Below are 57671 nucleotides of genomic sequence, written 5' to 3'. Positions count from 1 at the left end.
AACACCTGGATTGATGTTCGGGATGTTATAAAGACGGATACTAACTACCGGGATGCTGGGGTTGATTGGCAACAAACTCAAACCAAGATCAATCAACAAATTCAAAAAAACCAATTATACATTACTCAAGGTTTTTTAGGTTCTGACCAAAACAATTTTACCACAACCTTAGGGCGAGAAGGGTCTGACTATACAGCCGCTATATTTGCATACTGCTTAAATGCCGAAAGTGTCACCATATGGAAAGATGTACCCGGTGTGTTAAATGCTGATCCTAGACATTTTAAAGAGACTGAGCTTTTAAATCAAATAAGTTATGAAGAGGCGATTGAGTTGGCATTTTATGGCGCTTCTGTCATTCATCCTAAAACACTGCAGCCATTGCAGCGTAAGGAAATTCCGCTGTATGTAAAGTCTTTTGTTAGTCCGTCAGGAAATGGGACTGCCGTGACCAAAGGACACCGTATTGAGCCTGAAATACCCTGCTTTATTGTTAAGAAAAATCAGGTGCTGTTATCACTTTCTACCTTGGATTTCTCATTTATGGTCGAAGAAAATATTAGCGAAGTTTTTAAACTATTGGCCGATCATAAAATGAAAGTGAGTATGATACAAAATTCTGCAATTAGTTTCTCCGTGTGCATCACCAACAAGTATGATACACTTGCAGAATTACTTAGCATTTTGAAAGCAAAATTTAAAGTAGATTGCTATGAGAATGTGTCCTTATACACTATTCGCCACTTTAATGAAAAAGCCATTAACGGTATTGAACAAGACAAGGAGATTTTGCTAAAGCAGGTAAGCACAGAAACCGTTCAGATGGTTGTTAAGTAATTTTAATTTGTTTCTCGAATTGGTTTGGCGGAATTGTTTGATATTTGAAAGGATTCAACATAGAACACGATGCAGGTAATTTTAGGAGCAAATGGGATTATTGGAGAAGAACTGGCAAAAGAATTACGGGCTACTTATACTTCTGATATCAAATTGGTTGGTCGTAATCCTAAAAAAGTTCATGTAGACGACCAGGTTTTTAAAGGAGACTTACTACAAATTGATGATGTCAAACAGGCGGTGAAAAATGCAGAAATTGCATACTTAACAGTTGGCTTACCTTATCGATCAGATGTTTGGTTGCGAGATTGGAAAGTTATCATGAAAAATGTTATCGAAGCCTGTAAAGAATCAAACTGTAAGCTGGTGTATTTTGATAACACCTACGCGTACCCGCAAAACGCAAAAATTCAAAAAGAATCAACTCCTCTAACATCAACCGGTAAAAAAGGACATGGGAAAAAACTGGCCGCCGAGTTATTATTAAGTGCTATTCAAAAGAAGGAGATTGTTGCAAGCATCTGTAGAGCACCGGAGTTTTATGGACCAGGAAAAACAAAAGGGATAACCAATACCTTAATTTTTGAAAAAATAAAGGTAGGGAAAAGGGCCAAAGTATTTCTTAAGGACAATGTTCTGAGAACCTTAATCTATACTCCGGATGCCAGTAAAGCAATGGCACTGATTGGTAACACTTCTGATGCCTATGGTGAAACTTGGCACTTACCGTGTGATGATAATCGCCTTACTTATAAAGAGATTATTGATCTGATTTCAGAAAAATTGGGTAGACAAATCAAGTATGATATACTGAGTTCTTTTGTGCTCAAATTGGTTTCTTTTTTCAACCAAAATGTCAAAGAAACCGTTGAACTCCTGCCGAGGTATGCTATTGATAACATTTTTGATTCGTCAAAGTTCAAAAAACATTTCCCCGACTTTCAAGTTACTTCTTATGAAGAAGGAATTAAAAATGTTCTAGCGGATTACAGGATTAAGTAGTGGTTCTTACATTCATTTTATTCCCTATTTTTAGTTACAATTTTAATCTTGCCAACTAAATGAAATTTCTGAAGAAAGCACTTCGTGTTCTGTTAATTTTGATTGTTGCTATAGGAATAGGTCTTTGGCTATTTACCAATAGCTTAAAACCAGATTATAACGGAACTCTTTCCCTAAACAATCTTAAAAATACTGTTGAGGTTTATTATGACGATTATGGCATTCCTCATATTTATGCTGAAAATGAGCTTGACGCGCAAAGAGCTTTAGGTTATGTGCATGCTCAAGATCGCCTTTGGCAAATGGAGTTAATAAGACGCATAGCGGCTGGTCGTTTGTCTGAAGTTTTTGGTGAACAAATGATTAAAAATGATATGTTTTTCTCGAGCTTAGGTATTGAAGAAGCCGCGGCAACGACTATCAAAAATTTAGACAAAGATGGGGAAGTCTATCAACTAACCACAGCTTATTTAGACGGAATTAACCAATATATCGAAAATGGCCCCAAACCTTTGGAGTTTTATCTAGTTGGTTTAGAAAAAGAAAAATACACCTTAAAAGATGTGTATAATGTCATCGGTTACATGTCATTTAGTTTTGCTCATGCTCATAAGACTGATCCTGTTTTAACAGAAGTGAAAGAAAAACTGGGTAGCACTTATTTAAAGGAATTGGGTATCGACATTGACAGTACTAGTACAGTTATTAGAAGTGAGGTAAAGTCAGCCGATTTTTCTGTAGTAGCAAAGGAAGTTGCAGCAGTTTTTGAGAAATTGCCAATCCCATCATTTATTGGTAGTAATAGTTGGGTAATCGGTCCTGAAAAAACAAAAAATGGTAAGGTAATTTTCGCCAATGACCCGCATATAGGGTTTTCCCAACCCGCGATCTGGTATCAAGCTCATATGGTGACTCCAGATTATGAAATGTATGGGTATCATTTGGCACTTACGCCTTTTCCGTTGCTAGGTCATAACCGACAATATGCATACGGACTTACGATGTTTCCTGTTGACGATCTTGATTTTTATTACGAAGATGAACTTTCATCTGATCCCCAAAAGTATCAAACTCCGGAAGGTGTTAAGCCCTATGAAATACAAAAGAAAAGGATTAATGTGAAGGGTCAAGAACCGGTAGCATATGATTTACGAGTAAGTGATCACGGTCCAATTGTGAATGATGTCTTTGATCAGGTTAAAAACGAACGATCTGTTTCAATGGATTGGATATACACAAAATTTGAAAATAAAATGTTGCATGTGGCTTATACAATGTCACATGCTAATTCACTACAAACTTTTCAAAAGGCACCCGAAACCATTCATGCGCCAGGATTAAATGTGATGTACGGTGACGCTGATGGTAATATTGCCTGGTATGCATCGGCTAAAATCAGAAGGTATAAAGATGGGGTAAATTCCAAGCTTATACTGTCAGCTAAGGATAGTGACACCATTTCATATTTAAATTTTGATAAAAACCCGAAAGCTATAAATCCGTCCTGGCATTATGTATATTCTGCGAACAATCAACCAGACAGCATCAATGGCATTTTTTACCCTGGCTATTACCAACCCGATGATCGCGCAAAACGTATTGAGCAACTGCTGGAAGGGAAAAGCGACTTTACAAAAAATGATGTGATGTCGATGATTAATGATGTGACAAGTTCGACAACACCGACATTAATGCGTGAGGTTTTTAATGCAATAGATTCTAGCGATCTTACCAAACAGGAAAAGGAAGCGGTTGATATGCTGCAAAAATGGGATGGCACCTATGCAATTGATCAAGTTGCACCTACTATTTATAGTCGATTTTTGTATGAATTTTTACAGAATACATATCGGGATGAAATGGGCGAAACCTTTTTCACTTTCCTAAATACATCGCAACAAAAAAAGGTGGTTAGGCAGCAAATGATGCGCGACAGTTCTGTTTGGTGGGATAATGTAGAAACGAAAAATACGGTAGAGGATAAGAAAGCGATCGTTACGAAGTCAATCAAAAATAGTGTTGCTTTTTTAAATCAACAGTTGGGTAGAGACATTCAAGCTTGGACCTGGAATAAAGTTCACACGCTAGAACACCCGCATCCCATGGGGCAAGTTGAAGCGCTACGCAACTATTTTAATGTTGGCCCTTTTGAAGTAAACGGAGGAAAAGAGGTAATCAATAACCTGGCTTTTAAGCTGGATAGTACGGGATTTTATAAGGTAAATAGTGGGCCGTCAACCCGACGAGTCATCGACTTTTCTGATGTGGAAAATAGCATGAGTATTTCACCCACAGGACAATCAGGTAATCTGTTAAGTGATTATTATAAAGACCAAGCTAAAAAATATGTTGATGGTGATTTCGTGCGGATGGAGATGAACAAAAAACGAATTCAGCAGTCGAAAAATAAGTTGGTTTTTAAGATGGAATAGTAGACTGATTTTATAGTGAGTGTTTAACAATGCTGGCGTCAAATACATTATAGTTTTCACAAGTGTTCGACTAAATCTTTACCAGATATGAGGAACATTCAAGAGTTAGTAAAAGCTCATTTCTACCGAACAAAGTAGATAAAAGCAGTTTTTAAGTCTAAGGAATTAGATAAAAATCAATAAAAATTAAAACCCTATAGCAGTAATCTCCGTATAGTTCTTTAATATGAGTTTCTACATGAATAAATAGACCGATTTTGCTATGGAAACTCAATGCTACTAAATAAGTTTGTAGGAATATAACATAAGTGAAATTGGTTTTAAGAATATGAAGTTTATAAAGAAGATGATGAGAAAGCGACTAACAAATAGAAAAAACCCAAAGCAAGGGTTCCATTTTGTGCTAAGAACATCTTATTTACTGCTTGCTATTATTGGTTTAAGCAGTCATGATCTGTATATAAAAATGGAAACCTATTTCCTGCAGCCTAATCAAGAAAATACCTTTAATTTATACAACGGTACTTTTGAAAAAAGCGAAAATATTATTACCCGTGATCGGATAATAGATGCTTCTGTTGTAGCTCGAGGTAAACGAAATGTCATTGATAAGATGCAATGGAAAGATCAGGACAGTACCATAACAAAAGCAACTTTTAAAACAGGTGAAGCGGGGACTTATATCGTCGGTGTTTCTACAAGAGCTAGAAATATTGAATTAACTGCTGAAAAATTCAATGATTATCTCAAACATGATGGTGTTTTAGATATGCTAGAGCAACGTACAAAAGAGGGTTTATTAGATCAAGATGCAGTTGAAAGCTATCAAAAAAGTGTAAAAGCTATTTATCAAGTAGGTGATGTAAAAACAACCGATTGGAGCACGAAGTTAGGATATCCGATTGAGTTTGTGCCACTGTCAAATCCTTATGAAAAGTATAGTGGCGAAAAACTAGCAGTAAAACTCTTACGAAATGGGATGCCACTAGTCAACCACTTGCTATATGCTGATTATATTAAAAGTTTCCAAGGACATTCACATAGCCAGGAGCATAGTCACGGCGAACAAACGCATTCTCATGATTCGCCTGAAGATGGTGGTCATACGCATACTAGTGGTCAACAGTTGCGTACCGATGAGGATGGGAAAGTTTTTGTAAATCTTCCTGAAGATGGGATCTATTATCTGCGTACTATTTATATGAAAGAAGTAACGGATGATGATGAGTTGACACACCAGTCTAATTGGGCTACCTTAACTTTTGAAGTAAGTCATAAACATGGTGAAGATACGCATATGCACAATGATGATGCGCATGACAGCGAAGAAGGTTTCTCTCCATGGATGTTTATGCTAGGGAGCGTTCTGATGATTACCCTATTGTTTTTTTTCTTTAGAAAAAAGAATTCGTAATGTCAAGATATATTCGGTTAACAGGGTCAGCTGTAGTATTGTTAGTTCCGTTTTTAGCGTTAGCGCATGACGTAAGTAGTGCTGATCAAGAGCTATTACGAAATGGTGGGTTATGGGCCTATATTCAGGTTGGGGCAACCCATATGCTAACTGGCTATGATCATTTACTTTTTCTGGTAGGTGTTGTATTTTACCTTAACAGTTTTAAAGATATTTTAAAGTTTATTACTGTATTTACAATAGGGCATTGCATTACCTTAATAGGTGCGACCTATGCTGGAATTACAGCCAATGACCACCTTGTTGATGCAGTAATTGCATTAAGCGTGCTATATAAAGGATTTGAAAATTTAGGGGGCTTTAAAAAATTAAAAATACAGGCGCCTAATTTACTGCTAATGGTGGGGCTTTTTGGTTTGATACATGGCTTTGGCCTTTCCACTAAACTGCAATCTTTCGATATCGGGAAAGAGGATATATTGGCTAAAATTCTTTGTTTTAACCTAGGTGTGGAGGTCGGGCAGGTTATCGCGCTTATCCCCATTGTTTTTATCATCTTGCGCGTTCGAAAACACACACAGTTTACTGCTTTCTATAAAGCGGTTAATTGGTATTTGGTACTTGCCGGTATCGGTTTGTTTGTCTATCAGTTATATCCGTATTTTTGGATTATGATCTCGAAGATAACGGGTGGTGCTGTTTAATTTTAGTACTTACAATTACTGTATGCACAATTATTTAGATCAGCATTTTTGATTCTTAATTATGAAGGGCATTCAACAAAAGAATAACTGCCGCCCATCATTGTAATTAAATTTTCGACACCTGCCATTCCGGCCCCAATAGGGCCTAAACCGGTATACAAAATTTCTTTATAAACATTACAAGCAAGCTCGGCTATGGCCTTTCTAATTTTATCATCCATGCCGGATGCATCCATAATTACAATAGCTTCTGATGCAAAGGCATACAATTTAACCAATGTCAAACTGTAAGCTGACACGATTCCTAAAGCCATACCACCACCAGCAGCCATTATACCCAAATTCATTGCGCCTAAAAGTCGTTGGTATTCTTTAACAACATTGTCGATACGTTGCAGTTGCTGAGCAACACTCTGGCCTCCTCCGCCAGTGAGATCAGGCAGTATTCCGTAGAGTTCGCCGTTGTAATGATCAATGCTCCAAAAAGCTAACTTTTCTGCCGAAGCATCAAAAAAGTTAAGCTTTCCACCTCTGAAAAGATATTCATAAAAATATCGGTAGTGTTCCCCCAACATATCAGCATTGTAAACACCTTTTGGAAGGTTTTCGCTAAACGCCAACTCTATGCCATTTAATTGAGTATAAGTGCTTTCAGGAAAAACTGAAGCTTCCAACAATGCCAGTTGGGCTGTTTTTTGAGCATTAGCTAAAAACCAGTTTTGCCCACTCTTGGTTAGGGTGCGATATTGTGAGCTACGCAGATAATCAAAGGAAATAGAACTTTGCTTGCTAAAAAGCGCCGGTGTCATCGTTAAGACCCCGATTCGCAATCCTTTTACATAGGTGGCACTTTCCGTGTTTACAGACTGAACAATAGGTTGCATCATGCTTAAAAAGACCGATGGGTAGTCAAACCCGCCTTTTTTGATTGCTTCCAAAGCGGCTTTAGCATCATTTTTAAGATATGGTTCCATCCAGGACCGTGTGCTGAGTAGTGATTGCAAGTATTCAGAAAATCGAATAGAATCGGTCGCCCCGGCGTGTTCAAAAGCTAAAGTCATGCTTCCCATCATCGCTTCGTGAACTGCATTTGCCATTGTTACTGTTGGTTTTTGATGATGTTGAATAATGCGGTCGTAGCCTGCAATTACCTTTCGCTGCTCATACTGATTCCCTACCTTTATATATAAATACAAGCCGACTAACCGATTGCCAACAGCAGTATCAAAAACTTCAGGAAATGTATAGTTAGTGTTAGCTTTATGTGAGGTGTTGCTTAATGAAATAGTCACTTGATGTTGCCCCTCTTTTTCAAGAGCATTGTACTGAAATACATAGGGTGCCAATTTCATTTCTCCTAATATTTTGGTTACTTCAGTAATGGTAGCCTCAGTATTGCTAGCTGGTATCTCCTTAAAATCTAGGTTTTTGCGTAAAGCCTCGTAAAAATTGTCGGTTTCATAAACATTCAGGAAAATAATAGGGGGTCCTGCGTCATAAAACGATTTAAACTTTGGGTCATATGAATCACTATTATGCGCATCGGTCGCATACAGCACCAGATCATTATCGGTTTGTGCTGCTCGTAATGCCGAAGTATACACATTGGAGGCCACCTTCCAGGTATCTATCTTTGCATGCGGGAATTGCTTGCTTATTGTTGCTTTAGATTTTTTTACAAATTCATCCATTCCGGCTCCGCGATATGAAGAAGGCATACTCATTGAAGCATCATAAACGATTAAGATTTTAGGAGCAATTATATTTCGTCGTAGAATGCCTCGAACGACCTGCCCGTTATCTTGAATTTTAAAGTTGCTTGCGGTAAGACCTTCCACGATATCTCCATTGGCGTTTACCGGTCTTAATTCCAGCTCTACTTGTGGAAAAACCTTTGGCTTTGCGGTGACATTTATTTGAGTTACATCGCTCACTAAACCTGGCTTGCTGTATTGTGAATTAAGTTCAGCAAACATGGTGGCTTGTTTAAACACTTTTTCGCCCGACAGCGTTATCGGTTCGCCCAGATACGAATGTTCTTCAAGATATGCACGATCCTTACCCATATCTTGTAAGGCAAAACTAGGAGTGAATGTGCTGATACTGCTAATAGTCTGGGTAGCCATTTCTTCAAAAGTGAGATTATTCAGAAAATTCACTTTTAATTGATTGCCCACTAATTCTGATGTCTTGTAGGTAGCTGAAAGAAGTTCTTCTTCCGCTCTCATATTAAACGCATTTGTGGCCTTTAATGTGATTTTTACATCCATGTCGGATTCTTTAGCTTCCGAGAGTTCATATACCTGGCTCTTGACGTTTGTTGGATGCATTTGCCCATATTCGACATTGGGGTCGAATAGATGTAAATACACATCCTGCCCATCTTGCTTATATGCTACTGCGGGGACAGATCGATTACTGAAACGAAACTTATTAGGATACTCTTCTTTACGCTGTTTTGGACTCGCCTTTTGGAGTAAAGAGGTAGCCAATTGTTTTGCTTGTTCAACTACATCGGGAGTTTCGGTTACACTTCCTTGATTTTCTGGAATTCCAAGTGCTTTTTTCCACTTCTTGTATTGATTGTTGCTAACGGGTGGTTGAAAATCTGCTTGGGTGCTTCGAAAAAGAATGTTCTTCACTGCTGCTTCAGAAAGTTCGATGTGCTCATAGATCAATCGAGCTTCAAATCCGGCTGCTACTAACATATCTCGAAGGATATTCGCTTTTTCACGTGGTGTTGCCATACCAGTTCTGAGTGCACCGGCGGTTCCGTATTGAAATCCGTTACTTATATATCTAAAATATTGGTCGTCTGAAGGTAGCAAAATGAGTTCATCACGAACAAATTTGAACATTGCCTTTGGGTCTTTTTCTTGAATAAGTCTATCTCGTTTAGCGAGAAAGTTATCCGGGCTGTAAGACAGGGCATACAGCATTTCTTCCCAAGTCTTGAAAGGTTCTAATCCTGTTCCTTTGGGTATCTTCAGTTTTGATTCTGATTCACAAGCTTGTAGCAAAGGAAGCATATAGGCACCTGCACCTGCAAGCATCAATTGTTGAAAGAATAGTCTGCGAGAAAGTTGATTATCCATTGGATTAATGTTTCGATGTTTACAATTTGGTGGTAAAATCGAAGCAAAGGTTAACACATGGAAAGGATTTTCTGAAGCAGCTATTTTTAAAATGTGCTAAGCTAGCTTTGTATAGTAGAGTTTAGCAAAAACGGGAAATTATTATGCCATTTCAACCTTTGAATCAATGGGTGTTTTAGAGATATAGTTCTTGGGTAATTGCTTTAAAAGATCTTTTCTAAACTTGCCGTAATCCACAGTGATCGTATGTCTAGGCGTTTTTATTTGCTTGTAATGAGGGTGCGTTACTTCACGCTCACACAATTGTCTAATGTTTTTAGGACGTTGCCATTTCCCAGCTAATTCGCGAGCCATGATTTTACTTTGTAATTCTGATCCGGGCCAAATGCAGCCTAGTGGTTGAAACATTCCAACAAAATAAAGATTCTGATACTCTGGGTGAAACATTTTTAAGTATAAAGGAACTTCACCTTCGCTGTAATCAATAAAGTCTTTATCGAAAAACGGGTGCGTTAAAATAAAACCTGTACAAGCAATTACGGTATCAAATTCTTCCTTTGTGCCATCTTTAAAATGAACCGTGTTTCCATCAAAACGATCAATATCTACTTTTGGATGCACTTTGCCATGACGCAGCTTGTATAATAGTTCGTCATTAACCGTTGGATGGGTTTCACCAATTTTGGTTTCGGGTTCTTGTAGACCATACAACTCATTTTTGCCAAGTAGGATTCGCATCATAATTCCATTTAAAAACTGCCTTACTTTAATAGGTAACCAATTTGTGCGGTGAGCAAAAACATCAGATGGAACCCCAAATACAAATTTTGGGATAATACGATAACCTCTTCTCCAAGAAATAGAAGTCCGTTTGCTTACCCGACTTGTTTCAACTGCAACATCACATGCAGAATTGCCACCGCCAATAACTAGCACCTTTTTATCTTTAAATGGGGCAGCCTTTTTAAATTGATGCGAATGGAGATATTCCCCCGTAAATCTCCCTTGATATTCAGGCCATCTTGGTTGCCAATGGTGACCATTGCAGACTGCTAAATCCGTAAATAATTCCGTTTTGGATACCCCATTTTTCTCGGTAATGACTTCCCATTTTTCATCATGTGTTCTCTTGCAATGTACTACTAGCGTTTCGAATTCGATATGCTTATACAGTTCAAATTGCTTTGCATACGCTTGAAAGTATCTACGTAATTCGTCATGTGAAGGATAATCGGCTACTGACTTATCAAAATCATCAAAGGTGAAATCGTCATACTGTGATAAGGTTTTAGAGCTGATAATATGTGTAGTTTCAAAAACACTACTGTGACTTTCTTTTTCAGAAAATATCCAATTACCACCTACTTCGTTATTGCGGTCATAACAAATCACTTCAATATCCTGATCAATCAAGTTTTTTACGGCAGTAATTCCTGAAGGACCAGCGCCTATTACACAGACTCTTTTATGCATTATCAACTTTTATTATGGGTGAATTTAAAGAGAATATCTGCAATACCATCAACGAGTACATCTGCATTCTCTTTGTTAAAATACAATGGAGGTTTTATTTTAATCACATTGTTATGAGGTCCATCAGTACTGACTAAAATATGCCTATTTCTTAATTCATTTTTAATGATTGATGCCAGCTTGGTATTTGGTTTTCCCTTTTTAGTAATCATTTCGACTCCTAAGAATAACCCACTACCGCGAACATCTCCAATTTTTGGAAATTCCTTTTGAAGCTTCTTTAACTTGTTCTTTAGGTGGTCTCCAACCGTTTTTGCTTGCTGTTGTAAGCTTTCGTCTTCTATAACATCTAACACGGCTTCTCCAATAGCGCAGGACACGGGATTACCTCCGAAAGAGCTGAAAAATTCCATTCCATTTTCAAAAGAGGTCGCTATTTCTTTGGTTGTTACAACGGCGGCAATTGGGTGTCCATTACCCATTGGTTTACCTAAAATAACAATATCGGGAACGACCTCGTGCATTTCAAAGCCCCAAAAATGATCGCCTAATCTCCCGAACCCGACTTGCACTTCATCACTAATACAAAGTGCCCCGTGTTTTCTTATTTTAGGATATAACATTTTTAAATACCCTTGCGCTAAAGGTACTTGCCCACCACAACCAACTATTGGTTCTGCTATGAATGCAGCCAATTGGTTTTTGTGTTTTGTCAACTTTTGAATAGCTTCTTTGGCGTATTTTTTACCTGTTTTCTGACTATTCCCGGTATGTTTGCCATTAAAAGTATCTGGTAATGGAACTTGAATAATATGTTCTTTTTTTCCGGAGCCTCCTTCGTTTGCATATTTGTAATGGCTAACATCAATACCACTTCTTGTATTGCCATGATACCCATGTTTTACCACGGCAATTTTTTTCTTTTTGGTGTACGTCAATGCAAGGCGAATGGCAAGATCGGTGGCAGCACTGCCAGAGTTTACAAAAAAGACTTTGCTAAATGTTTTTGGAAACTTGGCCAATAGTTTTTCAGAATAACTATTTAACTGCTTGTATAAATACCGAGTATTAGTGTTAAGGGTTGCCATTGTTTGCTGCCCGGCGGTTACCACTTTTGGGTGACAGTGTCCTACAATCATTATATTGTTATATGCATCGAGGTAGGTGTCGCCTTGTTCATCATACATATATTGAAGTGCAGATCTAGTCATTTCAATCGGCTTTTTGTAGCTCAACGAAAGTGATTTACTACTATGCTTTTTTCTTTTTTTAAGGCTGTCGTTTATGTTCTTGCTTAGGACTGAAGAAAACCCCGCAGCTTTCCTAAATATGTCGGTCGCTTTTAAAGGATTTATAGCGATCCATTGGTGTAGTAATTGCCATGCTGGTTTTTCGGTAATGGTTATATAATCTGAATTGGGGTGATCCTTTTTATGGAAAGCGGAATTACATAAACTGGTGCATAAACGTGCCGCAATGAGATAATATAAAATTTCTATCTCTCTTTCCTGCAATGGAAACTGTTTATGAAACCCTTTAATAATTGGTATTGCTGATTTAAGCGGTTTTTTTTTGTTTAACAGGCCATAGGTCATTGCGATGGCTAGGTCATTAATAACATGGGAATAACATATATCACCAAAATCGATAATCCCTGATACTTTTCCTTTTTTAGTCAGGACATTCCAATTGTTAGCATCACTGTGTATAATACTTTTTCTAAGTGTATGTGCGACGGGTCGTACATGCTGTTCATGTTGCAAGAAAAAATACTCAATTAAGGTGCGATCTTGTACATTTTCAATATGTGGAATTAATCTTTTATTCAAATAGAAATATTGAAGATCCCATTCTGTAATTTTTGATGCAATTACGGAATCTTTTATTCCATGTAGTTTCTGATTCATTGTACCTAAAAAGGCACCAAAAGATTGTAATAAACCGTTATTGTGTTTTATATCAGCCAAAAAATCCCCTTCAATAAAGGTGAGTAGCCTATAAATATTATGTTCATCTGCTGCAAATAAGTCGCCAGAATTAGTACATACTGTTTTTGGAAATTCCAATGGGGTTACTGATGCTAAAATTCCAAGAACTTTGCTCTCGGCAATTAGTAGGTTGCTATTTTCCTCAGTCTTTTGATATTGCTTTAAAACATATATTTCATTTCCAGAATCAACTTTATAGTTAATGCTTCCATAACCCTCTAACTTTTTAAGTGTAGGGTTTTTAATTTCGAACGAACTACGTAAAATATCCTTTATCGTGGTCATTTCGCATTTTTGAAAAATTGATCCCATTTAACGACTTCGCCAGTCATAGCAGATTGCTTGGCAGCCTCCAAAATTTGCATCACAATCTCATTATTTTCAACTGATGAAACGTCGAAAGCGGGTAGTTGGTAGTCGCCTTTTATCACCTCGTTCAGCATAGCAAATGGGTCGTGAATTCCTTTTCTAACTTCGGGGACATCTATGTGCTTAAAACCGTCTTCTTCCTTGGTCATCAGATCCATTTCGTGATTCGTAAAACATCTAATGGTTCCCGTTTGACCATAAATATCCATGTCTTTTCTATTATAAGGCCAGTTCCATGATGCTTGAATGACTACCTGTGTTCCATCATCATAATTTAATATAACAGTAGCATCGTCTTCGACTTTAGGATAGCTGTCAGGTTTTATTTGTTGTGTTTTGCAAAAAACTGTGTTAGGTGTTTTACCTTTTGAAATAGCTGTTGCTATATTGGCACCATAACAGCCAAAATCGGTTAACGCTCCACCACCATTAAGCACGGGGTCTGTCAACCACTCTAAAAACTCTGGATTACAACCTATTTCTATAGGGCCTGGATGACCTGTGTAAAACTCCACTTTTCTTACCGTACCAATCGTATTATTTTCGATGACCCTAAATGCTTCATTGACACTTTTATGCCAAGAAGTTTCATAATTGGTAAGCAGTTGGATATTGTGTTGTTTGGCTAGATGTATCATTTTATTGGCATGATTCATATTTACTGCCAAGGGTTTTTCAACCATTACATGAATACCTTTTGGAGCGCAATATTCTACAGTTGCTAAGTGGCCATATATGGTCCCAAAATCAGTAACAGCTTCCGGATTTGTCGCTTTAACCATTTCATCAATGGAGTTAAATACAATATCCATTGAATACCCATGTTGTTCGCTGTATTTTTTTGCCAGTTTGCGATTGGGTTCAACAATTCCAACAATTTCTATGTCGCCTATTTTTTCACGACCTAATATCCAATGAACATGGGTATGTACAAGACCAACTACTCCGATACGTAATGGTGTTCCTTCATATTTGTAGGATTCAGGTTTTGCAATTTTTGTTTGATTATCTTCCATTTTTATAGATGATTCATTTTTACAACTCGCAAAACCAATTAATAAAGCAAGTAATACAATAGTCTTTGAATTCATAAAATTGATTTGTGCTTTAAACATTTGTTACTATTATTCTTTAGAAAAACACTCGTATAAAAGGAGAAAAGGGCTCTACATAAATACTATCTTCCTCATCGTAAAGAATATCATAGCGAACACCCACTATTACATTTCCTGTATTGTAACCTACTCCAAAGTATAGTGCTGGGGTCCAATAATTAATATCTTGGCTATTGATAACATCAAAATCCTGATCGATGTTTAAGTATTCAAATTCAACCGAGGTTTGAATTTCTGGTATTGGGCTGTAATAGTTTAAAATGCTGGCGCCTAAAACCGTTGATCGATACACATCTCTTTGTCTAGCATAGCTAGCTGAAACACCAAAACCGCTGGCAAATTTTGAATCAAATTGATAGATTGCCGATGGGGATAATGATCCACTAAAAAAACGGTCTCCAAAATTAATCCCAAACCCACCTCCAAAACGAACATTATCCCAAAAATCAGATCCTTGATTGTTAGCACTTAATTGAGCATTCGACCAATGTGCGAAAGCAAAAAAAACGATAAACAAAAAAACCAATTTTATAGTGTACGGTCTGGGTCTCATGATATGTATTTAAGATTGATACGGTACTAGGCTAAATATACAAAAACACATATTGTATGTATTTCAAATATTGTATTTTTGTTGTTCACGTTTACGACGCATTTGCGAAACGAATAATACATGGATAAATATTCCTTTTTAAACGCCGCACACACTGCTTACTTTGCGGATTTATACGATCAATACCTAATTAATCCTGATGCTGTCGAACCGAGTTGGAGAGCTTTCTTTCAAGGCTTTGACTTTGGATCAGAAAACGGGTTGGCTTTTTCGGAAAATGGTCATGAAGCTGGGGTAATACCCGAATCTGTTCAGAAAGAATTTCAAGTGGTACAGCTTATTGATGGGTACCGATCTCGTGGTCATTTATTTACCAAAACCAATCCAGTGCGTGAACGTCGCAAATATGAACCTACGTTAGCCCTTGAAAATTTTGGCTTGAGTAATGACGATCTGGACAAAACATTTTCGGCAGGAGAAATTTTAGGCATTGGAAAAAGTACACTAAGTGAGATTATAAAGCATTTAGAAGATATTTATTGCGATGCGATTGGTGTTGAGTATATGTATATACGAAAACCGGAGCGCGTAAAGTGGATTCAGAATTGGTTAAATGTAAATGATAACCACCCAAGGTTTAATGCTGATCAGAAAAAACATATTCTTAAAAAGCTAAATGAAGCTGTTTCGTTTGAAAGCTTTTTACATACCAAATATGTTGGTCAAAAACGTTTTTCATTAGAGGGTAATGAGTCACTTATTCCGGCCATTGATGCGGTTGTTGAACGTGCAGCTGATCTTGGTGTTAAGGAGTTCGTAATGGGAATGGCTCACCGAGGACGTTTAAATACATTGACAAATATTTTTGGGAAATCACCTAAAAACATCTTCAGTGAATTTGATGGTAAAGACTATGAAGAAGCTATTTTTGACGGTGATGTAAAATATCACTTAGGCTGGACCTCAAAAAGAGAAACCGATACGGGCAAGCAAATAAATATGAATATTGCGCCAAATCCATCACACTTGGAAACAGTGGGTGCTGTGGTGCAAGGTATTACTCGTGCAAAACAGGACAAATATTATAAGGAAGACTTTTCTAAAGTACTGCCCATTGTAGTGCATGGTGATGCAGCAATAGCAGGACAAGGATTGGTTTATGAAGTAGTGCAGATGGCACAACTAGATGGCTATAAGACAGGAGGAACTATACATATTGTGGTAAATAATCAAATAGGATTTACTACCAATTATTTAGATGCCCGATCAAGTACCTATTGCACTGATGTCGGAAAAGTAACATTGTCTCCGGTGTTACATGTAAATGCTGATGATGTTGAGGCCGTTGTGCATGCTTCGCTCTTTGCATTGGATTATAGAATGACATTTGGGCGTGATGTATTTATCGACCTTTTAGGGTATAGAAAGTATGGTCATAATGAAGGCGATGAACCACGTTTCACGCAGCCTAAACTATATAAAGCTATTGCCAAGCATTCTAATCCTAGAGATATTTATGCCGAGAAATTGAAAGCTGCCGGTGTAATTGATGATGGACATGTAAAGCAATTGGAAAAAGAGTATAAAGCATCGCTTGAAGAAGATTTGGAAGATTCTAGAAAGATTGAAAAAACAGTAATCACTCCTTTCATGCAAGATGAATGGGATGGTTTTACTAGAGTTGATGAAAAGGTAATGATGCAGGTAGTTGATACCACCTATTCAAAAGAGAAGCTTACTCAGATTGCAAAGATCGTAACCAAATTACCGGAAGATAAAAAGTTTCTCAGGAAGATTGAACGGTTGATCGATGCGCGACGAAAAATGTTTTTTGAAGATGATGCCTTAGATTGGGCAATGGCGGAGACACTTGCTTATGGCAGTTTGATGGAAGAAGGCTTTGATGTTAGAATATCTGGTCAAGATGTTGAGCGTGGTACATTCTCACACCGTCATGCGGTTGTAAAGGTTGAAGATTCAGAGGAGGAAGTGGTCTTGCTTAACAAATTAGGAGATCATCAAAATGGTGATTTTTACATCTATAATTCTTTGTTATCGGAATATGGTGTTGTTGGTTTTGATTATGGATACGCGATGGCAAGCCCTAAGAGCTTAACCATTTGGGAAGCACAGTTTGGGGACTTTAGTAATGGTGCCCAAATCATGATTGATCAATATATTTCTTCGGCTGAAGATAAGTGGAAATTGCAAAATGGATTGGTGATGTTATTGCCTCATGGTTATGAAGGACAGGGGGCTGAGCATTCTAGTGGTCGGATGGAACGCTATTTACAAATGTGTGCCAAGGACAATATGTATATTGCCGATTGTACCACTCCTGCCAATATGTTTCATTTACTTCGACGCCAAATGAAGGCCAATTATCGGAAACCTTTGGTAGTGTTTACGCCTAAAAGTTTATTACGTCATCCTAAAGTATTATCCTCTGTGGACGAATTTGCAACTGGGCATTTTCAAGAACTAATAGATGATGCGGTTGCCGATGTTAAAAAAGTAAAAACGTTAGTATTCGTTACCGGAAAGTTCTATTATGATTTATTGGCTAAAAAAGAAGAAGAGAAGCGAGAAGATGTTGCAATAGTGCGTATAGAACAGTTATTTCCTTTGCCGGCAGAGGAGATGCGTGCTAAGATCAAAAAGTATAAAAATGCAGATGATGTTGTATGGGCACAAGAAGAACCAAGAAATATGGGCGCATATGCACATATGTTAATGCATTTTGACGAAGCAAAACAATTTAGATTTGCCTCGAGACGACCATACGGAGCACCGGCGGCTGGTAGTGCAACTCGATCTGCAAGACGCCATAAAGAAGTGATTGATTACGTATTTGATAAAACAAAGAATAACGCACGTTAATTACGAATGAAAAAGCTGATTTTCATATTCTCATTATTCTTCTTTTCTCTTGGGTTTTCTCAAGAACTTGAAAACCATGCAACGATGGCCAAAAAATTTATGGCATTGTATAATAAAGGGGAGTACGAAAGTATTTTCAATACGTTTAATAGCGCTATGAAAAATGCCTTACCAAAAGAAAAAGCGGTTGCATTTTTCAAGGGGAATGTAAGTCCTTTAGGGAAGTTAACTTCAATGGATTTTACGGAAGTAAATAAAGGGATGCATACCTATAAATCTAGTTTTGAAAATGGTGTATTCAACATTTTACTGGCGGTTGATGGAGGTAATAAATTGTCGGGCTTATTAATACAACCTTATAAACCTAAAGGCCTACCAACCTTAAAGCGTAATGTGACAAAAATGATATTGCCATTTAAAGAAAAATGGTTCGTTTTTTGGGGAGGTACGACAGTAGAACAAAATTATCATATGGCACAAGAAGTACAGCAATATGCCTATGATATGTTGATGGTAGATAGCGGGAGTTCGTTTAAAGGAGATCCTAAGAAAAATGAAAGTTATTTTGTTTTTGGCAAAGATATCATCGCCCCTTGCGACGGCACCATCGTAAAAGTAACGAAAGGTGTCCATGACAATGTTCCTGGGGAGATGAATGCAAAAGACTTGACAGGAAATACATTAGTATTAGAGACCGCGAACAAAGAATACGTCTTATTTGCTCATTTAAAGCAAAATTCAATAATAGTAGAAGAAGGCGCTATTGTGAAACAAGGACAAAAAATTGCAGAATGTGGGAACTCGGGCAATTCAACCGAAGCGCATTTACATTTGCAGCTTCAAAATGTTCCTGACTTTTTTCAAGCTACAGGAGCAAAGTTATTTTTTGATGAAATCATGGTGAATGGTGAAATCAAAAAAAATTACATACCAGTTAAAGAAGATTTTATTCAGAATATAAAGTAAAAGACAAATGATCCTAGAAATGAAAGTCCCTTCACCGGGAGAATCAATTACCGAAGTAGAAATAGCAGAATGGTTAGTTGCAGACGGAGATTATGTTGAAAAAGATCAGGCAATAGCAGAGGTTGATTCAGATAAAGCGACTCTTGAACTTCCTGCTGAAGCTAGCGGTACCATCACGTTGAAGGCAGAAGAAGGTGATGCAGTTGCTGTAGGAGAGGTTGTCTGTTTAATTGATACCAGTGCTGCAAAGCCAGAAGGGGAAGCGGCTCCAGCAAAAGAAGAAAAGAAGGTAGAAGTACCGAAAAAGGAAGTGCCAAAACCTGCTGCAACCAAAGAAACCTATGCAACAGGTACTGCTTCACCAGCTGCTAAAAAGGTGCTAGCAGAAAAGGGTATAGATGCTAAGGATGTAAAGGGGACGGGACGCGATGGTCGTATTACAAAAGATGATGCTGTCAAAGCGACACCATCAATGGGTACACCCGGTGCAGGAAATCGTGGTAGCGAGCGTAAAAAACTGTCGATGCTTCGTCGTAAGGTAGCTGAACGCTTGGTGAGCGCTAAGAATGAGACTGCGATGTTAACCACGTTTAATGAGGTTGATATGAGCCCTATTTTTGCATTACGTAAGGAATACAAGGAAACCTTTAAAGCAAAACATGGAGTAAGTCTTGGATTCATGTCATTCTTTACAAAAGCGGTGGTGCGAGCACTACAGCTATATCCCGATGTGAATAGCATGATCGATGGGGATTATAAAATAACATATGATTTCTGCGACATTAGTGTGGCGGTATCAGGACCTAAAGGTTTAATGGTGCCGGTAATGCGGAATGCTGAGAATTTGAGTTTTAGAGGCGTTGAAACCGAGATAAAGCGACTTGCAATTAGAGCACGTGACGGACAAATTACAGTTGACGAAATGACCGGAGGTACGTTTACCATCTCAAATGGAGGAGTTTTCGGATCGATGTTATCGACCCCAATTATTAATCCACCACAATCGGGGATTTTAGGGATGCACAATATTGTGGAGCGCCCTATTGCTAAGGACGGCCAAGTCGTGATAGCTCCTATTATGTATGTAGCATTGAGTTATGATCACCGTATTATTGATGGTAGAGAATCAGTAGGTTTCCTTGTAGCGGTTAAAGAAGCTTTAGAAAATCCTGTTGAATTATTGATGGATAATAATCCTAAGAAAGCATTAGAATTGTAGTTCTATATTACCTACTATATAACTAAAAAACCTGGCCAACAACAGCCAGGTTTTTTTGTGTAATAACCCCAAATCATCACACCTAAACAAATTATAATAGCCCGTTTTGCTTATTATTGAGAAAGTAAAAACAAAATGTTATTGACTAATACGACCGCTGACAATACAAGTATTGTTGCAGTGATGATCAATGTTCTTTTAGATTCTTCTGTTTGTACTCTCATGATTTCTAAGTTTTAAAAACCCTGATCCTCGCGAGGATGATCAGGGTTATGTTAAACACTTTAGGCCCCCTTACTTGCCTAAATCATTATAATACAAAGATGAGATCAGAAGGCGTTTTATGCAATACGTAGTACTACGTATATTTTTAAACACTGATATTCAGATGTTTGTGGCGTTATTTTAGAAGATTGATTGTTGAGGTATTATAGTAGTAATAGTGCGATACCATGGCGATTATAAAAATTACTTTCTAATTCTGTTTAGTCTACTATCGGCTTTTAAATTAAAAATGTACGATGTTCCTTAGCCCAAAGCAATAAGCTATTCGTTTTTGGGGTAAGATCTAGTTTAGAGATTATATTGCTGCGATGCTTCTCAACTGTTCTGGCCGATATAAAAAGAAGTTCGGCAATTTCTTTATTTGAATTATCCTCGGCAATAAGTTTTAGAATCTTTTTTTCTGAGGGGGTCAATAATTTAAGCTTTTCATCAGCTTGCTCATCAACATTTAAGCTTTGTGTAATATTAGGGCTAAAATAGGGTGTACCTTCAATAACAGCGTTTAAACAAAGCTCGATTTCTTCGATTGCAAATTCCTTTAATATATATCCAAAAATATTGAGCTCTTTCGCCTGAAGATATAAGTCCTTTTCCCGGTGTAAGGTAATTAGAACGATTTTGGTTTCAATTTTGTTTTTCTTACAGGCGGCGGCTACTTCAATTCCTGACATTATGGGCATTTGAATATCGAGTACCGCAATATCCGGCGCATCTTTTACTATGGCATTATAAGCTGCATTACCATCTGGATATTGCCCAACGATGTTGAATTTTTTTTCTGATAAAAAATCATATAAGCCTTTTAAAAGCAAAGGGTGATCGTCGGCTATAATGATCGTTGGTTTCATGCTGCAAGGGGTATGGTAAATGCTAAGGTAGTACCTTTATTTCTTTCGGAATCAATTTTCATACTCCCATTTAGCAATTTTGTGCGTTCTTTTAACGTTTTGAGACCTAGACTTTTAAAATCATTGTATTGTTCAGAAAAGTCAAAACCTTTTCCGTTGTCTTTTATGATAATTTGTACTTGGTCTTTATTCTGTACAATTTCTACCCGGGCTGCTTGGGCATTAGAATGTTTAATTATATTGTTGAGACTTTCCTGAATGATTCTGAAAATATTGACCTCCTGATCTGGTTTAAAGAGGTTTTCAATGTTATCCACTTCTGATGAGATAAAGATTTCAGTGCTTTCGTCAAGTTGATTAACAACATTTTTAATGGCTTTAGTAAGACCGAGTTCCTCTAACTGAAAAGGATGCAGTGCCCGAGAAATGCTTCTTACCTCTTCTATGGCATTGTTTACAATGTTACCCGTTTCTTTATCGTCGTTTAAAACTACCTTATTTTTAATAAGTAATAAGCTTTGACCTAAACTATCATGAAGATCTTTTGAGATTCGTTTTCGCTCTTCTTCTTGAGATTGTAATAGTTGTTGGCTAAATGCTTCTTGTTGTTCTTTTGTCTTTTTGAGATACTTTCTATTTCTTATCAAATAGATAATTAAAAAAAGTAAGCTAATCCCTGTAATCGATAAGACTAAAACCCGTTGTTTAGTTTGGTTTTTTTGCTCCAGTAACTCAACTTCCGATGTTTTTTTAATGAGCTCTTTTTCTCTTCGTTCAGTTTCATATTTTTTCTGATAATAAAGTAGTGTATTTGTTTTTTGTAGATTGAACACTGAGTCATTTAACCTCTGATAATCCCTAAGATTTTGATATGCTTTATCTGAATTCCCTATTTCGCTATACAAATCAGCTAATCGTTTTTTATTAGCGATCAAGGCATCGACAGTTTGCATTCCTTCTAAAACCTTTGAACGTTTTTCTAATATTGAAATGGATTTATTTAAACTCCCAAACTCTTTTTCATAGACCGCTTCGGCGAACATTAAGTGGTGGTTTAGGTATGGATCATCTTCAGTTTCCGATTTGCGTTTTAGCAAGGTATCCAAATGTTTAGATGCTAAATTTCTATTTACCTTTGAGTAGTAGTCAACTAGTTGGGAACGGATGAAAATATCATAACCTATATGGTTCGAATTATGGTTTTTATTAAGCTGAAGTGCCTCGTGTAATTTTTCTAGAACGCCTTCGTTTTCCCCTCTCTTTTTATCATGTGAAGCCTCGTTAGCAAGTGCTGTTAAGTGCCATCTATAATTCTTCGTTTTTTTAGAGTATTCAATAATGTCCTTACGTATTTTAGATGCTTCATCAGAAAAGCCATTTCGAGAATAAACAATGGCGATAGCTTGTTTTGTACTATATACATATTCGATATCACCTAAGTTTTCATAGTACTGGGTAGCAATTTCATAATCATCTATCGCTTCAATAAAATTTCCCTTCATGTCTAAGGTTTGACCTCTGAAAAGGTAAGAATCGGCTACATGTATGGAATCAGCGATACCAAAGTTTGAGATTGCTAACGAATAATTTTTAATTGCCTCATCATTTTGTATTCCATAGTAAAATCCTCCCTTTTTAAGATAGATAGAGGCGATTAAGAAAGAATCTTTAATCTTACTTTGATACTTTTCCATTTTATCTATCAATGCCTTTGAGGCTTTTCTGTCATTTTTGATATTATTGACAGAATAGAATACTTTAATACATTTATCAATTAGGGCTTTATAGTCTTTTCGACTTTCGGCAATATCAATAAATTGATAACTATAATCAATGACCTCGTCAGCTTCAAGCTGTCTTCGGTTTTGAAGAAGCGAGTCTAAAATAGCATACTTTTCTTCCTCTATTTGCGTGCTATCAAGTAGCTTCTTATAGTATTCAGCATCGAATTTTTCTTGTGATTTTAAGGTAAGGGAACATAAAACCAACACGATTAGACATGTAATTACTTTGTTCATGGCAGGGTGTTTAGTTTGAGTTGGCAAAATACAAAAACGCGCAACAAAAAACGCGACTGGTTAGGTCGCGTTTTTTACACTATTCAAATAAAATTTTACCCGAAAATGGTGTAAAGGTTAATTGCTAATCCTATTATCATAAGCACAATGGCTATAATAGGATAATAAATAAGATAGCTTTCTTGGTTGGTAATGTTTTCAGAATGTCTCATGCCCGCTTATTTTAGATTAGTTGCTAAATGCATAGAAATTTGATCATTACTAATCTCGGTAACAAACTTATCATAATACAGGGTGCAGGTCAAGAGGGAAAACACCCTTTTTTGAAAGGCTGGGTGTTTTAATTTTGGATTAAACAACATGTTTATTTCTTTAATCAGGTTCAAGGGAATACTAGTAAATGACTATATTTTTGAGGCCAGAAGATTTTTACTTTTAAGGTATTTGATAAAACGTATAACTAGTGGCAATTTTCTGCAAGGTTACATATGGTTTAAAACAGGTAGGTTTTCCATTAAAAAAGCGCAATATTTTCGAACTAAAACAACCCCCTAAAAATCCACTTAAACAATTAGTCTTTTGGTGTTTGTAAAATAAAGATATAATCGTACATTTGCAGCCCGTAAATTGGACGTGTATTCAATACGGAAATGGAATGTTTAACAAGCTTGTTTTAAGCAAGCAATAAAGATTATTAGTGTGAACACATTAAGTTACAAAACTGTTTCGGCTAATAAAGCAACTGTTAATAAAGAGTGGGTTGTGGTTGATGCTGAGGGGCAAACCCTTGGTCGTATGGCTTCTAAAGTAGCAAAACTACTAAGAGGTAAGTACAAGCCTAATTACACTCCGCATGTTGATTGTGGTGATAATGTTATTGTTATTAACGCAGAAAAAATCAACTTAACAGGTAAAAAGTGGGAAGAAAAGCAATACATTCGTCACACAGGCTATCCTGGTGGTCAGCGTATCTTAAACGCTAACGAAGTATTTGCAAAAAATCCTGCAAGCTTAGTCGAGAAATCTGTTAAAGGAATGTTGCCTAAAAATAAATTAGGCGCAGACTTGTTCAGAAACTTGAAGGTATTTGTTGGACCTGAACACAACAAAGAGGCTCAAAAGCCCAAAACAATAAACTTAAACGATTTAAAGTAATGCAAGTAATTCACAAAATCGGCCGTAGAAAAACGGCAGTTGCCCGTGTGTATGTTTCTGAAGGAAAAGGAAACATTACGGTTAACAATCGTGAGCTGAATGACTACTTCACTACGGCTACTTTACAGTACAAAGTACAACAGCCTTTTGCCTTGACTGGTAACGAAGGTAACTTTGATGTTAAAGTAAATGTATACGGTGGTGGTATTACTGGTCAAGCAGAAGCAATTCGCTTAGCATTATCACGCGCAATGTGTGAGCTTAACGAAGAAAACAGAGCTGAGCTTAAGCCAGAAGGACTCCTTACTCGTGATGCCCGTATGGTAGAACGTAAGAAATTCGGTCAGAAGAAAGCGCGTAAGAAATTCCAGTTCTCTAAGCGTTAATTGTTTACTGAACCCGTTTCAGTATTCGTTCATTTAATTTTTGAAATAAGTTGCCGTTACTAACTATCAATCATGTATTGAAGGGAGTAGTTTAGCATCTAAACCAAGTCGCAAAGCGAAAGGTTGCTAATAATACGGAACGTAAACTATTACAAATGGCAAAAAAAATAGAAGTAAAAAACTTACTTGAGGCAGGTGTACACTTTGGTCACCTGACCCGTAAATGGGATCCGAACATGGCGCCGTATATATATATGGAGCGTAACGGAATCCACATTATCAATCTTTACAAAACTGCTGCAAAGATTGAAGAAGCTAATGAAGCTTTGAAAAAGATCGCAGCATCTGGTAGAAAAATCCTTTTTGTAGCTACCAAAAAACAAGCTAAAGACATCGTTGCTGAAAAAGCATCAAACGTAAACATGCCGTACATCACTGAAAGATGGCCTGGTGGGATGTTGACCAATTTCGTAACTATCAGAAAAGCAGTTAAGAAAATGGCATCGATCGATCGTATGAAAAAAGATGGTACTTTCAACACGCTATCTAAGAAAGAGCGTCTACAAGTAGATCGTCTTCGTGCCAAATTAGAAAAGAACTTAGGTTCTATTTCTGACATGACTCGTCTTCCAGGCGCATTATTTGTTGTTGATATTAAGCGTGAGCACATCGCAATTAAAGAAGCACAAAAATTAAACATTCCAATCTTCGCAATGGTCGATACCAACTCTGACCCGCGTGAAGTAAATTATGTGATTCCTGCAAATGATGATGCCTCTAAGTCTATCGATAACATATTAGGTCATGTTACGGATGCGATTGCTGAAGGATTAGCTGATAGAAAAGCTGATAAAGATGCTAAGAAAGAAGAAGCTGCTAAAACGGAGGCAGCCCCTAAAGCCGAGGCTGCTGCTGAAGAAGTAGTTCCTGAAGTAAAGGCAGAAGAAGCTCCTAAAGCTGAAAAAGTGGAAAAGCCTGCAAAGAAGGCTCCTGCAAAGAAAGCTAAAAAAGAAGAGGAGAAAGCTGCAGAATAATTTCATTTAACAATAACATTTAGATAATGACCGCTTCTTATGTTAGCGGTCATTATTTATACAAATTAAATCGTTACAAAATGGTAAAAGTTACCGCCGCAGACGTAAATAAATTAAGAAAAGCCACTGGTGCTGGTATGATGGATTGTAAGAAAGCCTTAGTGGAAGCTGAAGGAGATTTCGACAAAGCAATCGAAGTACTACGAAAAAAGGGTCAAAAAGTTGCTGCAAAGCGTGCTGACAGAGATTCTTCTGAAGGTGTTGCAGTTGCAAAAGTAAGCGATGATAAAACACAGGCTGTTGTATTTTCATTAAACTGTGAAACTGATTTTGTTGCTAAAAATGACGATTTCGTTGCATTAGCAAACCAATTGGCAGATATTTCCTTGAATTTTGATACTAAGGAAGACTTTTTAGCTGCCGATTTTAATGGAATGACCGTAGCTGATAAGCTTACTGAGCAAACCGGTGTAATCGGTGAAAAAATCGAGATCGGTGGTTTCAAGAAATTAGTTGCTGGTTTTATCGGATCTTACGTTCATGGTAAAAAGATTGCTGCAGTTGTAGGTTTATCTAACAAAGTTGATAATGCTGAACAGTTAGCTAAAGAATTGTCTATGCAAGTAGCATCTATGGGTGCCACTTCGTTATCATACAAAGGTTTCGATCCTGCATATGTTGCTGCCGAAACCGAAGCAAGAATTGCTGCAATTGAAAAAGAAAATGAAGAACTAGGGCGTTTAGGTAAAACACTTAAAAACGTACCTCAGTACATTTCTATGCAACAATTAACTCCAGAAGTAATGGCTAAAGCCGAAGCTGATGCGAAAGAGCAATTAAAAGCGGAAGGTAAGCCAGAACAAATCTGGGATCGCATTCTTCCTGGTAAAATGGAACGTTTTGTTTCTGACAACACGACTCTAGACCAAGAGCAGTGTTTGTTAGATCAAAAATTCATCATGGATGAAAAGAAAACTGTTGAAGACTATGTAAAATCATTCGGTGATGTTACCGTTGTTGATTTTAAACGTGTTTCTTTAGCATAAGTTTTATCCTGAGAATCATATGAGAAAGCCCTTTGGTATTTTCCAAAGGGCTTTTTTATGTCCTATGGTTTTTATAAAATTACAGGGACAATAATTCTGATTATCACTTAAAAAACTTGAAAATTCCGTTTTAGACTTCGGCAACAGTTTAGTTATATTTGCAAAACTTCTTCAATAAAAAATGCAATACAAACGAATTTTACTCAAACTTTCTGGTGAAGCACTCATGGGCGATCGCCAATATGGTATAGATCCTAAGCGATTAGCCGAATATGCTACCGAAATAAAACAGGCTGTAGATAAGGGTGTACAAGTGGCTATTGTCATTGGTGGTGGAAATATTTTTAGAGGGGTAGCCGGGGCAAGTGCTGGCATGGATCGTGTACAAGGAGACCATATGGGAATGTTAGCAACCGTTATCAATTCTTTAGCCCTACAAAGTGCTTTGGATAATGCTGGAGTAGAAACTAGGGTACAGACCGCCATTAAAATAAACGAAGTTGCCGAACCTTTTATACGAAGAAGAGCCTTGCGCCACTTAGAAAAAGGACGGGTAGTCATTTTCGGAGGAGGTACCGGTAATCCTTATTTTACGACCGATTCAGCAGCTGCGCTTCGGGCTGTAGAAATTGAGGCCGATGTAATTTTAAAAGGTACAAGAGTAGATGGTATTTATACCGCTGATCCAGAAAAAAATAAAGACGCTACGAAGTTTGATGCTATCTCTTTTGAAGATGTCCTGAAAAAGGGACTAAAAGTAATGGACACCACTGCATTCACCTTAAGCCAAGAGAATGAATTGCCTATTATTGTTTTCGATATGAACAAAAAAGGAAACCTACTTAAAATCGTTTCTGGTGAGAACATCGGTACAAAAGTTGATTTATAATCCTATTTGTGGCTTAATCTTTGAAGTGCTATTTTTACAAAAAGCAATTGTGTTATGAACGATGAAATTCAATTTATATTAGATGCTACCAACGAGTCAATGGAAGCTGCTATAGCTCATTTGATTAAACAATTGGCTAATATTCGTGCCGGTAAGGCGAGTCCTTCTATGTTAGGAAGTGTAATGGTTGACTATTACGGTACACAAACACCATTAAATCAGGTTGCAAATGTAAATACACCCGATGGGCGTACTATTAGTGTACAACCTTGGGAAAAATCAATGCTTCAAGAAATTGAACGCGGTATTATGATGGCGAATCTTGGTTTTAATCCCATGAATAATGGCGAGACTATCATCATTAATGTACCACCATTAACTGAAGAACGTCGTCGTGATCTTGCAAAACAAGCGAAAGCAGAAGCTGAAGATGCTAAGGTAGGTGTTAGAAATGCCCGTAAAGACGCTAACAATGATGTTAAGAAAATAGAAGACGCTTCGGAAGACGTAAAGAAAAATGCCGAGATCGATGTGCAAGAGCTAACAGATAAGCATACAAAACATATTGACGAAATACTCGCAGCAAAGGAAAAAGAGATCATGACCGTTTGATAGTGTCAAATCTAAAATCACGCTTCCTACTTCTTAAATTATTAAAGTACCTTTGCCTGGGTAGTAAAATCGACTAATGGCAAACATGAATACCTCAGGCTTTTGGCCAACAGTATCCAGAATAATTCTTAGAAATCGCATTTTTATTCTAGTGTTATTAGCTGCCATTACGGTCGCTTTAGGAACACAATGGAAACATATGCGGTTTACCTATACGGAAGCAAATCTACTGCCGGACGATCATGAGGTAAATATCACTTACAATAAATTTCTAGATATTTTTGGTGAAGAGGGTAACCTTATAGTACTTGCCGTAAAAGACCCTGCCTTGTTTACTGTTCGCAATTTTAATGCATGGAACAAACTTAGTAAGCAGTTTAATGCCGTACCGGAAATAGACCTCGTCGTATCGGTAAATAATTTAAAGAAACTTGTTGCTGATAGAGATAAGGAGACTTTTGTGCTAGAAGATTTAGTACAGACTACGCCTAAAACAGCAGATGAGGTTTCTAAAATAAAGAAAGAGCTTTTTGAAAAACTACCCTTTTACGAGAGCCTTTTATACAATAAAGAATCAGGTACATTACGAACAGCGGTCTACATGGACAAGGCCATTGTCAACACATCAGTCAGGAAAAACTTCGTTTTTAATGAGCTCATTCCGCTTATTGAAAGTTTTGAACAAGAAACAGGACTCGATGTTCGTGTTAGCGGTATGCCATATGTACGTACCTTAAATGCTCAAAATATTGTCGATGAGATAGGACTGTTTGTAGGCGGGGCACTTTTGGTAACCTCATTCATATTCTTCTTTTTCTTCAGATCGTTTAGGGCAACATTCATTAGCATGGTTGTTGTGATGATCGGAGTGATGTGGGCTTTTGGTATTCTGGGGTTGTTGAAATATGAAATTACTGTACTTACCGCACTAATTCCACCACTAATCATCGTCATTGGGATTCCCAATTGTATTTTCTTGATCAATAAGTACCAGCAAGAGGTAAAAAAGCATGGTAATCAGGCTAAATCGTTACAAAGGGTAATTTCTAAAATTGGGAATGCAACCCTTATGACCAATTTGACCACTGCCTCTGGCTTTGCAACTTTCATCCTAACTAAAAGTCAGTTGCTGAAAGAGTTCGGTATTGTAGCATCTATTAATATTGTGGTCATTTTCATTCTTTCGTTACTGATTATTCCTATTATTTACAGCTTCATGTCGTTGCCTAAATACAAACACTTAAAGCATTTAAATAAACAGTGGATTGGGAAGTTTGTCGGCTGGATGGAGCATGTGGTGCGCAATCATAAAATTGGGATTTATACTGTATCATTAGTACTTCTTATTGCGAGTATCATTGGAATTTACCAAATTAAAATTTCGGGTAGTTTAATTGAAGACATGCCAAAAAGTGCTGCTTTCTTTGATGATATAAGATTTTTTGAGGAAGAGTTTGATGGTATTATGCCTCTTGAGGTAATGATTGATACTAAAAGAAAGAATGGTGTCATGAAACTATCTACTTTAAGAAGGATGGACGACTTAGAAAGGCTTATTGAAGAAATTCCTGAATTATCAAAAACAATCTCAGTAACCGGCTTAGTGAAATACTCGAAACAGGCCTATTATAATGGTAAACCTAAATATTATCAGTTACCCTCATCACAAGAAAACAATTTCATTTTATCATATGCTAAAAAATCATCAGATAGTGCTGATTTACTAAATAGCTTTGTTGATAGTACAGGACAGGTTGCACGAATTACCACTTTCATGCGGGATATCGGTACCGAAAAAATGGAAGATATTGAAGAAACCCTGTGGACAAAGATTAATAAAGTATTCCCCACTGAACGATATGATGTTAGTTTGACAGGTAAGGCACTACTATTCTTAAAGGGCACCAAATATCTGATCAATAATCTGGTGATATCACTTTCGCTTGCGATTTTTCTAATCGCATTATTCATGGCGTATATGTTTCGTTCATTTAGAATGATCATCATTTCCTTAATTCCAAATCTTTTACCATTATTAATTACCGCGGGTATGATGGGATATTTAGGTGTCCCTATTAAACCTTCTACAATTTTGGTGTTTAGTATAGCTTTTGGAATATCAGTAGATGATACTATTCATTTTCTGGCAAAGTATCGTCAGGAATTACAAGCTAATCGCTGGAAGATAACTAAATCGGTCTATGCTGCATTAAAGGAAACAGGCGTTAGTATGTTTTACACTTCTATTGTACTGTTCTTTGGTTTTTCTGTATTTATGATCTCAAGTTTTGGTGGTACGGTTGCTTTAGGAGGATTAGTTTCGGCAACTCTTTTGTTCGCAATGCTTTCTAATCTGCTATTACTTCCTTGTTTACTGTTATCATTGGAAAAAAGTATCGCGAATAAGAAAATTCTTAAAAAACCACCAATTCAAATCCTACCAAAGGAAGATAAAGACGTTAAAGTCGATCAAGAAGGGTAGTGTATTTCAAGAAAAATTAGTACGGTAGACTACTGTTTTTAACTACTTAAATACCGTTTAAGTAGTGTAGAAAACGTCTTAAAAATAACAAGCCCGCTGACATTGTCAGCGGGCTTGAGTAAGTTCCCCCAAACCTACCCTAAAAGTTGTTTTTATTATTTAAATAATAAAAACGATAACTATTGATTAATAGTTGTAACAAATATAGTGTAACGATAAAGTGAGATAAAGGGGGTTTTTCCCCTAAATATTTTGTTAATGTTTAGCATAAACCTGATAGTTAGCACCTTAAGTCTAAAAATCACTGTTTGAAGATTAAACAAAATGAGATTTATAGTTTCGGTTAAATATAGTTTTTGTTACTAACCAAAAATTTATATTTGCAACCGTAAAAGACAACGCAGGTTCAGATGAAAAATATAAAAGTTAAAGAGCTTTTAAATAGCACAGACTTTTTAAGGGAAATTCAAGTAAGCGGATGGGTACGTTCATTTCGAAGTAATCGGTTTATTGCTTTAAATGATGGATCGACCCTACATAACATTCAATGTGTAGTCGATTTTGAAAATACAGATGAAGATTTATTAAAACGTATTACAACAGGGGCTGCAGTAAAGGTGAACGGAACTCTTGTTGAAAGTCAGGGGAAAGGTCAAAAAGTAGAGATACAAGTATCATCGATAACTATTTTGGGTGACGCAGATCCTGAGGAAGTAAAGCGTACAATTTTACAACCAAAACGTCATACGCTAGAATTTTTAAGAGAGCAGGCGCATTTGCGTCCTCGTACCAATACCTTTGGGGCTATTATGCGTGTGAGATCAGCCTTGTCTTTCGGTATACATAAGTATTTTCAAGAAAATGGCTTTTATTACGTAAACACGCCAATTATAACTGGTAGTGATGCTGAGGGTGCTGGCGAAATGTTTCGCGTTTCAACATTAGATGAGAAGAATCCGCCACTTACTGAAGCGGGTGAGGTTGACTATAAACAAGATTTTTTCGGCAAAGAAACCAACCTTACGGTCTCGGGTCAGCTCGAAGCAGAAACCTATGCTATGGGCATGGGGCAGGTATATACTTTTGGGCCCACCTTTAGAGCAGAAAATTCAAATACCTCTAGACATTTAGCAGAGTTTTGGATGATAGAGCCTGAAGTGGCCTTTTGCGAGCTTGATGGCAACATGGATCTTGCGGAAGATTTCATTAAATCTGTTTTGAAATATGTCATGGAAACCTGTCCTGACGACATTGAGTTTTTAGAGAATAGGTTGATTCAAGAAGATAAAACCAAACCGCAAGCCGAGAGAAGTACGATGACACTCCGTGAAAAATTGAAGTTTGTTATTGATAACAACTTTAAGCGTGTGAGTTATACTGAGGCTATTGATATTTTAAAGAATAGCAAGCCAAACAAAAAGAAGAAATTTAAATACCTCATTGAAGAGTGGGGTGCTGATCTTCAGAGCGAACACGAAAGATATTTAGTAGAAAAGCATTTCGAATGCCCTGTTATTTTATTTGATTATCCGGCTAAAATTAAGGCTTTTTATATGCGTATGAATGAAGATGGAAAGACGGTTCGGGCAATGGATATCCTTTTTCCTGGTATTGGTGAAATTGTCGGTGGTTCACAGCGTGAAGAACGGTTGGATGTGCTTCAGGAACGTATCAAAGAAATGGGAATAGACGAGGAAGAATTATGGTGGTACCTTGACCTTCGTAAGTTTGGTACCGCACCGCACTCAGGCTTTGGGCTTGGTTTTGAACGCCTCGTTTTATTTGCAACAGGAATGGGTAATATTCGCGATGTAATTCCTTTCCCGAGAACGCCACAAAATGCGGAATTTTAATACATCATATATCGACCTGTAAGGTCTTCTTTCCAGAATAAAGAGAAAGAAAGATCTTTATAGGTCTTTTTACTTCAAATACATACAATCCTTATTATAATCGATTACGGCTCTTCCCTTTTTTAAGATATCAGCTCCAATAATGCCATCTACAGGATCAGCCTTATGTTGCGTTAATGCCGTATTTACATGTGACATATTGAATAGTACCAAAACAACTTTCTTCTTTTTCCAACTACCAATCTCTAGGGTGTTTTTATAAGAGACTTTGGTTAGCATATTGACTGCGCCCGCACCTGCGGCGCGTACTTCAGAATCTTCAGCGACTAAATTAAAGTTTTCAGAAGCATCTAAACCAACACAAGAACTGGAAGCACCTGTATCAACGATAAAAAAGCCTTTTTTACCATTTATTTTGGCTTGCATTGCGTAGTGATTCGTCTTTATTTTAGTGAGTTTGATTCGGGTGTATCCTTTATCTAAAAGAAATTTTCTAAGACTTTTTCTCATGGTACCCTAGTTGGTGTTGAATCTAAATATCTGAGATTTTGATGTATTTCCTTCACTATCATTAGTATTTATTTGCCAGTAATAAGTAGTGCCTGAATTAGTATTAACTACTTGTTGTGTCGTTGTGACATTTCCTGTTGACTGTACAGGAGGAGTAACAGTGTCGAAAAGAACATCATAGCTTACAATATCGTTATCTACGTCAGCTCCTTGCCAACTAAGTGTAGTAGAACCGGCAGCCACGGTTGCCCCTAATGCCGGACTTGGTGTTGAAGCAGGAAATGGAGGGTGCGTTACAATACCGGGTCCGGCATTATAAAATCGCCATGTTAAGCTTTCAGCAGGATCTGTATTAATAACCCCGTTTGAGGTAACCGACCAACTATAGGGTGTGCCTCGGTTAATTGTTATGTCAAGTTCGTTAGTTTCTGACTCTTGTGTCGTAGTGGAATTACTATTTAAATTAGTGAGAGTTACAACATAGTTTTCCGTAGCAGTTGTCATCGACCATCTGAAGGTAACGGTGCTTTGGGTATCGCTAATAACAGTGCCTTCATTGCATTCAGAATTTTCCTCAGGGAAAATCAAGGTTGCTGCTGTAGGGTTAGGAGGGGGGCCATCATCCTTTTTACAACTTGTGCTAATTGTGGCAAAAACTAAAACAATAAATCCAATTTTTTTCATAGTACCCTAATTAACGCTTTATTATTTTAAAGTGTTCTTTTTTGTCATTTGCAATCACTTCAATAATGTAAGTTCCTGTTTTAAGAGCAGAAAGATCAACTTGCCCCTCTCCATTACTTACATTAATCGCTTGGCTAAATAAAAGTGCACCGTGAATAGTGTGAATATTGGCGAATACTTGTTGATTGTTACTGTTACCTACTGCAATGAACGCAGTACCATTTATTACCGGGTTCGGGTATAGTTGAATCGCTTGACCATTAAAAACGATACTTTCTGACACCTCGCCTTGACAATCTAGATCGGTACTTACCTTTAATAAATTAATGCCGTTTTTTAATGGCAGTGATACCTGAGTTTCCTGCGTTGTTATTACCTCATTATTAAGATTAATTCGATATGTGGTTGCACCTGATAGATTTAAAATGAGTGAATTACTTTCTTCATCAATACGGCTGGAAACTCCTAACGGATCAGGTTCTGTGATCACTATATCAAAACACTGCTCAAATGTTGGTTCGGATACTAGTGTAAAACAAATGGTGTAATTACCCGCAGAAAGATTGTTGAACGTAGTGGTACCAGAAAAATCACGAGTTTCTGAACTAACCCCTGTCAAAGCCGCCTGAAAGGTAAATGAGGTATTAACTGAAGTAATCGTCAAACTACCATTATTACTATTTCTACAGGTTTCTGATGTAATTTGAAGTGTAAAATTGTTGGATGGTAATGAGAAAATAGGACAGCCCTCAGCATCAACCATACTACCGGCTGGAGTATCGGGGCAGGTGTCAGATGAATCAGGTACACCGTCATTATCTTGGTCTGGCGTTAAATCACCTTCACCACAGATCGTTAGTGCAACACTATTCAAAGAGCCGCCGTCAACATCAAAACCGTCATTAATAGTAAGTGTCCAAGCACCTAACGAGCTTTCGCCACTAAATACGGATAAAGGAGTGGCGGGTTGAACCAACCCTGAAATAGCAGGTGGAGTGTTACTACAGTTAATAATACTTCCGTTGTCATCAAAAGTCGCATTAATATTATCAAAGTCTTCTCCGCTACCGGGATTACAACTTCTGTCAAAGATTGTGGCAATTGTTCCTTCGGGGCTTCGCAATGTAATGGTTAAATCTGATGGAAATGTATGTGTAATATCCAATCCGATGTTTACCTCATTTATAACTAAATCATCAATAACATTTATTTGATAGGTAACTGTCTGCGGACCATTAGGAGGGATTGCAATATCGATGTTTTGTGTGTCATTGTCAGAACAATTATTGGCTACAGTGGTAAACGACCGTACGGAAGAATATGCACCTTGGCCGCAGTCATTTGTTGCTCGAACTCTCCAGAAATATTGAGTATCGGGTGTTAAAGAAGTCGGAGTATATTGATTGGTGTCTATCGTTGCTTGGTCTGAAATCGATGTGAAACCAACATCAGTTGCAATTTGTATCTCATACTGCTGTGCATTTATATCTTCATCCCAATCAAATTGTTGAGTGCTCAAAATATTACCTGCTCCATCCGCAGGGTTCGATAAATTTAGCGTGGCGAATGTGTTATTATTTACATCGAAATCCACCGTAATATTCTTACTTACTGATGCGGAATTTGCTAAGATTTCAATATCATAATTGCCAACGGCCAACATATCAGTTCCTGAAACGGTCATTTGAACAGTATCTCCATCATTTACTGCAGTTGTTGGGTTAAAAACGACACTACTTCCAGTTGGTATGTTGGTGGCGCTAAAGGTGGTGGTTTCATTAAAACCTAAAAAGGTATTATATGTTAAGGTATAGACCACATCATCAGGTTGGCATACCTGTTTACTAGTTTCATCAGGTATCACAACAAACTCTGAATCTACGATTTCAAAAACCGAACCATTTATAGTAAAGAAGATATTGTCAACCGCTTGAATCATAATTCTACCTTGATTGGTGGTATTTCCTCCGGGAACAATTAAATCAAAACTTCCATTATTAGGAACATTAGCAGCTAAAGTTGTGTCAAAAGTTTGTCCACCATCTTTTGACAACAAAATGTTTACATTCTGAACATTTATCGGGGCTACATCAGTGTTAGCTACATCCCAAGTAATGGTAACGGTCTCCCCAGCATTCCAGATAAATGGACTATTCTGTGAAGTGATTTGAAATGGTCCTGAGTTTCCATCAACTGTTATGCCCATTAAATCAGAGTCTGTTTGTCCGCCCCCAATTACGTTGTCTCGCACCGTAAACGCAAATTCCATAGTACGTCCTACCGCTGGCAATACTTCAAACGTTGGGGTTAGATTTCCTGCTAGTATATCACTTAGTGAAGGAAAATAGCGTGTAGGAGAAGCAGCAGGCCTTCTGGATCTAAATAAAGGTCCCGCAGTATTGGTCGCTTCTGGAGTCGCTTGGTTAATGCCTTCAGGGTCATTTTGTTCCCAGGTATAGGTAAGTACATCACCTAGATCAGCATCTGTCGCGGTACCAGTTAACGCAAAAGGGGTAGAAATAGGAATAATATAATCATCTCCTGCATTGGCTGCTGGAGGGTTGTTGGTTAATGCAATGGTTTCAGCACAACTCTCCCCCACACCTGTTTGAATGAAGGCGGAGATATCACGAATATTCACATAGTTAAAGTAGTCATCGCTGTTTCCTTGTATGTTGGAAGCAGTAGTTGTGCATATACCCGCGTATCCCATGATCGTGGTGCCACTTCCAGGTTCTACTTCGGCATTACCTCCACCTGAACGTGCACAATTTGCTGTTGCATTTTGAACGTGTAATCCTCCAAACTGATGTCCTATTTCATGCGCTACAAAGTCAATATCGAAAGCATCCCCAGTGGGGTTAGCTCGCCCGGTGTAAGCACTTCCTTTAATACCGCTTCTACATACTGACCCGATATCTCCAGCATCCCCACCACCCGATGTATTAAAGCTGTGGCCAATATCATAATTTCCATCTCCTATGATGTTATCGAGTGTAGTTTGCGTTTCGGTATTAAAATTTCCTGTGTATGGGTCTGCCGCTACATCACCAAAGTAAATGACTTGATCGTTGTTTGCAACAAGCTCCATAGTAATCCCCAGCTCTAACTCATAAATACCATTCACACGAGTCATAGTAACATTCATTTGAGCCAATATATCAGCAATTTCGGTACCTGGGTTTGCGAAAAAATTTCCATATTCTGCGCTGCATGACAATGCCAATCGATACTTTCTTAAAGTGCTATCATTTGTATTTTTTTGAGCACTGCTATTTGGGATTGGAATTTTATCTCCCAAAGCGGACTCGTCTAAAACACAGTGTAATTCATCTTTTGCAGCAGTAATATCTTCTCTTGCATATACAATGTAGTTTTTTGCAGAGGTGTCAGGTTCAATATAAACCGTTGATTTGTTGGTTGATCGAATCATAAAATGTGCACCTCTATGATCTACGCTAAATCTAGCTTTTGCTGTAGGGTCATCTATACCCCGAGCTGCATATGATTTAATTGTCGGATATTTTTTAGCCAATGCAGGATGAAATATGGACGCTTCGTATACGTAAAATCGTTCTAAGTCTCCATCGGCATTAGGTAGCATAATAACAGTAGCGGACTGTTTTGTACTCACTCGACTGGGTGCTTTAACCAGACTGTTTTTAAAAGTATCCATGTCTAAACTAAATACTTTTTGCTTTTTTAAGCTAAGATTTGTCTTATGTGATATTGAAGATTTATCTTTGACAACGGTCTTCGACCAATAAGATTTTTGCCCAAATGTGGCTGTCGAAAGCAGAAATAGCAAAATTGATGTAATTTGGCGTAAACGTCTAAATATCATAAGTATTTTTTGTTATAGGCTGCCTAACAAAGCTACATTTTTTAAAACGTAACAACCGCTATAAGCGTATTTTTTTGTGAAAAAATTCGATTCAATTCAATCCTTCAATGCAAACACAAATACTGTTGTTACTATTGGTACTTTTGACGGTGTTCATATAGGCCACCGAAAAATTATCGACAATTTAATTGAACAAGCGAAAACAACTGGACTTAAATCGGTCATCCTCACTTTTTTTCCGCATCCGCGCATGGTGTTGCAAAAAGATATTTCTATCAAATTGTTAAATACTATCAAAGAGCGTACCGATATTTTATCAGCTGCAGGCTTGGATAATTTGGTGGTTCACCCATTCTCAAAAGAATTTTCTCGACTTACTGCTTTAGAGTTCGTAAGAGATGTATTGGTGAATCAGCTAAAAATAAAAAAGATCATTATTGGTTATGATCATCGGTTTGGAAGAAATAGAACAGCCGATATTAATGATCTTATAGAATTTGGAAAAACATTCGATTTTGAAGTAGAACAAATAGGAGCAGAAGCTTTGGATGACGTAGCGATAAGTTCCACTAAAATACGCAATGCTTTAAAAGAAGGTGACGTTGAAAAGGCAAATCGATATTTAGGATATGAATACATGGTTGGGGGTCATGTTGTTTCGGGTAAAGGTCTGGGGCGTACTATTCAATTTCCGACTGCAAATATCAATGTTGCCGAAACCTACAAGCTTATACCGCAAGACGGAGTGTATTTGGTAAAGGCTAGATTGAATGGAGAAGAAATTTTCGGAATGACCAATATTGGTCAAAATCCTACTGTGAGTGATGAAAACACCAAAAAAATAGAAACCTACTTTTTCAATTTTGATGGTGATTTATATGGTGAAGAACTACAACTTATTTTTTTGAAACGCTTGCGAGATGAAGTGAAATTCGAATCAGTTGAAGCACTTAGAGATCAATTAAGTAAAGATAAACTACAATCGTTAGAATTTATAAAAGCATACCAAGATGCTTGATCAATGGCTTTTTAAACGAATTGATAATACCTCACTGGTTGTTTTCAGAATCTTCTTTGGACTCCTACTTTTTTTAGAATCTGTAGGTGCTATTTTCACCGGTTGGATAAGAAGAACGCTGGTTGAACCAGAGTTTACGTTTACATTTATCGGTTTTGAATGGTTGCAACCCTTACCGGGTTACGGAATGTATTTTTATTATGCGATCATGGGTTTTTTCGGACTTATGGTTATGCTTGGCTATAAATATCGATTCGCCATTATAAGTTTCACTATTATGTGGACGGCAACATACCTAATGCAAAAAACTAGCTACAACAACCATTATTATTTATTAATACTCATTTGTGGTATTATGGCATTGTTGCCTGCCAACAGGTATCATTCTATTGATGCGAAGCAACATCCCGAAATACAATCAATTAGTATGCCCAATTGGTGCAGGTGGATTGTTATTATCCAATTATGGATCGTTTATACATATGCTTCGATTGCAAAATTGTATCCTGATTGGTTAGACCATACTGTTGCAAGAAACTTGATGTTAAGGGTTAAAAAATACCCTATTGTAGGGGAATTGCTTCAAAGTGATTGGGCACATTATTTCATTACCTATGTGGGTATTGGTTTTGATGCTTTAATTATTCCGTTGTTGCTAATCAAGCAGACCCGAAAATGGGCTTTTTTTGCATCTATTTTCTTCCATTTATTTAATTCTATTATATTTCAAATTGGCATTTTTCCATATTTATCATTAGCATTTGCGTTGTTTTTCTTTGAACCGAGAACCATCAGAAATATCTTTTTAAAGAAAAAAGAATTGTATGAGGGTGATGAAGTAAGTGTTGCTAACTACAAAAAAATGCTAGTTACATTAGGATTACTCTATTTCAGTATTCAAATCGCGTTACCTTTACGACATCATTTTATAAAGGATGACGTATTGTGGACTGAAGAAGGTCATAGAATGAGCTGGCGGATGATGCTTCGGTCAAAGTCTGGCTACATTACCTTTACAGTTATCGAAAAAGAAACAGGGAAGAAGCATGTTGTTAATTTAAAAGACTACGTGACCAAAAAGCAAATGCGAACTGTTAGAACAAAGCCAGATGTTATTTGGCAATTTGCACAGCGCTTAAAAAAGGAATACCAAGCAAAAGGAATTGCTGTTAAGGTGTATGCCGATGGTAAGCTAAGTGTGAATGGCAGGAAATCAAGAAGGTTAGTCAATAATGAAGTTGACCTTGCTGCTGTTAAATGGAATTATTTCAGTCATCAAGATTGGCTATTGCCTTCAGATTTATATCCTGAAGAATAGGGTGTAGTTTTCTGGCTAAGCACTTCAAAAAAATTAGGTAATCGTCCCTAGTCTCCTACTCCTTTTGATTAAATTTGCACGATTTTTAGATAGAACATCATGTTGCAAGTCCCTTTTATTAGAGAAAACAAGGAAGCGGTAATCGAAGCGCTGAAAAAAAGAAATATTGATGCCGTAGCTGATATTAATAACGTATTATCATTGGACGTGAAAAGAAGATCGGCGCAAGCTGCTTTAGATTTTTTACGATCAGAGATGAATGTGTCTTCTAAAAAAATTGGTGAATTGTTTAAATCGGGTCAGGCTGCTGAAGCAAATGAGATGAAAAAAGAAGTTTCGGCTCAAAAAGCGGAGGAGAAAACCTTGGCAGATGATCTTAACGATCTTAACAATCAATTACAAGAATTACTGTATACATTGCCTAATGTGCCAAACGATTTAGTACCTGCCGGAAATAGTGAAGATGATAATGAAGAGGTTTTTCGTGAGGGTGATGTGCCTGAACTGTTTGAGGGAGCACTACCACATTGGGAATTAGCGAAGAAATACGATATCATCGATTTTGAACTAGGTACAAAAATTACTGGAGCCGGTTTTCCGGTCTATAAGGGAAAAGGAGCACGTCTCCAACGGGCATTAATCAACTATTTTTTAGATAAAAATACCGCCGTTGGTTATACTGAAGTGCAAGTGCCACATTTGGTCAATGAAGCTTCAGGATTTGGCACCGGGCAATTACCAGATAAAGAAGGGCAAATGTATCATGTTGGGATTGATGATTTGTATTTAATACCGACTGCTGAGGTACCGGTGACTAACTTTTTTAGAGGTAGTATGGTAAATGAAAGTGAGTTGCCCATTCTTTGTACTGGCTACACACCTTGTTTTCGTCGTGAAGCAGGATCATACGGTGCCCATGTAAGAGGATTAAATAGATTACATCAATTTGATAAAGTAGAAATTGTTCGTGTAGAACATCCTGAAAACAGTTATGCCGCATTAGACGGTATGGTCGATCATGTAAAAGGGATTTTGAATGAGTTGAAATTACCTTATCGAATTTTAAGGTTATGTGGCGGCGATCTAGGATTCACATCAGCATTGACATACGACTTTGAGGTGTTTTCTACCGCACAAGATCGATGGCTGGAAATAAGCTCGGTATCAAACTTTGAAACTTTTCAGGCAAATCGTTTAAAACTGCGTTTTAAAGATAAAGATGGAAATAAACAATTGGCACATACACTGAATGGTAGCGCATTAGCGTTACCACGAGTGCTAGCAGGAATTCTAGAAAATTGTCAAACTCCAAAAGGCATTAAAATACCAGAAGTGTTGGTGCCGTATTGCGGATTTGAAATGATAGATTGATGTCAAGTCAAGCGCAGTCGAGACCTACTAAGGGTCTTGATTTTGCTTAAGACTGATTTTATAATAAGTATATTAAGTGAGTATAACTCAAGTAGCGCAATCATTCTCAAAGTCTTTGCAACAGCAAAAACTGGGGAGTGCTATTGCCGTTTCTCAATCGACCACCTATGTAAAAGGGCTGGTAGGTTCTTCGTTTTCCTTAGTAGTTTCCAATATATTCAAAGAGGCGGATGCACCTTTTTTACTGATATTCAATGATAAAGAAGAGGCGGCCTACCATTTAAATGACATTGAGCAATTAGTTGGTGAAAAAGACGTACTCTTTTACCCGGGTAGTTATCGTCGCCCGTATCAAATAGAAGAGACAGATAATGCGAATGTACTATTGCGTGCAGAGGTTTTGAACAGGATCAATTCAAGAAGAAAACCGGCTGTTATCATCACATATCCAGATGCTTTATTTGAAAAGGTGGTCACTAAGAAGGAACTGGAGAAAAACACACTTAAAATCAGCATTGGGAATGAGTTGTCGATCGATTTTGTAAATGAAGTGTTGTTCGAGTACAAATTCAACCGGGTTGATTTTGTAACCGAACCCGGAGAGTTCTCTGTTAGAGGCGGTATTGTTGACGTGTTTTCTTTTTCAAATGATGAGCCTTATCGTATTGAGTTTTTTGGCGATGAGGTTGATAGCATCAGGACCTTTGATGTCGAAACCCAGTTAAGCACCGATCAGGTTAAAAAAATTGCAATAATTCCGAATGTTGCAAATAAGTTTCTTCAAGAAAATCGTGAGAGTTTTTTAAGATATGTGTCCAATAATACTGTCGTATTTGTAAAGAATCGTGAGCTATTACTCAGCAGAATTGACAAGAATTTTGAAAAGGCTAAGGAGGCGTTTACTGAACTTTCGGAAGACATAAAACACAGCGAACCAAAAGAATTGTTTTGTGATGGTAGCTTGATTAACGAACAGCTGGAAGATTTCACCTTGGTGGAGTTTGACAAGGCAAATCCGCAAGGAATTGAGTCCAAAGATCAGGTATTGTTCAACACAAAACCACAGCCTTCGTTTAACAAGCAATTTGATTTGTTAATTGAGGACCTGAATAAAAATCACCAAAACGGATTTACAAATTATATTTTCTGTTCAAGTGAGCAGCAAGCGAAACGCTTTCATGATATTTTTGATGATGTAGAACAAGAAGTAAACTATCAAACAATTGTTTTTTCATTGTTTCAAGGATTTGTCGATCAAGATCAAAAGATTGTTTGTTATACTGATCATCAAATCTTCGAGCGTTATCATAAATTCCATTTAAAGAATGGGTATGCAAAAAAGCAAGCAATCACCTTAAAGGAACTTACTAATCTTCAAAAGGGTGATTACGTAACGCATATTGATCATGGGATAGGAAAGTTTGGTGGCTTACAAAAAATCGATGTAGAAGGTAAAAAACAAGAAGCTATAAAATTGATTTATGGCGAACGAGATGTTCTGTATTTAAGCATTCATTCTTTACATAAAATTACTAAGTACAACGGTAAAGATGGCAAGCCTCCTAAGATTTATAAATTGGGTAGCAAAGCCTGGAAAACCCTCAAGCAAAAAACAAAGGCTCGCGTTAAACATATTGCTTTTAACCTAATCAAGTTATACGCTAAAAGAAAACTAGAAAAGGGTTTTCAATACGATCCTGATAGCTATTTACAACATGAACTAGAAGCTTCGTTTATTTATGAAGATACTCCGGATCAAATTACCGCAACTGCTGATATCAAGGCAGATATGGAAAGTGAACGTCCTATGGACAGACTTGTCTGTGGTGATGTAGGCTTCGGAAAAACAGAAGTTGCCATACGCGCAGCGTTCAAAGCGGTAGATAATGGAAAGCAAGTGGCGGTTTTGGTGCCGACGACTATCCTAGCATTTCAACATTTTAAAACGTTTAGCAGTAGGTTAAAGGAGATGCCTGTTCGAGTGGATTATTTAAATCGATTTAGAACGGCCAAAGAGCGAAGACTGGTTTTAGAGGATTTAAAATCTGGAAAAATCGATATTGTAATTGGTACACATCAGTTGGTTAATAAAGCAATTCAGTTTAAAGATTTAGGACTGCTTGTTGTCGATGAAGAACAGAAGTTTGGAGTTGCGGTTAAAGACAAATTGAAGACTCTTAAAGAGAATGTTGATGTATTGACTTTAACAGCAACACCAATTCCTAGAACCTTGCAATTTAGTTTGATGGCGGCACGTGACCTTTCGGTAATTACAACACCACCGCCTAATCGCTATCCTATAGAAAGTGAGGTTATTCGATTTAGCGAAGAAACGATTCGCGATGCCGTAACCTATGAAATCCAGCGAGGCGGTCAGGTATTTTTCATTCATAACCGAATAGAAAATATTAAGGAAGTAGCAGGGATGATTCAACGCCTTGTTCCTGATGCTAAAGTAGGGGTTGGTCATGGACAAATGGAAGGGAAAAAGCTAGAGCAACTAATGCTATCATTTATGAATGGCGAGTTTGACGTATTGGTGTCAACGACGATCGTAGAAAGCGGATTAGATGTCCCAAATGCCAATACCATATTTATCAATAACGCCAATAATTTCGGATTGTCTGACTTGCATCAAATGCGAGGTCGGGTAGGGCGAAGTAATAAAAAGGCCTTTTGTTATTTTATTACTCCACCATATAGTGCTATGACCGATGATGCACGGAAACGTATTTCAGCTTTACAAATGCACACTGAGTTAGGTTCTGGTTTTAATATTGCGATGAAAGATCTTGAGATTCGCGGTGCTGGTGATATTCTCGGTGGTGAACAAAGTGGGTTTATTAACGAGATTGGTTTTGAAACCTATCAAAAAATCTTGAATGAGGCGATAGAAGAATTAAAAGAAAATGAGTTTGCCGAGTTGTATAAAGATGATAGCAAGCCAAAAGTATTCCTGAAAGATACCACCATCGATTCTGATTTTGAGTTGTTATTTCCTGATGATTACATTAATAATATAAGCGAACGATTAAAACTGTATAATGAATTGAGCGCCATTAAAGAAAATGAGGGATTAGCAATATTTGAAAAAGAGCTAGTTGATCGTTTTGGCGAATTACCACAGCCGGCGGTCGATTTATTGAACAGCGTACGTATTAAATGGATTGCAACTGGGGCAGGACTTGAAAAAATAGTAATGAAACAAGGTAAGTTAATCGGATACTTTATAAGTGATCAACAATCGGCTTTTTATCAAAGCCCCATTTTTACTAAAATTTTACAAACTGTACAGCAAAATTCAAGTTTGTGTACAATGAAAGAGAAGCAAACCAGAAACGGACTTCGTTTATTGTTGACTTTTGAGAATGTGACCTCTATTGAAAAGGCGCTAAAAGCCATTTCTGTATTCGATTTTAAGGCGAAGTTGGCCGAAGTTGAATAGGGCGATCTTTGAGTTCAAGAACGAAACTAAATAAGGTTTGTACATTATATTCAATATCATATATTAGCTTTAAAGGTAAGCAGCATGAGCGAAGCATCTAACAATACTTTTTTTTCTAAAATTTGGCAACGAAAAGTACCTCAATACTTAGGGACTTATTTTGCAATTGGCTTTGGACTTTTACAATTTTTTGAATTTGTTATCAAGCGATATAATTTGAGTAATCAATTGTTGGACAAGTATTTACTTGTTTGGCTTGCTTTGGTTCCTGCTATTACGATCATTATTTATTTTGGAGGTGAACTTAAGTTTAAATCAACCAGTCTGAAGTGGCCTAAAATATTGGTTATTTTAAATATTGTTGTTGTGATTTGCTTAGGGCTATTTGTAAATGGTAATAAGAAAAACCAAGATATTGCTATTCAATTAACGGACGAAAATGGTAATAAGATTGAAGCCAAGGTTCCTATATTGAATCGAATAAAAACCATTGCCAATTTTCAATTTAAAAATGAGACTGGAGATGCAGAAAACGACTGGTATGGTCTAGCATTTTCCAATCTACTCCAACTAAATTTAGATCAACGCCCTGAGTTTTATGCATATTCTGCATATACTCTTAATACATATCATGATGCGCTAGCGATTCCATCACTAGTAACGCCGGCTATTGGTATGCAACGGGAAATTGCGAGAAAATCTAGAAACGACTACTTCACCAATATCAACTATACTATTGTTGATGATCAATTTAATTTTAAAGGAAACCTGTACACTACTGCAGATGGAAAAAAGGTAAAGGAACTAAAAGCAACCAATACTAACCTTTACGATGCGATCGATACATTAAAAGATCAGATATTCGAATATTTTCCTGAATTAGAGGATAATAATCAAACACATTTACCATCATCTGGCTTACTTTCCAGTAATAAAGAAGCCCTAAAAAACCATACGTTATCTCAAATTAGATTTATAAATGATCCAACTGCTTTGCAAGCTTCTTTAGAACTGGAGAAAAAGGCAATTGCTTTGGATCCTTCATGTGGTACCTGTCATTATTATGCTGGCAGTAGTTTATACGGAATGGGTAAAACCGATGAGGCACTGGCATATCTTAAAAAGGCGATACAGTATAACAAAGCATTGCCTGCAAGAATGCAGTTTAGTGCGAAACAATCATTATACCGCGCTACTAATAATATGGATGCATTCTGGAAACTACAAGAAATGCGTAGAAAGCAATTTCCTTATGAATTTGCCCCATATAACAATCTGATTTCTTACTATAAGTCTAATTTTGGTATAGATAGTACCAAAAGCTTAATCAATGAAGCCATCAACAATGGGAATGTAGAACGCGGTTTATTAGCGCTCCATTCGTTACAGCTGGAAAATGAAGAATATGATGAGGCGCTGAAAACCTTAAAAAAATGTACTGCGCAATTTCCGGATCGCGATGAAGATCGATTAAAATATGCAACAGTTTATGAGCGACAAGGACGCATAGGAGAAGCCAAAAAACTGTTACTTGAAGAAGAGGCATTAGATCCTTTAAACCCGACTATTCAGGTTCGGATAGCGGCTTTGGACTTTAAAAATGTTGATTTTAAAGCGGCAGACACGCGAATTGACAATGGCATGCGTCAGGCCACTACGTTAATCGATACCTTATCGTATGTTTGGTTTAAAAGCTACATCTTTGAGTCAACTGGTCAAATAAAAGCGACGTTTAATTTGATAAAAGATTACGAAGGTTATGCGCTTAAACGTACACCCCGAAATAGGCTAATCGCTACTACCTTTTTGCGTAAAGCCAACCTAGCACTTGCTACTGGGTCATATAATACACTAGAAAAATTATTTGAAGAATTGAATGCGTATAATGCAAATTCAGAAAGTTATTATCGATGTGTGGTCAATTCATTTGCAATTATAAGAGACTTGAAGACAACAATTAGCCCTGACGACTTAATGATAACTTGCGAGGGTGAATATAAAAATTATGGGGCTGGTGCTAAAGACTATCTAGACTTGCTAAAAGCATATCAAAATAAGGATTTTAATACCTGTGTTAGCCTGTTAGAAAGTGACGATGGAAAGCTCCAAAAATTAATTAGCGACGATTATTTTGAATCTAACATCTACGCAAAAGCTGGAGATATTCAAAAGGCGATTGATATTATGACCCTAGCGGTTGAACGAAAAACCGATCAACCACTTTATTATTATCAATTAGCAAATCTATTAGCACCTACCAAACCGAAAAAGGCAGCGGAGTATTTGGCTGTAGCCCTAAAGTTCTGGGAACAAGCGGATCTAGATTACATTCCGTACCAACAAGCAAAAGCACTATCTGAAAAAATGAATAACTACCAGGAAAATCAGAAGATTTAAAACTGGGAGCTTACTATAACTATTTAGGCTAAGGCTTACTTTGTTGTTCACCTAGCCAAATCACATAATCTATTACTTGTTGTAAGACATTATTATCACCGTCATTCGTATTATTCATAGCAATACTGCAGTTATATTTGGGAATATGCATAAAGAAGGTACCCCAAAACCCGGAGTGTAAATAGACTTCTAATCCTGATTTTTTTCCGGTTACACTACCAAAACCCAATCGCTGAGAAGGTACTTCGTTACCGTTATACTCTTTTTTTAACAACATGATCGGTAGTGTATCCTCTTGTTCGTAAATACCTCCATTAAAAAGTGCTTGTAAAAAGACAGTTAGGTCTTTGGTATTCGAAACGAGCCCCCCACCACCATATAAGTCGATTGAATTATCCCAATTAGAAGCATCAATTGTCTCCATATAGCGTTTTACATTGGGCAATAGGCTGACGGGACGTTCTTCTAAACTTTCTAAATAGGTGGAAGACATGCCGAGCTCATTAAATTTAAGCAGTGAACGCAGCCCCTCTGCCAATCCGGTATCTAATGATCGTTCAATAATCTCCCCTAATAGCACATAACCGGTATCGCTATAATGAAAGATTTCGCCGGGAGCCCCCTGTGGTTTTCCATGGTCCATAGCAAATTGAATTTGCTCAGTGCGGGTCCATCGCTTCGCAGGATCTTTAGAAGCTTCCTCAATATAATCAGGTCCACCTTCAGCATAATCATACAGTCCGCTCATGTGCATCAAACAATGTCGTATGGTTATATTATCTGGATTATAGCCTCCTTTCCTTAGGATATCGATATGTTCTTGCGAAATGTGCTTACTAATCACATCTTCAATAGAAAGCAGGCTTTTTTCATGAAGACGCAAAATTCCGGTGGCTACAAACACCTTAGTTAAACTTGCAATGCGAAAAGGTTGTTCTACTTGAAGAGCTTGCTTTTTTTCTGTACTATCATATCCGGTGGCATTACTAAAATTGATATCCAGTTCCGGAGAAATTACGGTGAGTGAAATTCCTGTTATCCCATTTTCAATGGTAGTACCATCTTCAAGAATTTGTTGTAATTGTATGGAAGGATCAGCATTGTACTGGACGTTTTTTGATGACGAACAACTTAGTTGTAATACACTTAGGGTAATAAAAAGAAATAAATATCGCATTCGTTTGATTATTGATTATGACAAAAATGCCGTTTTCAATAATGACCTCATTGTAAAAATTCGTCAAATGTAGCTAGGTCGTACTTCAATAAAAGCTGGAGTGGATAATAATTGGGAAGGCGTGTGGTTGGTATACCGTTTGATCTCTTTAATAAAATGACTTTGATCATAGTACCCATATTTTGTCACATAATGCTGCCAATCTTGATTTCGTGTAATATACAATTCGCGTAAGGCTTTTTTAAATCGCTGTAGTGACTGAAAGCGTTTAGGGGTAAGACCGGTATCTTTCTTGAAATACCGTTCTAAGGTTGAATAGGAATAATTGGTTGCTTCCATAATCGATTTTATGTCGCAACTGGTGCTTACTTCTTGCGCCATTTCGACCACAAAACCCTCTCGCTCTTTTTTATATCGCGCTCCGAACCATTGATCAAGCTCATTAACCATTTTTTCAGCGTCAAGTCGGGCTAAATGCGTTTTTAATAATTCCATTTCTATACCAAAAACTTCATCAGCATAAGCGACAGAATCGCTCATGATGGCCTGGGTATTTACATCTAAAAAAGGTTTTAATGACGATAACCCTCGGGATTTGAACTTGATGATGATGCAACTTTTAAGGTTGGATAAATCCATAAAAACATCTTTATGAATAAAACTAAAAAGCTGACTTCGATTGGATGTGATGGTTTTACCCATATAAGTCATCGTATAGGAACCATCTAAGACAATAATCATATCAGGCGTAATACCCGGATAGGCGTACATTTTGGTGGTACCCATCGATAATAGACTTGAATTTTCAAGTATCCAATAATGATCAATATGTTTTTTTACCTCGGCGAGTGTTGGCTCGAAAATCATAGGGTGAAGCTAGGGATAAAATAGGGATTAAAAAAGACAATAGAATGAAGACGAAACATTAAAAAGTGAAATTCACAACCCTTTAGTCCCCTTAAGGGGACGGCTACCATATGAGTTTCCTCCCTTGAGGGAGGATTAAGGAGGGTGTGTATTGTATTAAGCTTTCATAAAAAAACCACAACAGTACAATACTGTACGAAGTTTGCAACTTAGCACTAGCCAGTTTGCAACTGGTTGCACTAAATACTATTTCATACTCATAGTTGCTACTAGTCACCACGATAGCTATCGGGACTTGTGGTTGCAGGGGCTAGTTTATCGATTTTAATTCCTGATAAAACATCAATTCCATTTTCAACTTTAACACTAACATCAACAACTTTAGAATCATATAGCCCTGGTTCTAATTCAACAATGGCATAATAGTTAACTTTTGTTTTTTCCATTCCGTAAACTCCACTTTTTTTATCTGAAATGTTGATATCTTTTCCGGAGCAAGCAGCATCCATAATAATGGTCCTCGATCTTTCAATTTTAATTTTATGGTCAAGCTTTTTAACTTCATTTATTTCTAATATGTTTTCTGTTTTTAACTTCTGATTGAAAAAAAAACCATCGAGAATTAATAAGCTATTTAAGTTTTTGAAAATTTCAATTTTAGTACTCATGCTAAAAAAGATATAGTAGTCACTATTTCGATTTTTATAATGAGTTAAATCGGTTTCATCAAAATTTATTATTTCGATCAAATCATTGTAATCGCTATCTTGATTTTCATCCTCGGAATATCCTTTCCAATTTGAAACATGATTTTCCGAAAATAAAGCAAAAATTCTTCCAATATTTTCGCCGATGTATAAATAATTTTTCATTTCATAAATTTAGTGATTATGATTAAGTGCATTATTAACCTGACCCCCTTGGAGTACTGAGCATCTAGGGCAATGTGGAAATAGTTTAAATGGCCCTTCTGGTTTTAGTTTAATGGATGGTTGATGATCAGGGATGTATTTTCCATTTGGAGTTTTAGTACCACATGTATGGCACCCATGTTTCTGACCAATCCTATTAATTTCTGCTCTAAGAGCATCACTGAAGTTTCGCGAAACTGTACCATCAACCGACTCTACTGCAAACCTTCCTTCCCTCATTGTATTTAGCGAAGATTTCCTTTTTCCCTTAATCCACCATTTACTTCCCCCTTTTGCCAATGTAGAAACACCCCTAGAAAAACCTTTCGCTACCAAAGATCCTCCTCCAGCTGTAGCTAATGTTAAACCGGCGTCTAATTGGTCACCAGCTGCTTGATAACCTATAATGTCTCCCGCTCCATAATAGTCACCATTACCAAAAGCTTTGATACCATTATATACGGAACTTATTCTATCAACATGAGGTTCTACGATCATTTTGTAAGGCATATACCCTGGAATAAGATTCTTGGCTCCATCTTTTAAACCATCAGTCCATGCCCCCCAAGGGTCGTTGACGATTTTATTATATTGATTAACAACGGAGCGTTTGATATCACCATAAAACCTCGAGTATCCATTTTTGGCTCCTTCCCAGTACTGCGAAAACCAAGATGGTGATTCTGCGTTCAAATCTCCATTCCCCCTCGATTCTCGGGAGGAGCTGGCAGCGCTTGAGCTGGTATTTGTTGCTGTTGTATTACCAGGATTTGGCGCAATTTGCTCTGGTTTAGGTGTACTAAGAAGGTAGGTTTTTACAAATGACCCTATTGCATATGCTGCGGCACCAACAAATATTGCACTCACAAGAGAAACCAGAAGAGGTACTTCTGCCCCTCCTAAGAAAAATTCACCACTAGGATCAACATACATCAAAGGGTTGTTATATGCATAACCATATCTGTTATAGTTTTGCGGGTTGTAGGGGTCTTGGATATAATTGTCGGGTGATAAAAAGCGGCCTAATTGGGGGTCGTACATACGGCCATTCATATGTATTAAGCTCACTTCAAAAAAGTGTTCATGCCCCGTGTAACCTCTACCTAATAAAGCAGTATGGTCAAAACTAGTGCCACCACTACTATTTATAAATTTATCAACTGTACCCCAGGCACCAAATTGGCGCTCTTCTTTTAGGGTACCATTAGAGTCGGTAATGGCCATAATGCTGCCCAAATAATCCCGGTGCAGGTAATGAAATTCGTCAATTGCCCCCACTCCTGTTGTTTTAATATGGGCCATTGGTGCCGTATAGCCATCACCACCAATATAAGTAATGATTTTTACACTGCCATTATCCGTATCTTCCACAATTTCTGCCGGGATAATGGCAGAATAATGCTTGTGGTAACGACGTTGTAATTTATCTTCATCTTCACCACCGTAATAGGCATGTGCGCGATTCATTAAGGGGCCATATTCAAAACTTACCCGACCATGTCCTTGCTGGTGTATGTCTACCGGTTTTTTAAAGCTATTGTAGGTAATTTGTTGGGTAGGGTGCTGCTCAAAATAAGTTTCGCCGGCAACATCCGGTTCGATATTGGCTAGTTGATATTGTTTAGCGCCAGCCACATAATTGTAAGTGCCTATGTCAGTATTATTAGTAATACGACCTCGGTTATCGTAGGTCATCGTTTTTGTAGCACTGCCACTTATGGTAGTTAACCGATCTAGGTGGTCATACTGAAAATTTTCTTGCCAATTAAGCCCAACATTTTCACGACTAAGAAGTGTGCCCCGTTGTTGGTCAAAACTATAGGTTGTGTGTAAGGCAACCGTTGGGTTGTTATTGTCATTTTCTTTATCTTCAATTTTAGTTAGATAGCCATAGGCATCATACTCCATCGCACTAGTATAGCCATTACCAAGAGTTATCGATAATGCCTGCCCTCGCGCATTTAACTGGTCTAGCTGCCATAGTTTTACAGGGTTAATATCATCCCAAAGGGCTTTTAGCAGTCCGGAGGTATCATATTCATTGCGGGTACGTATGGTTTTAAAATCACCCGTACCTAAATTTTTAGCGGTTGTAGTTTCTTTATCAACACGACCAAAACCATCATAAGTAATGGTTTTTTCAAACTCGGCTAAACCGGTAGTTTCTTTTACATAATCTGGGCGCTGGTATTGGTCATATTCATAGGCGTAGGTGTATGCATGATTATTAATATGATCTTGCCCATTCATTGCCGTTGGCAATTTTGTCACATTGTCGTATACATAATCTAAGGTTAAATTAGTTTGGTCACCATTGATGGTTTTATTGGTTACTTTACCTACGGGGTCATATGTATAACTGGTAGTGCCTTTTGGTCCTACTTCAGTTAGTAACTCTCCATAATTATTATAGGTATAGCTATAGGTGCCTGCTGAAGGATCGTTTAAACTTTTCTTACGACCCCAACCATCGATGGTAACGCTTACCTGGTGTGTTTCGTAATTAGCAATTTTCATCGCTCCGGTAGGATAGTAGGTATAGTTTACTGTACCTCCAGGATCAGATACTTGAACACGATTACCCAATGCATCTGCAGTGGTTACGGTTGTTTTTACCCCATCATTTACGGTTACCGTAAGGCCGGAATAGGTCATACTAATCGAACGACCGGTATGTAACTGTTGTGATACCATACGGCCGTATTGATCATAGCCAGTGGTTGTCCATTGACTTGCAGAGCCGGTATACGGTTGACTTTGAGCAATGGTCCTACCAGCAACATCATATTTTGTTTCGGTTTCCACCCATTCATTATTAAGGCTCAACACTCCCGATTTCGCTGGCCAACCCATAGGGTGAATAAGTGAGTATTCTTTACCCCCATCAGGATGATCGGTACGCAGCTCTAACCAGCCTTGTTGTTGCTGATTGTATTCATGAGTTGTGACATTTCCTAAATAATCTGTTTCTGTAAGAAGTCTGTTCCATTTGTCATAGGTAAAACTATGGGTTAAGTTATAGGGGTCCGTTGTACTTTGTAAATCACCGGTTGCAGCATTATATACAAAGTGGGTTTCTAGACCTTCGACATCGGTTGCTTTTATGATAAATCGACCCCCTGTATCATAGGTAAAGCTTTCTGTTCTAGGGTCAACACCATCTGCATTAATGGTTTTGCTAGTAATGTTACCAAAGATGTCGTGAACAAAAGTTTCTGTAATCCAAGAGGTGCCGTTACCCTTTCGCTTGGTTTCCGTAACTAGGTTATTCGCATAGGTATACTGGGTTTCTGTACTAAACGAATTGCCATTTAGTGTGGCGCTTTCTGTCATTCTGGTCGCACGCCCGATATGATACTCCTTATTGGTTGCACTCTCATTATTTTTATAGGTATAGGTCGTTTTTCTGCTCCCGCCGGGAAAAGTAGTGGTTGTGGTGGTAGGATTATTATACGAGTCATATACATACGATTCTGATGTGACCACACCGGTTAAAACATCTTCACGACTCATGCTTTTTAAAAGTACATCGAAAACACCCGCATAGCCTGATTCTCCTGGTTGTTGATCTGGCGGAATGATGAGCGCACTAAATGCGCCATTGCTTCCGGTGGCATGAAACCCTCGGCTTAAGGTAATACTCTCTTCAGCTTCATAGTTTCTAGGACCACTGATTGCCGAATTTAAGTTAATAGTCGCTTGGTAATCAGGGGCAGATGGTGAACCGGGATTGGCAATGAGTTTGGTGTCATACACATAGTCGGTTTTACTGATGTAAGTACCCGGAATGGATTGTGGTGACGTCGCCACCCACTGTTGCATGACCGCCCCGCGATAAGATGGTTCATGTTTTGACATGCTCCATAAGGTGCCTACACCATCACCATACCAATTAGTTTGTTTGAGAACTTCAAAACCGATAAAACCCAAACCTTCTGTATTAGAAACTGCACCTTCATACTTAAAATCTTTATATCGTGTAATCCTATCGGTTGACGATTGCGTTTTTTCTGTAACCCTATTAACCACCCTAAAAGATGGTGCAATGTTTACATTCACAAAAGGGTAGTTCTGGCTATAACTTTCTATATAAAATGGATGCGGATCATTGTTGTTATTACTGTCAGCATATTTATTAATTTGGTTATATTCAATAGTGGTTTCTATTCCATTATTAACGATTCGCTCTAAAGAGATATGTTTACGATGATCTTCAGTAAAGCCAAAGGAGGTAACCCATTTATTGCTTATAGAAGCAAACTCTAGGTTTGCATTTTGCTTATTTGAGGTCAAAAATATTGGTATTGGGAAATGTTTTGTATTACCCGTAATTTCTCTGCTTCCGCCTGCCACAAAAACAGGGTTCGAATCTACTATAGTTACGCCCTTATTTTTATAAAGCACTATTTTTTGTATACCGTTAGAATTGCCGTTATAGGTAGTTGTGTTATAACTTATAATATCTGTCTTTCCGTCAGCGTTAATATCAACGGGTATTAGGCTATATCCGTATAAAGTTCCACTTCCATTGTAATCTGTATTTTTATATTCAAATGGCTGTAGTTTATCAAACTTTACAAAACCGGTGCCTGAGGAAAAGAATAATGAGAAGTTTTTGTTATTGTTACCATGAGGCACCATAAAATCAGCCTTGCCATCGCCATTATAATCGCCCGGCATGATAGGGAAGTCTCTGTCAATTTTTGAATCAATGGTTCTCCACAATAAACGTATGCTAGAATTGTTTTGGTTTAATGAATAAACGTTTACAAATCCGTCTTTAAATTGTAGAATGTCAGATTTTCCATCACCATTGGCATCTAATACTACTATTCTGTCAGAATAGCTAATACCAGTTGACAAATTTCCAATTGAAGAAGCATAATTACTGCTTAATCTGCGGTCTAACTTGATTAGATTTACTGCTGAGTTTGATTTGTTAATTGTACTACATTCACAACAGTAGTTGCCGGAACTATTTTGAGTTGTTTGCGTTTTGTTTTCACCTCTGGCTGCTGGGTTTCCACCACCATTGCCACCGCAAGTTTCGCCAGGGGCTAAATCCTCTTCTACGCAATTTTGGTATGAATAAGGATATGTTATTGCAATTACATCTGAAAGGCCGTCACCATCAAAATCTCCGGAAATATATTTTTGATCGGTAGGATTTTCATATGCAGGAAGATCACAATCGCTTTGAGTAGTGTATGTGGGAATATCCCATGTTTTACTATACCATTCACCTATGTTTGATCCTGAAGAAGGGGCACCCTGAGAAAATACCTTGAATCTAACCTGTGTATTGCCATTTTTTTGAACGACGGCAACCCCTTGAGAAGCTAGCATTTTACCTTGATGATTTAAAGCGTTTACTGGTAATATGTCAATGAATGATCCTGTATTGACTTCGGTAGCTGGGTTGGTTCCTGCAAGATTGTTATCGCTTTCAAAATACCAAAATTTCTTTTTGTTATCGGGTCCGAATGTGGGGTAAACGATAAAGTCCATTTTACCATCACCAGAAATATCGGTGGTTACGACGTTGGCATTGCGTTGTTCCAAATTTTCTACCGATAGTTGGTTATATTCTTTTACCACTTCGGTGATTTCACTTTCTTGTAACCCGTAACCAAAGGAAATTGAATTGCGTTGTTGTGTATTATCTCCTGATCGCTCTGTAAGGTAAGTTAGCTTATCATAGGATAAATTAGTAGTTCCATATGACAATGTATAATTTCGATATCCGATTTGATTGCTTAGAACATTTATGGCTGTTAATCGTCTATCACCAATAAATTTTACCCCATTAATATATGCTTGTGTAGGTTGCAATCGTGTTGCATAATTAAAGTTTATTTGGTTGATGCCACCTGAAGAGTTTCTACTTCCGTAGCTGATTGAATTGATTCTTATTTTATTATTAGAAGATTCATACACATAATTTATCTTGATTCCTTGCGGGTTTTCAAAATAGGAGATAGCATAATCCATATGGCTTCTTGAATCATCATTATACCCATACATTGCGATAGATCCACTTGGGTAGATTACCTTGAAATACTTAGGACCTGTTACACCTGAAATGGTGTTTGTGCCGTATGAAATAATTTTTATGTTAGAATAGTTTTCTGTTTGATACACAGCACCATTTCCTCCATAAGAACCTGTTTTCAAAATAAGTCGTTGACCATCAAGTGAAAATCGGTCCATCAAATCAAAATCAACAGGGTCAATTTCGTTATCATGAAATTTAGTTGAGGGTATTCTTGTGATTACTGATAAACCTGCAATGTCCCAACCCCATCCCGCCAGACCATTACCAGCTTGGGAGTTATAGTTGAGCGAAATATTAGGCTCAACCCCTTGAATTCCGACAGGAATATCGATAGGAATATTGTAAGTCAATGCGCCAGAGGGAGTCACAGATACCATTCCCTCTGTTCCCCCATTTACGGTTCCGCCTCCTCTTGAGGACAAATTAACCGTTTGTTTTTTACTTGCTTTTGAGGTGTCTTCTAGTTTATATGTGTTATTAGATATTACTTTACCTTCAATTTGCTTTGAAACTGAGGATTTTTGAGAAAGTGCTACAACATGAAATAGCACCGTAATCGTAAGAAGAATTATTTTTTTCATAGGTGTTATTTCTTTAAAACTTGAAATGATTGTCTTGATCCGTCAGTATATATGGCAACCACGATATACATCCCTAGGGGGTATTTACTAAAATCAAGGTCTATTGATTGGTTTCTATTTGACACATTCCTGATTTTTAGCTGCCTGCCATTGGGTGCGAATATTACTAGCTGATTGACAGCATTTTTAGATAAATCCCATTCTACCTTTAAAATATCCGTTACCGGGTTTGGATATGCGATAATTTCATAGTCTTTTTTCTGGCCAAGTTCTTCTTCAAGCTCTGTAACTGCTTCAGTAGGAATATCCACATCTAGAGAATCCGTTTTTACAGGAGCTTTGGAGGTTGAATTACAGTTAATACAAACACGATCACGCAGTATTTGATTGCCTGCTGCATCATAACTAAATGCTATTTTATATTGTGATTGCCCAGCTGCAGTAAAAGCAGTCAGCAATGCGATTATTAAGGTTAGTTGTTTCATGTTCGTTTAGTTTTTAGGTAGCAGTATTTTTTCAAGCTTAGCAAGTCGAGCTTCTAGCTCTTGGTTTTTGTCCTTTAATTGTTTGTTTTCAGTTTGTTGTGCCTTTAATTGTTTTTCTTGGGCTATTGTATACAACATCAACTCTTCAATTTTCTGTAACAATTTCGCATCCATTTCCCCAAGGAAAATCCCATTCTCAGCTACTTCTTTAGCACTTGGAATGTCCTTTAAATGGCCTTTTTCCTGAATGTGACTTTCAACCTCAGATAGGGTAGGGAGGTGGTAATCTTTTTCAAACACGAAGTCTGCCCATCCGGTTTCTACCTTTATCTCTTTGGCACGAATTTTACCAT

At 37.4% G+C, this 57671-nt stretch carries 37 protein-coding genes (2 of these 37 only partly in view); 21 read left to right on the top strand and 16 right to left on the bottom strand.

From position 1 onward, the window contains the following. From ABN763_RS13595 to ABN763_RS13575, 5 genes are all read left to right on the top strand, one after another. A protein-coding gene (locus ABN763_RS13595; protein ID WP_410486030.1) for an aspartate kinase crosses the window boundary here: on the top strand, positions 1 to 837 show its 3' portion. Its footprint begins 414 nt before the window's first position; only the last 837 of its 1251 coding nucleotides appear in the window; its start codon lies off the left edge, out of view; its stop codon occupies positions 835 to 837. A 69-nt stretch (positions 838 to 906) separates the two neighbouring features. Continuing rightward, positions 907 to 1839: an NAD-dependent epimerase/dehydratase family protein gene (locus ABN763_RS13590; RefSeq protein WP_410486029.1), complete on the top strand. Its 933-nt coding sequence runs from the start codon at positions 907 to 909 to the stop codon at positions 1837 to 1839. 59 nt (positions 1840 to 1898) lie between these two features. Continuing rightward, positions 1899 to 4271 (top strand): penicillin acylase family protein, encoded by a 2373-nt coding sequence (locus ABN763_RS13585; protein ID WP_410486028.1) that lies wholly within the window; start codon positions 1899 to 1901, stop codon positions 4269 to 4271. Positions 4272 to 4620: 349 nt separating this feature from the next. Further along, positions 4621 to 5685, top strand: coding sequence for a DUF4198 domain-containing protein (locus tag ABN763_RS13580; protein WP_410486027.1), 1065 nt, complete (start codon positions 4621 to 4623; stop codon positions 5683 to 5685). Further along, the gene (locus ABN763_RS13575) at positions 5685 to 6389 is read left to right on the top strand and encodes a HupE/UreJ family protein (protein WP_410486026.1); all 705 of its coding nucleotides are present in this window, start codon (positions 5685 to 5687) and stop codon (positions 6387 to 6389) included. Before ABN763_RS13580 ends, ABN763_RS13575 begins: the two co-directional genes overlap by 1 nt. Before the next feature lie 59 nt (positions 6390 to 6448). Here the strand turns inward: ABN763_RS13575 and ABN763_RS13570 are convergent, their stop codons facing one another. The 5 genes from ABN763_RS13570 to ABN763_RS13550 form a co-directional block, all read right to left on the bottom strand. Beyond that, on the bottom strand, positions 6449 to 9484 hold the full coding sequence (locus ABN763_RS13570; protein WP_410486025.1) for a hypothetical protein: 3036 nt from the start codon (positions 9482 to 9484) through the stop codon (positions 6449 to 6451). A gap of 141 nt (positions 9485 to 9625) precedes the next feature. Next, positions 9626 to 10957 carry a flavin-containing monooxygenase gene (locus ABN763_RS13565; protein WP_410486024.1) on the bottom strand — a complete coding sequence of 444 codons (1332 nt, stop codon included), beginning with the start codon at positions 10955 to 10957 and terminating at the stop codon, positions 9626 to 9628. Between the two features lie 2 nt (positions 10958 to 10959). Beyond that, positions 10960 to 13230 carry an aminotransferase class III-fold pyridoxal phosphate-dependent enzyme gene (locus tag ABN763_RS13560; protein ID WP_410486023.1) on the bottom strand — a complete coding sequence of 757 codons (2271 nt, stop codon included), beginning with the start codon at positions 13228 to 13230 and terminating at the stop codon, positions 10960 to 10962. Beyond that, positions 13227 to 14405 carry a Gfo/Idh/MocA family protein gene (locus ABN763_RS13555; protein ID WP_410486022.1) on the bottom strand — a complete coding sequence of 393 codons (1179 nt, stop codon included), beginning with the start codon at positions 14403 to 14405 and terminating at the stop codon, positions 13227 to 13229. The genes ABN763_RS13560 and ABN763_RS13555 overlap by 4 nt, the downstream gene beginning before the upstream one ends. A gap of 40 nt (positions 14406 to 14445) precedes the next feature. Further along, the gene (locus ABN763_RS13550) at positions 14446 to 14982 is read right to left on the bottom strand and encodes an alpha-ketoglutarate decarboxylase (RefSeq protein ID WP_410486021.1); all 537 of its coding nucleotides are present in this window, start codon (positions 14980 to 14982) and stop codon (positions 14446 to 14448) included. A gap of 120 nt (positions 14983 to 15102) precedes the next feature. On the opposite strand from ABN763_RS13550, the gene ABN763_RS13545 reads away from it, so the two are divergent. Genes ABN763_RS13545 through odhB form a run of 3 tightly spaced genes read left to right on the top strand, consistent with a single transcriptional unit; the run spans position 15103 to position 20047 of the window. Further along, positions 15103 to 17862 (top strand): 2-oxoglutarate dehydrogenase E1 component, encoded by a 2760-nt coding sequence (locus ABN763_RS13545; protein ID WP_410486020.1) that lies wholly within the window; start codon positions 15103 to 15105, stop codon positions 17860 to 17862. A gap of 6 nt (positions 17863 to 17868) precedes the next feature. Further along, the gene (locus tag ABN763_RS13540) at positions 17869 to 18828 is read left to right on the top strand and encodes a peptidoglycan DD-metalloendopeptidase family protein (protein ID WP_410486019.1); all 960 of its coding nucleotides are present in this window, start codon (positions 17869 to 17871) and stop codon (positions 18826 to 18828) included. Between the two features lie 7 nt (positions 18829 to 18835). After that, positions 18836 to 20047, top strand: coding sequence for a 2-oxoglutarate dehydrogenase complex dihydrolipoyllysine-residue succinyltransferase (gene odhB / locus ABN763_RS13535; RefSeq protein ID WP_410486018.1), 1212 nt, complete (start codon positions 18836 to 18838; stop codon positions 20045 to 20047). A gap of 503 nt (positions 20048 to 20550) precedes the next feature. Here the strand turns inward: odhB and ABN763_RS13530 are convergent. Continuing rightward, a complete protein-coding gene (locus ABN763_RS13530) occupies positions 20551 to 21180 on the bottom strand; it encodes a response regulator (RefSeq protein WP_410486017.1) in 630 nt (209 codons plus the stop codon). Next, on the bottom strand, positions 21177 to 23198 hold the full coding sequence (locus ABN763_RS13525; RefSeq protein ID WP_410486016.1) for a sensor histidine kinase: 2022 nt from the start codon (positions 23196 to 23198) through the stop codon (positions 21177 to 21179). The genes ABN763_RS13530 and ABN763_RS13525 overlap by 4 nt, the downstream gene beginning before the upstream one ends. A 699-nt stretch (positions 23199 to 23897) precedes the next feature. On the opposite strand from ABN763_RS13525, the gene rplM reads away from it, so the two are divergent. The 8 genes from rplM to asnS all read left to right on the top strand — a co-directional run bounded on the left by rplM (position 23898) and on the right by asnS (position 32655). Then, entirely contained in the window at positions 23898 to 24353 is a 456-nt protein-coding gene (rplM, locus tag ABN763_RS13520) for a 50S ribosomal protein L13 (RefSeq protein WP_410486015.1), read from the top strand. Then, on the top strand, positions 24353 to 24739 hold the full coding sequence (gene rpsI / locus ABN763_RS13515; RefSeq protein WP_410486014.1) for a 30S ribosomal protein S9: 387 nt from the start codon (positions 24353 to 24355) through the stop codon (positions 24737 to 24739). Before rplM ends, rpsI begins: the two co-directional genes overlap by 1 nt. A gap of 155 nt (positions 24740 to 24894) precedes the next feature. Then, positions 24895 to 25773: a 30S ribosomal protein S2 gene (gene rpsB / locus ABN763_RS13510; protein WP_410486013.1), complete on the top strand. Its 879-nt coding sequence runs from the start codon at positions 24895 to 24897 to the stop codon at positions 25771 to 25773. A gap of 80 nt (positions 25774 to 25853) precedes the next feature. Then, positions 25854 to 26819 carry a translation elongation factor Ts gene (gene tsf, locus ABN763_RS13505; RefSeq protein ID WP_410486012.1) on the top strand — a complete coding sequence of 322 codons (966 nt, stop codon included), beginning with the start codon at positions 25854 to 25856 and terminating at the stop codon, positions 26817 to 26819. A gap of 181 nt (positions 26820 to 27000) precedes the next feature. Further along, positions 27001 to 27708, top strand: a complete 708-nt coding sequence (gene pyrH / locus ABN763_RS13500; RefSeq protein WP_410486011.1) for a UMP kinase — start codon at positions 27001 to 27003, stop codon at positions 27706 to 27708. A gap of 54 nt (positions 27709 to 27762) precedes the next feature. Further along, positions 27763 to 28320 carry a ribosome recycling factor gene (gene frr / locus ABN763_RS13495; protein WP_410486010.1) on the top strand — a complete coding sequence of 186 codons (558 nt, stop codon included), beginning with the start codon at positions 27763 to 27765 and terminating at the stop codon, positions 28318 to 28320. 76 nt (positions 28321 to 28396) lie between these two features. After that, complete coding sequence (locus ABN763_RS13490) at positions 28397 to 30802, top strand: efflux RND transporter permease subunit (RefSeq protein WP_410486009.1); 2406 nt, start codon at positions 28397 to 28399, stop codon at positions 30800 to 30802. 410 nt (positions 30803 to 31212) lie between these two features. After that, positions 31213 to 32655, top strand: a complete 1443-nt coding sequence (gene asnS / locus ABN763_RS13485; RefSeq protein ID WP_410486008.1) for an asparagine--tRNA ligase — start codon at positions 31213 to 31215, stop codon at positions 32653 to 32655. Positions 32656 to 32724: 69 nt separating this feature from the next. Here asnS and ABN763_RS13480 read toward each other — a convergent pair whose 3' ends face one another. From ABN763_RS13480 to ABN763_RS13470, 3 genes are read right to left on the bottom strand one after another with little or no spacing between them, the layout of a single operon-like run. Beyond that, positions 32725 to 33165: a retropepsin-like aspartic protease gene (locus ABN763_RS13480; protein WP_410486007.1), complete on the bottom strand. Its 441-nt coding sequence runs from the start codon at positions 33163 to 33165 to the stop codon at positions 32725 to 32727. A 6-nt stretch (positions 33166 to 33171) separates the two neighbouring features. After that, positions 33172 to 33849 carry a hypothetical protein gene (locus ABN763_RS13475; protein ID WP_410486006.1) on the bottom strand — a complete coding sequence of 226 codons (678 nt, stop codon included), beginning with the start codon at positions 33847 to 33849 and terminating at the stop codon, positions 33172 to 33174. A 10-nt stretch (positions 33850 to 33859) separates the two neighbouring features. Further along, positions 33860 to 37525: a reprolysin-like metallopeptidase gene (locus tag ABN763_RS13470; protein WP_410486005.1), complete on the bottom strand. Its 3666-nt coding sequence runs from the start codon at positions 37523 to 37525 to the stop codon at positions 33860 to 33862. Between the two features lie 244 nt (positions 37526 to 37769). Here ABN763_RS13470 and ABN763_RS13465 point away from each other — a divergent pair, with 244 nt between their 5' ends. The 5 genes from ABN763_RS13465 to ABN763_RS13445 all read left to right on the top strand — a co-directional run bounded on the left by ABN763_RS13465 (position 37770) and on the right by ABN763_RS13445 (position 47242). Continuing rightward, positions 37770 to 38711 carry a bifunctional riboflavin kinase/FAD synthetase gene (locus ABN763_RS13465; RefSeq protein ID WP_410486004.1) on the top strand — a complete coding sequence of 314 codons (942 nt, stop codon included), beginning with the start codon at positions 37770 to 37772 and terminating at the stop codon, positions 38709 to 38711. After that, entirely contained in the window at positions 38704 to 40029 is a 1326-nt protein-coding gene (locus ABN763_RS13460; protein WP_410486003.1) for an HTTM domain-containing protein, read from the top strand. Before ABN763_RS13465 ends, ABN763_RS13460 begins: the two co-directional genes overlap by 8 nt. 99 nt (positions 40030 to 40128) lie before the next feature. Continuing rightward, on the top strand, positions 40129 to 41400 hold the full coding sequence (gene serS / locus ABN763_RS13455; protein ID WP_410486002.1) for a serine--tRNA ligase: 1272 nt from the start codon (positions 40129 to 40131) through the stop codon (positions 41398 to 41400). Positions 41401 to 41476: 76 nt separating this feature from the next. After that, positions 41477 to 44845, top strand: coding sequence for a transcription-repair coupling factor (gene mfd, locus ABN763_RS13450; RefSeq protein WP_410486001.1), 3369 nt, complete (start codon positions 41477 to 41479; stop codon positions 44843 to 44845). An 84-nt stretch (positions 44846 to 44929) separates the two neighbouring features. Beyond that, positions 44930 to 47242 carry a tetratricopeptide repeat protein gene (locus tag ABN763_RS13445; protein WP_410486000.1) on the top strand — a complete coding sequence of 771 codons (2313 nt, stop codon included), beginning with the start codon at positions 44930 to 44932 and terminating at the stop codon, positions 47240 to 47242. Positions 47243 to 47270: 28 nt separating this feature from the next. Here ABN763_RS13445 and ABN763_RS13440 read toward each other — a convergent pair whose 3' ends face one another. The 6 genes from ABN763_RS13440 to ABN763_RS13415 form a co-directional block, all read right to left on the bottom strand. Then, positions 47271 to 48419, bottom strand: a complete 1149-nt coding sequence (locus tag ABN763_RS13440; RefSeq protein WP_410485999.1) for a serine hydrolase domain-containing protein — start codon at positions 48417 to 48419, stop codon at positions 47271 to 47273. A 63-nt stretch (positions 48420 to 48482) separates the two neighbouring features. Further along, complete coding sequence (locus ABN763_RS13435) at positions 48483 to 49286, bottom strand: helix-turn-helix domain-containing protein (protein WP_410485998.1); 804 nt, start codon at positions 49284 to 49286, stop codon at positions 48483 to 48485. Between the two features lie 269 nt (positions 49287 to 49555). Beyond that, positions 49556 to 50158, bottom strand: a complete 603-nt coding sequence (locus ABN763_RS13430) for a hypothetical protein (protein ID WP_410485997.1) — start codon at positions 50156 to 50158, stop codon at positions 49556 to 49558. A 9-nt stretch (positions 50159 to 50167) separates the two neighbouring features. Then, positions 50168 to 56833, bottom strand: a complete 6666-nt coding sequence (locus tag ABN763_RS13425; RefSeq protein ID WP_410485996.1) for an RHS repeat-associated core domain-containing protein — start codon at positions 56831 to 56833, stop codon at positions 50168 to 50170. 5 nt (positions 56834 to 56838) lie between these two features. Next, positions 56839 to 57318 carry a T9SS type A sorting domain-containing protein gene (locus tag ABN763_RS13420; RefSeq protein WP_410485995.1) on the bottom strand — a complete coding sequence of 160 codons (480 nt, stop codon included), beginning with the start codon at positions 57316 to 57318 and terminating at the stop codon, positions 56839 to 56841. Positions 57319 to 57324: 6 nt separating this feature from the next. Next, a protein-coding gene (locus tag ABN763_RS13415; protein ID WP_410485994.1) for an FtsB family cell division protein crosses the window boundary here: on the bottom strand, positions 57325 to 57671 show its final stretch. 910 nt of this gene lie beyond the right edge of the window; 347 of the gene's 1257 nt are visible here — the last part of the coding sequence; its start codon lies off the right edge, out of view — the gene reads right to left on this strand; it ends in the stop codon at positions 57325 to 57327.

Source organism: Spongiivirga sp. MCCC 1A20706 (genome assembly GCF_046524175.1).
In the GTDB taxonomy this organism is placed as follows: domain Bacteria; phylum Bacteroidota; class Bacteroidia; order Flavobacteriales; family Flavobacteriaceae; genus Spongiivirga.
The sequence above is the reverse complement of the archived record's forward strand: the minus strand, read 5'-3'. Positions and strand labels throughout refer to the sequence as shown.

Bases quoted from the DNA above. Each gene is read 5' to 3' on its own strand.
- ABN763_RS13590 (WP_410486029.1), top strand. From the start codon at position 907: ATGCAGGTAATTTTAGGAGCAAATGGGATTATTGGAGAAGAACTGGCA.
- ABN763_RS13585 (WP_410486028.1), top strand. From the start codon at position 1,899: ATGAAATTTCTGAAGAAAGCACTTCGTGTTCTGTTAATTTTGATTGTT.
- ABN763_RS13580 (WP_410486027.1), top strand. From the start codon at position 4,621: ATGAGAAAGCGACTAACAAATAGAAAAAACCCAAAGCAAGGGTTCCAT.
- ABN763_RS13575 (WP_410486026.1), top strand. From the start codon at position 5,685: ATGTCAAGATATATTCGGTTAACAGGGTCAGCTGTAGTATTGTTAGTT.
- ABN763_RS13570 (WP_410486025.1), bottom strand. From the start codon at position 9,484: ATGGATAATCAACTTTCTCGCAGACTATTCTTTCAACAATTGATGCTT.
- ABN763_RS13565 (WP_410486024.1), bottom strand. From the start codon at position 10,957: ATGCATAAAAGAGTCTGTGTAATAGGCGCTGGTCCTTCAGGAATTACT.
- ABN763_RS13560 (WP_410486023.1), bottom strand. From the start codon at position 13,230: ATGACCACGATAAAGGATATTTTACGTAGTTCGTTCGAAATTAAAAAC.
- ABN763_RS13555 (WP_410486022.1), bottom strand. From the start codon at position 14,405: ATGAATTCAAAGACTATTGTATTACTTGCTTTATTAATTGGTTTTGCG.
- ABN763_RS13550 (WP_410486021.1), bottom strand. From the start codon at position 14,982: ATGAGACCCAGACCGTACACTATAAAATTGGTTTTTTTGTTTATCGTT.
- ABN763_RS13545 (WP_410486020.1), top strand. From the start codon at position 15,103: ATGGATAAATATTCCTTTTTAAACGCCGCACACACTGCTTACTTTGCG.
- ABN763_RS13540 (WP_410486019.1), top strand. From the start codon at position 17,869: ATGAAAAAGCTGATTTTCATATTCTCATTATTCTTCTTTTCTCTTGGG.
- odhB (WP_410486018.1), top strand. From the start codon at position 18,836: ATGATCCTAGAAATGAAAGTCCCTTCACCGGGAGAATCAATTACCGAA.
- ABN763_RS13530 (WP_410486017.1), bottom strand. From the start codon at position 21,180: ATGAAACCAACGATCATTATAGCCGACGATCACCCTTTGCTTTTAAAA.
- ABN763_RS13525 (WP_410486016.1), bottom strand. From the start codon at position 23,198: ATGAACAAAGTAATTACATGTCTAATCGTGTTGGTTTTATGTTCCCTT.
- rpsI (WP_410486014.1), top strand. From the start codon at position 24,353: ATGCAAGTAATTCACAAAATCGGCCGTAGAAAAACGGCAGTTGCCCGT.
- rpsB (WP_410486013.1), top strand. From the start codon at position 24,895: ATGGCAAAAAAAATAGAAGTAAAAAACTTACTTGAGGCAGGTGTACAC.
- tsf (WP_410486012.1), top strand. From the start codon at position 25,854: ATGGTAAAAGTTACCGCCGCAGACGTAAATAAATTAAGAAAAGCCACT.
- pyrH (WP_410486011.1), top strand. From the start codon at position 27,001: ATGCAATACAAACGAATTTTACTCAAACTTTCTGGTGAAGCACTCATG.
- frr (WP_410486010.1), top strand. From the start codon at position 27,763: ATGAACGATGAAATTCAATTTATATTAGATGCTACCAACGAGTCAATG.
- ABN763_RS13490 (WP_410486009.1), top strand. From the start codon at position 28,397: ATGGCAAACATGAATACCTCAGGCTTTTGGCCAACAGTATCCAGAATA.
- asnS (WP_410486008.1), top strand. From the start codon at position 31,213: ATGAAAAATATAAAAGTTAAAGAGCTTTTAAATAGCACAGACTTTTTA.
- ABN763_RS13480 (WP_410486007.1), bottom strand. From the start codon at position 33,165: ATGAGAAAAAGTCTTAGAAAATTTCTTTTAGATAAAGGATACACCCGA.
- ABN763_RS13475 (WP_410486006.1), bottom strand. From the start codon at position 33,849: ATGAAAAAAATTGGATTTATTGTTTTAGTTTTTGCCACAATTAGCACA.
- ABN763_RS13470 (WP_410486005.1), bottom strand. From the start codon at position 37,525: ATGGATACTTTTAAAAACAGTCTGGTTAAAGCACCCAGTCGAGTGAGT.
- ABN763_RS13460 (WP_410486003.1), top strand. From the start codon at position 38,704: ATGCTTGATCAATGGCTTTTTAAACGAATTGATAATACCTCACTGGTT.
- serS (WP_410486002.1), top strand. From the start codon at position 40,129: ATGTTGCAAGTCCCTTTTATTAGAGAAAACAAGGAAGCGGTAATCGAA.
- ABN763_RS13445 (WP_410486000.1), top strand. From the start codon at position 44,930: ATGAGCGAAGCATCTAACAATACTTTTTTTTCTAAAATTTGGCAACGA.
- ABN763_RS13440 (WP_410485999.1), bottom strand. From the start codon at position 48,419: ATGCGATATTTATTTCTTTTTATTACCCTAAGTGTATTACAACTAAGT.
- ABN763_RS13435 (WP_410485998.1), bottom strand. From the start codon at position 49,286: ATGATTTTCGAGCCAACACTCGCCGAGGTAAAAAAACATATTGATCAT.
- ABN763_RS13430 (WP_410485997.1), bottom strand. From the start codon at position 50,158: ATGAAAAATTATTTATACATCGGCGAAAATATTGGAAGAATTTTTGCT.
- ABN763_RS13425 (WP_410485996.1), bottom strand. From the start codon at position 56,833: ATGAAAAAAATAATTCTTCTTACGATTACGGTGCTATTTCATGTTGTA.
- ABN763_RS13420 (WP_410485995.1), bottom strand. From the start codon at position 57,318: ATGAAACAACTAACCTTAATAATCGCATTGCTGACTGCTTTTACTGCA.